This window comes from Pseudomonas sp. H1_F01 (assembly GCF_054681425.1).
Genome location: NZ_CP162823.1, coordinates 1,956,069 through 2,011,775, shown reverse-complemented (window position 1 = coordinate 2,011,775; position 55,707 = coordinate 1,956,069). Strand labels below are relative to the sequence as shown.

57 protein-coding genes (2 of these 57 running past the window's edge) are annotated in these 55,707 nt (G+C 60.8%); 36 read left to right on the top strand and 21 right to left on the bottom strand.

What is annotated here, in order from left to right; all coding sequences use genetic code 11:
- On the bottom strand, positions 1–180 hold the 5' end (the start) of the coding sequence (gene sdhC / locus AB4O09_RS09250; RefSeq protein ID WP_003179220.1) for a succinate dehydrogenase, cytochrome b556 subunit. It extends 195 nt beyond the left edge of the window; only the first 180 of its 375 coding nucleotides appear in the window; the start codon lies at positions 178–180; the stop codon falls past the left edge of the window.
- A 365-nt stretch (positions 181–545) separates the two neighbouring features.
- On the opposite strand from sdhC, the gene gltA reads away from it, so the two are divergent.
- Positions 546–1,835 carry a citrate synthase gene (gltA, locus tag AB4O09_RS09245; protein ID WP_003204440.1) on the top strand — a complete coding sequence of 430 codons (1,290 nt, stop codon included), beginning with the start codon at positions 546–548 and terminating at the stop codon, positions 1,833–1,835.
- 304 nt (positions 1,836–2,139) lie between these two features.
- On the opposite strand, the gene AB4O09_RS09240 is transcribed toward gltA, so the two are convergent.
- The 3 genes from AB4O09_RS09240 to AB4O09_RS09230 all read right to left on the bottom strand — a co-directional run bounded on the left by AB4O09_RS09240 (position 2,140) and on the right by AB4O09_RS09230 (position 5,190).
- Positions 2,140–3,798, bottom strand: a complete 1,659-nt coding sequence (locus tag AB4O09_RS09240) for a cation acetate symporter (RefSeq protein ID WP_003204443.1) — start codon at positions 3,796–3,798, stop codon at positions 2,140–2,142.
- The gene (locus AB4O09_RS09235; RefSeq protein WP_003204445.1) at positions 3,795–4,106 is read right to left on the bottom strand and encodes a DUF485 domain-containing protein; all 312 of its coding nucleotides are present in this window, start codon (positions 4,104–4,106) and stop codon (positions 3,795–3,797) included. The genes AB4O09_RS09240 and AB4O09_RS09235 overlap by 4 nt, the downstream gene beginning before the upstream one ends.
- A gap of 229 nt (positions 4,107–4,335) precedes the next feature.
- Positions 4,336–5,190, bottom strand: coding sequence for a glycine betaine ABC transporter substrate-binding protein (locus AB4O09_RS09230; RefSeq protein ID WP_003204447.1), 855 nt, complete (start codon positions 5,188–5,190; stop codon positions 4,336–4,338).
- Positions 5,191–5,612: 422 nt separating this feature from the next.
- Here AB4O09_RS09230 and AB4O09_RS09225 point away from each other — a divergent pair, with 422 nt between their 5' ends.
- The gene (locus tag AB4O09_RS09225; RefSeq protein ID WP_003204449.1) at positions 5,613–6,911 is read left to right on the top strand and encodes an alpha/beta fold hydrolase; all 1,299 of its coding nucleotides are present in this window, start codon (positions 5,613–5,615) and stop codon (positions 6,909–6,911) included.
- A complete protein-coding gene (locus tag AB4O09_RS09220; protein ID WP_003204451.1) occupies positions 6,904–7,692 on the top strand; it encodes an MlaA family lipoprotein in 789 nt (262 codons plus the stop codon). Before AB4O09_RS09225 ends, AB4O09_RS09220 begins: the two co-directional genes overlap by 8 nt.
- A gap of 133 nt (positions 7,693–7,825) precedes the next feature.
- Here AB4O09_RS09220 and AB4O09_RS09215 read toward each other — a convergent pair whose 3' ends face one another.
- A complete protein-coding gene (locus AB4O09_RS09215) occupies positions 7,826–8,740 on the bottom strand; it encodes a DUF808 domain-containing protein (RefSeq protein ID WP_003204454.1) in 915 nt (304 codons plus the stop codon).
- A gap of 130 nt (positions 8,741–8,870) precedes the next feature.
- Between AB4O09_RS09215 and AB4O09_RS09210 the strand changes: the two genes are divergently transcribed.
- The gene (locus AB4O09_RS09210) at positions 8,871–9,476 is read left to right on the top strand and encodes a TetR/AcrR family transcriptional regulator (protein WP_003204456.1); all 606 of its coding nucleotides are present in this window, start codon (positions 8,871–8,873) and stop codon (positions 9,474–9,476) included.
- 102 nt (positions 9,477–9,578) lie between these two features.
- On the opposite strand, the gene AB4O09_RS09205 is transcribed toward AB4O09_RS09210, so the two are convergent.
- Positions 9,579–10,037 (bottom strand): REP-associated tyrosine transposase, encoded by a 459-nt coding sequence (locus AB4O09_RS09205; RefSeq protein ID WP_003204457.1) that lies wholly within the window; start codon positions 10,035–10,037, stop codon positions 9,579–9,581.
- A gap of 212 nt (positions 10,038–10,249) precedes the next feature.
- On the bottom strand, positions 10,250–10,690 hold the full coding sequence (locus AB4O09_RS09200; protein ID WP_043042415.1) for a GlcG/HbpS family heme-binding protein: 441 nt from the start codon (positions 10,688–10,690) through the stop codon (positions 10,250–10,252).
- Between the two features lie 268 nt (positions 10,691–10,958).
- Between AB4O09_RS09200 and gcl the strand changes: the two genes are divergently transcribed.
- From gcl to AB4O09_RS09155, 9 genes are all read left to right on the top strand, one after another.
- The gene (gene gcl, locus AB4O09_RS09195; RefSeq protein WP_003204462.1) at positions 10,959–12,734 is read left to right on the top strand and encodes a glyoxylate carboligase; all 1,776 of its coding nucleotides are present in this window, start codon (positions 10,959–10,961) and stop codon (positions 12,732–12,734) included.
- Between the two features lie 136 nt (positions 12,735–12,870).
- A complete protein-coding gene (hyi, locus tag AB4O09_RS09190; protein WP_003204464.1) occupies positions 12,871–13,653 on the top strand; it encodes a hydroxypyruvate isomerase in 783 nt (260 codons plus the stop codon).
- 157 nt (positions 13,654–13,810) lie between these two features.
- Positions 13,811–14,701 carry a 2-hydroxy-3-oxopropionate reductase gene (locus AB4O09_RS09185; protein WP_003204466.1) on the top strand — a complete coding sequence of 297 codons (891 nt, stop codon included), beginning with the start codon at positions 13,811–13,813 and terminating at the stop codon, positions 14,699–14,701.
- Positions 14,702–14,786: 85 nt separating this feature from the next.
- The gene (locus AB4O09_RS09180; RefSeq protein ID WP_027911523.1) at positions 14,787–16,067 is read left to right on the top strand and encodes a glycerate kinase type-2 family protein; all 1,281 of its coding nucleotides are present in this window, start codon (positions 14,787–14,789) and stop codon (positions 16,065–16,067) included.
- On the top strand, positions 16,057–17,472 hold the full coding sequence (gene pyk, locus AB4O09_RS09175; protein ID WP_460108120.1) for a pyruvate kinase: 1,416 nt from the start codon (positions 16,057–16,059) through the stop codon (positions 17,470–17,472). Before AB4O09_RS09180 ends, pyk begins: the two co-directional genes overlap by 11 nt.
- Positions 17,473–17,595: 123 nt before the next feature.
- The gene (locus tag AB4O09_RS09170; RefSeq protein ID WP_003204470.1) at positions 17,596–18,498 is read left to right on the top strand and encodes an urea transporter; all 903 of its coding nucleotides are present in this window, start codon (positions 17,596–17,598) and stop codon (positions 18,496–18,498) included.
- Between the two features lie 20 nt (positions 18,499–18,518).
- The gene (locus AB4O09_RS09165; protein ID WP_460108117.1) at positions 18,519–19,343 is read left to right on the top strand and encodes an ion transporter; all 825 of its coding nucleotides are present in this window, start codon (positions 18,519–18,521) and stop codon (positions 19,341–19,343) included.
- A 95-nt stretch (positions 19,344–19,438) separates the two neighbouring features.
- Complete coding sequence (locus tag AB4O09_RS09160) at positions 19,439–20,437, top strand: sulfate ABC transporter substrate-binding protein (RefSeq protein WP_003204473.1); 999 nt, start codon at positions 19,439–19,441, stop codon at positions 20,435–20,437.
- Positions 20,438–20,745: 308 nt separating this feature from the next.
- Complete coding sequence (locus AB4O09_RS09155) at positions 20,746–21,948, top strand: MFS transporter (RefSeq protein WP_003204475.1); 1,203 nt, start codon at positions 20,746–20,748, stop codon at positions 21,946–21,948.
- A 59-nt stretch (positions 21,949–22,007) separates the two neighbouring features.
- Here the strand turns inward: AB4O09_RS09155 and AB4O09_RS09150 are convergent, their stop codons facing one another.
- The 4 genes from AB4O09_RS09150 to AB4O09_RS09135 form a co-directional block, all read right to left on the bottom strand.
- Positions 22,008–22,199 carry a PLDc N-terminal domain-containing protein gene (locus AB4O09_RS09150; protein ID WP_003204476.1) on the bottom strand — a complete coding sequence of 64 codons (192 nt, stop codon included), beginning with the start codon at positions 22,197–22,199 and terminating at the stop codon, positions 22,008–22,010.
- A gap of 71 nt (positions 22,200–22,270) precedes the next feature.
- Positions 22,271–22,801 (bottom strand): hypothetical protein, encoded by a 531-nt coding sequence (locus AB4O09_RS09145; RefSeq protein ID WP_003204477.1) that lies wholly within the window; start codon positions 22,799–22,801, stop codon positions 22,271–22,273.
- Between the two features lie 182 nt (positions 22,802–22,983).
- Entirely contained in the window at positions 22,984–23,502 is a 519-nt protein-coding gene (locus AB4O09_RS09140; protein ID WP_003204479.1) for an ankyrin repeat domain-containing protein, read from the bottom strand.
- A gap of 94 nt (positions 23,503–23,596) precedes the next feature.
- Positions 23,597–25,435, bottom strand: a complete 1,839-nt coding sequence (locus tag AB4O09_RS09135; protein ID WP_460108114.1) for a long-chain-acyl-CoA synthetase — start codon at positions 25,433–25,435, stop codon at positions 23,597–23,599.
- 356 nt (positions 25,436–25,791) lie between these two features.
- Here AB4O09_RS09135 and AB4O09_RS09130 point away from each other — a divergent pair, with 356 nt between their 5' ends.
- Positions 25,792–26,070: a DUF3509 domain-containing protein gene (locus AB4O09_RS09130; protein WP_003204481.1), complete on the top strand. Its 279-nt coding sequence runs from the start codon at positions 25,792–25,794 to the stop codon at positions 26,068–26,070.
- Positions 26,071–26,917: 847 nt separating this feature from the next.
- Here AB4O09_RS09130 and AB4O09_RS09125 read toward each other — a convergent pair.
- From AB4O09_RS09125 to aroC, 4 genes are all read right to left on the bottom strand, one after another.
- Positions 26,918–28,348 carry an IS1182 family transposase gene (locus tag AB4O09_RS09125; protein WP_123487477.1) on the bottom strand — a complete coding sequence of 477 codons (1,431 nt, stop codon included), beginning with the start codon at positions 28,346–28,348 and terminating at the stop codon, positions 26,918–26,920.
- Positions 28,349–28,618: 270 nt separating this feature from the next.
- Positions 28,619–29,152 carry an acireductone dioxygenase gene (locus AB4O09_RS09120; RefSeq protein ID WP_013694037.1) on the bottom strand — a complete coding sequence of 178 codons (534 nt, stop codon included), beginning with the start codon at positions 29,150–29,152 and terminating at the stop codon, positions 28,619–28,621.
- A gap of 34 nt (positions 29,153–29,186) precedes the next feature.
- Positions 29,187–30,332, bottom strand: a complete 1,146-nt coding sequence (locus tag AB4O09_RS09115; protein ID WP_003204484.1) for an MFS transporter — start codon at positions 30,330–30,332, stop codon at positions 29,187–29,189.
- 34 nt (positions 30,333–30,366) lie between these two features.
- Complete coding sequence (gene aroC, locus AB4O09_RS09110; RefSeq protein ID WP_003204486.1) at positions 30,367–31,458, bottom strand: chorismate synthase; 1,092 nt, start codon at positions 31,456–31,458, stop codon at positions 30,367–30,369.
- A gap of 142 nt (positions 31,459–31,600) precedes the next feature.
- Here aroC and AB4O09_RS09105 point away from each other — a divergent pair, with 142 nt between their 5' ends.
- Together AB4O09_RS09105 and AB4O09_RS09100 are read left to right on the top strand one after the other, a co-directional pair.
- Positions 31,601–32,566 carry an alpha/beta hydrolase gene (locus AB4O09_RS09105; RefSeq protein ID WP_003204487.1) on the top strand — a complete coding sequence of 322 codons (966 nt, stop codon included), beginning with the start codon at positions 31,601–31,603 and terminating at the stop codon, positions 32,564–32,566.
- A gap of 107 nt (positions 32,567–32,673) precedes the next feature.
- Positions 32,674–33,462, top strand: coding sequence for an N-acetyltransferase (locus AB4O09_RS09100; RefSeq protein WP_013694039.1), 789 nt, complete (start codon positions 32,674–32,676; stop codon positions 33,460–33,462).
- A 140-nt stretch (positions 33,463–33,602) separates the two neighbouring features.
- Here AB4O09_RS09100 and prmB read toward each other — a convergent pair whose 3' ends face one another.
- A complete protein-coding gene (gene prmB / locus AB4O09_RS09095) occupies positions 33,603–34,511 on the bottom strand; it encodes a 50S ribosomal protein L3 N(5)-glutamine methyltransferase (protein WP_460108109.1) in 909 nt (302 codons plus the stop codon).
- Between the two features lie 254 nt (positions 34,512–34,765).
- On the opposite strand from prmB, the gene AB4O09_RS09090 reads away from it, so the two are divergent.
- The 5 genes from AB4O09_RS09090 (at position 34,766) to AB4O09_RS09070 (ending at position 37,538) form a co-directional block, all read left to right on the top strand.
- A complete protein-coding gene (locus tag AB4O09_RS09090) occupies positions 34,766–35,356 on the top strand; it encodes a cysteine hydrolase family protein (RefSeq protein ID WP_003204493.1) in 591 nt (196 codons plus the stop codon).
- Between the two features lie 130 nt (positions 35,357–35,486).
- Complete coding sequence (locus AB4O09_RS09085; RefSeq protein WP_003204495.1) at positions 35,487–35,807, top strand: hypothetical protein; 321 nt, start codon at positions 35,487–35,489, stop codon at positions 35,805–35,807.
- Between the two features lie 74 nt (positions 35,808–35,881).
- Positions 35,882–36,439, top strand: coding sequence for a Smr/MutS family protein (locus AB4O09_RS09080; RefSeq protein WP_003204497.1), 558 nt, complete (start codon positions 35,882–35,884; stop codon positions 36,437–36,439).
- A 77-nt stretch (positions 36,440–36,516) separates the two neighbouring features.
- Positions 36,517–37,062 (top strand): GTP cyclohydrolase I FolE, encoded by a 546-nt coding sequence (gene folE, locus AB4O09_RS09075; protein WP_003204506.1) that lies wholly within the window; start codon positions 36,517–36,519, stop codon positions 37,060–37,062.
- 104 nt (positions 37,063–37,166) lie between these two features.
- On the top strand, positions 37,167–37,538 hold the full coding sequence (locus AB4O09_RS09070) for a glutathione S-transferase N-terminal domain-containing protein (RefSeq protein ID WP_003204508.1): 372 nt from the start codon (positions 37,167–37,169) through the stop codon (positions 37,536–37,538).
- A 145-nt stretch (positions 37,539–37,683) separates the two neighbouring features.
- Here AB4O09_RS09070 and AB4O09_RS09065 read toward each other — a convergent pair whose 3' ends face one another.
- A complete protein-coding gene (locus tag AB4O09_RS09065) occupies positions 37,684–38,850 on the bottom strand; it encodes an aminotransferase-like domain-containing protein (protein WP_003204509.1) in 1,167 nt (388 codons plus the stop codon).
- 82 nt (positions 38,851–38,932) lie between these two features.
- Here AB4O09_RS09065 and AB4O09_RS09060 point away from each other — a divergent pair, with 82 nt between their 5' ends.
- The 3 genes from AB4O09_RS09060 to AB4O09_RS09050 all read left to right on the top strand — a co-directional run bounded on the left by AB4O09_RS09060 (position 38,933) and on the right by AB4O09_RS09050 (position 41,793).
- Entirely contained in the window at positions 38,933–39,379 is a 447-nt protein-coding gene (locus tag AB4O09_RS09060) for a MarR family winged helix-turn-helix transcriptional regulator (RefSeq protein ID WP_003204511.1), read from the top strand.
- 375 nt (positions 39,380–39,754) lie between these two features.
- Positions 39,755–41,104, top strand: coding sequence for an NCS2 family permease (locus AB4O09_RS09055; protein WP_003204513.1), 1,350 nt, complete (start codon positions 39,755–39,757; stop codon positions 41,102–41,104).
- 62 nt (positions 41,105–41,166) lie between these two features.
- Entirely contained in the window at positions 41,167–41,793 is a 627-nt protein-coding gene (locus tag AB4O09_RS09050) for a LysE family translocator (protein WP_003204515.1), read from the top strand.
- A gap of 217 nt (positions 41,794–42,010) precedes the next feature.
- Here AB4O09_RS09050 and uraH read toward each other — a convergent pair whose 3' ends face one another.
- Positions 42,011–42,364: a hydroxyisourate hydrolase gene (gene uraH / locus AB4O09_RS09045; RefSeq protein ID WP_003204518.1), complete on the bottom strand. Its 354-nt coding sequence runs from the start codon at positions 42,362–42,364 to the stop codon at positions 42,011–42,013.
- Positions 42,365–42,777: 413 nt separating this feature from the next.
- Between uraH and puuE the strand changes: the two genes are divergently transcribed.
- The 6 genes from puuE (at position 42,778) to AB4O09_RS09015 (ending at position 48,434) form a co-directional block, all read left to right on the top strand.
- Complete coding sequence (gene puuE, locus AB4O09_RS09040; RefSeq protein ID WP_003204523.1) at positions 42,778–43,719, top strand: allantoinase PuuE; 942 nt, start codon at positions 42,778–42,780, stop codon at positions 43,717–43,719.
- Positions 43,716–44,231, top strand: a complete 516-nt coding sequence (gene uraD, locus AB4O09_RS09035) for a 2-oxo-4-hydroxy-4-carboxy-5-ureidoimidazoline decarboxylase (RefSeq protein ID WP_003204525.1) — start codon at positions 43,716–43,718, stop codon at positions 44,229–44,231. The genes puuE and uraD overlap by 4 nt, the downstream gene beginning before the upstream one ends.
- 68 nt (positions 44,232–44,299) lie before the next feature.
- Entirely contained in the window at positions 44,300–45,295 is a 996-nt protein-coding gene (gene alc, locus AB4O09_RS09030; protein WP_003204527.1) for an allantoicase, read from the top strand.
- A 139-nt stretch (positions 45,296–45,434) separates the two neighbouring features.
- Positions 45,435–45,938, top strand: a complete 504-nt coding sequence (locus AB4O09_RS09025) for an ureidoglycolate lyase (RefSeq protein WP_003204529.1) — start codon at positions 45,435–45,437, stop codon at positions 45,936–45,938.
- A gap of 51 nt (positions 45,939–45,989) precedes the next feature.
- A complete protein-coding gene (locus AB4O09_RS09020) occupies positions 45,990–47,291 on the top strand; it encodes a urate hydroxylase PuuD (RefSeq protein WP_003204530.1) in 1,302 nt (433 codons plus the stop codon).
- 357 nt (positions 47,292–47,648) lie between these two features.
- Entirely contained in the window at positions 47,649–48,434 is a 786-nt protein-coding gene (locus AB4O09_RS09015) for an outer membrane protein OmpK (RefSeq protein WP_003204533.1), read from the top strand.
- A gap of 225 nt (positions 48,435–48,659) precedes the next feature.
- On the opposite strand, the gene AB4O09_RS09010 is transcribed toward AB4O09_RS09015, so the two are convergent.
- Positions 48,660–49,814 carry a patatin-like phospholipase family protein gene (locus AB4O09_RS09010; RefSeq protein ID WP_003204535.1) on the bottom strand — a complete coding sequence of 385 codons (1,155 nt, stop codon included), beginning with the start codon at positions 49,812–49,814 and terminating at the stop codon, positions 48,660–48,662.
- 49 nt (positions 49,815–49,863) lie between these two features.
- On the bottom strand, positions 49,864–50,796 hold the full coding sequence (locus AB4O09_RS09005; protein ID WP_003204537.1) for a lipid A biosynthesis lauroyl acyltransferase: 933 nt from the start codon (positions 50,794–50,796) through the stop codon (positions 49,864–49,866).
- Positions 50,797–50,914: 118 nt separating this feature from the next.
- Between AB4O09_RS09005 and minC the strand changes: the two genes are divergently transcribed.
- The 6 genes from minC (at position 50,915) to AB4O09_RS08975 (ending at position 55,499) form a co-directional block, all read left to right on the top strand.
- The gene (gene minC, locus AB4O09_RS09000; protein WP_460108107.1) at positions 50,915–51,652 is read left to right on the top strand and encodes a septum site-determining protein MinC; all 738 of its coding nucleotides are present in this window, start codon (positions 50,915–50,917) and stop codon (positions 51,650–51,652) included.
- Between the two features lie 200 nt (positions 51,653–51,852).
- Positions 51,853–52,665: a septum site-determining protein MinD gene (gene minD / locus AB4O09_RS08995; protein ID WP_003179114.1), complete on the top strand. Its 813-nt coding sequence runs from the start codon at positions 51,853–51,855 to the stop codon at positions 52,663–52,665.
- Entirely contained in the window at positions 52,665–52,919 is a 255-nt protein-coding gene (minE, locus tag AB4O09_RS08990) for a cell division topological specificity factor MinE (protein ID WP_003179111.1), read from the top strand. Before minD ends, minE begins: the two co-directional genes overlap by 1 nt.
- A 105-nt stretch (positions 52,920–53,024) precedes the next feature.
- The gene (locus tag AB4O09_RS08985) at positions 53,025–53,660 is read left to right on the top strand and encodes an RluA family pseudouridine synthase (RefSeq protein WP_013694041.1); all 636 of its coding nucleotides are present in this window, start codon (positions 53,025–53,027) and stop codon (positions 53,658–53,660) included.
- 184 nt (positions 53,661–53,844) lie between these two features.
- Positions 53,845–55,134, top strand: coding sequence for a M18 family aminopeptidase (locus AB4O09_RS08980; RefSeq protein WP_003204544.1), 1,290 nt, complete (start codon positions 53,845–53,847; stop codon positions 55,132–55,134).
- Between the two features lie 182 nt (positions 55,135–55,316).
- Positions 55,317–55,499, top strand: coding sequence for a hypothetical protein (locus AB4O09_RS08975; RefSeq protein WP_003204546.1), 183 nt, complete (start codon positions 55,317–55,319; stop codon positions 55,497–55,499).
- 7 nt (positions 55,500–55,506) lie between these two features.
- Here AB4O09_RS08975 and AB4O09_RS08970 read toward each other — a convergent pair whose 3' ends face one another.
- Positions 55,507–55,707 carry the 3' portion of a UTRA domain-containing protein gene (locus tag AB4O09_RS08970; RefSeq protein WP_003204548.1) on the bottom strand. The gene runs 546 nt beyond the window's last position, so 201 of the gene's 747 nt are visible here — the last part of the coding sequence; its start codon lies beyond the right edge, outside the window — the gene reads right to left on this strand; its stop codon occupies positions 55,507–55,509.

Genomic DNA, 55,707 nt, shown 5'->3' with positions numbered 1-55,707 from the left:
ACACGCTTTCACCTGACCGAAGCCTTCTTCCGAATCGAGCGACTTGTCCAATGCATAAAGCATGATGGCCAGGCTGACGAAGAGGATGACACCGGAAATACGGTGAAGAATGGACGTGTAAGCAGTGACTGGGAGTTTGATGGTCCTTAGGTCTAGGTTTACAGGTCGTTGGCTTTTCACGGCTTTTTTTTCACACTGAAGAGCCCCTAACAATCAGGGCAAAGTTGTTGGGGCGCGCACTGGTCAGGTACTCACCACCCAGGGAGTGACGACCCCCAAGAAAGCAGGCCCAAAAGCCCCTGGCGGTCGGTGGCCGAGTATAGACAGTTAGGCTACTAATGACAACGCGTTCACCTTCCCCTAATAGCGCATTGCACATACGACGCAAAAGGCGTAAACGGCAGGTAATTTCGCGGAAAAAGTCCGGTTAAAGCCTTCTGGAGCAAGACTTTAGGCAAATTGACTTTCGAATTTATCTCACTATAGTGGTGCGGGCCCTGCGTGGGGGGTCTGTCTGATGATTTCAAGCATTAATAGGAGGCCACATGGCTGACAAAAAAGCGCAGTTGATCATCGAGGGCGCAGCCCCCGTCGAGCTGCCCATTTTAACCGGCACCGTTGGTCCCGATGTAATCGACGTACGGGGCCTGACGGCCACGGGCCGTTTCACCTTTGACCCAGGTTTCATGTCGACCGCCTCGTGCGAATCGAAAATCACCTATATCGACGGCGACAACGGCATCCTGCTGCACCGCGGCTACCCGATCGAGCAACTGGCTGAAAAATCCGACTACCTGGAAACCTGCTACCTGCTGCTCAACGGCGAGCTGCCAACCGCAGAGCAAAAGGCCCAGTTCGTCAGCACCGTGAAGAACCACACCATGGTTCACGAGCAGTTGAAGACCTTCTTCAACGGCTTCCGTCGCGATGCCCACCCGATGGCCGTCATGTGCGGCGTTGTCGGCGCCCTCTCGGCCTTCTACCACGACTCCCTGGACATCAATAACCCCCAGCATCGCGAAATCTCCGCGATCCGCCTGGTGGCGAAGATGCCGACCCTGGCAGCCATGGTCTACAAGTACTCCATGGGCCAGCCCATGATGTACCCGCGCAACGACCTGACCTATGCAGAGAACTTCCTGCATATGATGTTCAACACCCCGTGCGAGATCAAACCGATCAGCCCGGTGCTCGCCAAGGCCATGGACCGGATCTTCATCCTCCATGCCGACCACGAGCAGAACGCCTCCACGTCCACCGTGCGCCTGGCCGGCTCCTCGGGTGCCAACCCGTTCGCCTGTATCGCCGCCGGTATCGCCGCACTCTGGGGCCCTGCCCACGGCGGTGCCAACGAAGCGGTACTGACCATGCTCGATGAAATCGGCGATGTCTCGAACATCGACAAGTTCATCGCCAAGGCCAAGGACAAGAACGATCCGTTCAAGCTGATGGGCTTCGGTCACCGGGTCTACAAGAACCGCGACCCGCGCGCCACCGTCATGAAGCAGACCTGCGACGAAGTGCTCAAGGAACTGGGGATCAAGAACGATCCGCAACTCGAACTGGCCATGCGCCTGGAAGAGATCGCCCTGACCGACCCGTACTTCATCGAGCGCTCGCTGTACCCGAACGTCGACTTCTACTCGGGGATCATCCTCAAGGCGATCGGCATTCCAACCAGCATGTTCACCGTGATCTTCGCCCTGGCGCGGACCGTCGGCTGGATCTCCCACTGGAAGGAAATGCTCTCCAGCCCGTACAAGATCGGCCGCCCGCGCCAGCTGTACACCGGCTACGAGTCGCGTGACATCACCCAGCTGGAAGACCGCAAGTAAGACCTGCCTTGCTATAGGTCCCAAGCTGCACCGAACAGCCCCTGCTTCTTATATAAGAGCAGGGGCTGTTTTGTTTGTGCCCTCTTTGTCTGATCCAGAAGCTGCGGTGACAGGCCCGGCGCATCGCGAGCAAGCTCGCTCCCACACTGGATCTATGTACGCTCCCACAGGGGGAGATCGCTCCGGGCGGCGTTCCGACAATGGCGGCAGATCTGCACCCCCTCATAAACCCGGCACAAAAAAATACCCCAGCCTCTCGACAGGGGTATTTCTTCAAACACAACGCTTGCAGCTTACTGGCGCATCAGTGGTTAACCGCCCCACTCGCCCCCAGGCCAGTCTGCGAACGCACGAACTGCGGGAAGAACAGCGCCCGCTCGTTTGCACCTTCAGCCGACTTGTCGGTAATGGAGAAGAACCAGATGCCGACGAAGGCAATGGCCATCGAGAACAGCGCAGGGTATTCATACGGGAAGATCGCCTTCTCGTGACCCATGATCTGCACCCAGATGGTCGGGCCGAGGATCATAAGGCCCACGGCACTGACCAGGCCCAGCCAGCCGCCAATCATGGCGCCACGGGTGGTCAGCTTCTTCCAGTACATCGAAAGCAGCAGTACCGGGAAGTTGCAGCTCGCCGCGATGGAGAACGCCAGGCCCACCATGAACGCGATGTTCTGCTTCTCGAACAGGATGCCCAGGCCGATCGCCAGCACCGCCAGGGCGATGGTGGTGATTTTCGAGACGCGAATCTCGTCCTTCTCGTTTGCCTTGCCTTTCTTGATCACGCTGGCATACAGGTCATGGGACACCGCCGAGGCACCGGCCAGGGTCAGGCCCGCGACGACCGCCAGGATGGTGGCAAAGGCTACCGCCGAGATGAAGCCCAGGAAGATACTGCCGCCCACAGCGTTGGCCAGGTGCACCGCCGCCATGTTGTTACCACCGAGCAAGGCACCTGCCGCGTCCTTGAAGACCGGGTTGGTGCTGACCAGCAGGATCGCGCCGAAGCCGATGATGAAGGTCAGGATGTAGAAGTAACCGATGAAGCCGGTGGCATACAGCACGCTCTTGCGCGCTTCCTTGGCGTCGCTCACGGTGAAGAAGCGCATCAGGATATGCGGCAGGCCAGCGGTACCGAACATCAGCGCCAGACCCAGGGAGAAGGCCGAGACCGGATCCTTCACCAGGCCGCCAGGGCTCATGATCGCCTCACCTTTAGGGTGAACCTTGACCGCTTCGGCAAACAGCATGTTGAAGTCGAAGTTGACGTGCTTCATGACCATCAGGGCCATGAACGAAGCACCCGACAGCAACAGCACCGCCTTGATGATCTGTACCCAGGTGGTGGCCAGCATGCCGCCGAACAACACGTAGAGGCACATCAGGATGCCCACCAGGATCACCGCAACGTGGTAGTCCAGGCCGAACAGCAGCTGGATCAGCTTGCCGGCACCGACCATTTGCGCGATCAGGTAGAACGCCACCACGACCAGCGAGCCACAGGCGGACAGACTGCGGATCTGGGTTTGCCCAAGGCGATAGGACGCCACGTCGGCAAAGGTGTACTTACCCAGGTTACGCAAGCGCTCAGCGATCAGGAACAGGATGATCGGCCAGCCCACCAGGAAGCCGATCGAGTAGATCAGACCGTCGTAGCCGGAGGCGAACACCAGTGCGGAGATCCCCAGGAAGGACGCCGCCGACATGTAGTCACCGGCAATGGCCAGGCCATTCTGGAAACCGGTGATCTTGCCGCCGGCCGCATAGTAGTCGGCCGCCGAGTTGTTTTTCTTGGACGCCCAGTAGGTGATATATAAAGTCGCGCCGACGAAGGCCACGAACATCAGGATAGCCGCGACGTTGAGGGGTTGTTTCTGCACGGCACCGGTCAGGGCTTCAGCCGCCCAGACGCCCGGGGCGAACGCTGCGATGCTCAATAGAGCCAGTAGACGCCGGATCATTGCTGAGCCTCCTTGAGAATCGCATTGTTCAGGTCGTCGAACTCGCCATTGGCGCGTCGTACGTAGATAGCGGTCAGGACGAAGGCCGAGACAATCAGGCCGACACCGATGGGAATGCCCCAGGTGATGGTGGACTCAGGCGTGATCTTGGCCCCGAGAATGTGTGGCCCGTAGGCGATCAGAAGAATGAAGCCGGAATACAGCCCAAGCATGATCGCCGAGAGAATCCAGGCGAACTTTTCCCGTTTTCTCACCAGCTCCTTGAAGCGCGGGCTGTTTTGAATCGAGAGGTAAATGCTGTCGTTCATTGTTTTTATCCTCGCAGCACAGATTTAATTGGAACAGCCCTACTCTATGCGGCTCAAGGCCAGGTTCCAGACGACCTTAGTATTAGAACGACATGACGGTTCTGCCAGTTTTCCGCAAAAAAACCCAAGCCCCTCCCACAGGGGTTTGCGTTGCGCTCAGAATTGCGGGCACAAAAAAACCGCATGACACACGGCCATGCGGTTTTTCGGAACAGCTAAACCAGGCCGATTACTTGCCGGTCCACTCCTTCACGCGGTCCGGGTGCTTGGCAACCCAGTCCTTGGCGGCGGCTTCAGGCTTGGCACCTTCCTGGATCGCCAGCATGACTTCGCCAATCTCGTCTTTCGAAGACCATTGGAATTTCTTCAGGAACGCGACCACTTCCGGTGCCTTGGCCTCCAGTTCCTTGCTGCCGATGCTGTTCACGGTTTCAGCCGCGCCGTAGACACCTTTCGGGTCTTCCAGGAAGCGCAGTTTCCACTTGGCGAACATCCAGTGCGGCACCCAACCGGTGACGGCGATGGATTCGTTTTTCTTCTCGGCACGGGTCAGCTCGGCAATCATGCCGGCGCCGGAACTGGCCTTGAGTTGATAACCGGTCAGGTCGTAATCCTTGATCGCCTGCTCGGTCTTGAGCATTACACCTGAACCGGCGTCGATGCCGACGATGCGCTTCTTGAAGGAGTCGTCGGTTTTCAGATCCTCGAGCGACTTGGCCTTGACGTACTCCGGCACGATCAGGCCGATTTTGGCGTCCTTGAAGTTGGGGCCGTAGTCGACCACCTGGTCCTTGTTCTTCGTCCAATAGTCGCCGTGAGTCACCGGCAGCCAGGCCGAGAGCATCGCGTCGAGCTTACCGGTGGCCACGCCTTGCCACATGATCCCGGTCGCGACCGCTTGCAGCTTCACGTCATAACCGAGTTTCTGCTTGATCACTTCGGCGGCCACGTGGGTGGTCGCGACGCTGTCGGACCAGCCGTCAACGTAACCGATGCTCAGGGTTTTGGTTTCGGCGCTGGCCAAGGTGGAACTGATGGCCAGTACCAGTGCGGCACCTGCGCCCAAGAGTCGTCGCATCTTCATCGTTACTTCCCCGAAAGTGCTGCGCCCGACGGATGCCGGGCGGCGTCAACGTATAGTTATGATGCTCAGCGCCCCCATCACGCTCGCCCTCAAACCGGTCTGAACGCCAGTGGAGTACTGACTCGTTGATCATCAACCTGCTCCGATCCGGAACCTGCTCTGTCTGCGACGTCGAGGCAACGAGAAACGACATCAGAACGCCAGCTCTCAGTTCCAGGCATTTGTACCAGCGCCACACGTGAGATTTGCGGTCAAATCCGGCAAACGCCAGATAACTAGCCGCCAGCACGCACGACCGTGTATCTTCCCGCTACTATCGCGCCCCGTCCGTGCCTGTTTTGTGCCCATCATGGCACTTGGCTCCGCTTCGGTGGTCATAGCCTGCGAACCTCATTCGGCACCTTCCTCTAAGGGATCCAGTCATGCTCCGTTCCTTGCGCTTCGCTGCCCTTCTCGGCGGCCTTATCCTGAGTGCGTCCGCGCTGGCGGCAGATATTGACGCCGCCAGCTATGGCTACCCCTTGACCAACCCGTTCGAGGCGACCATCGCCACCACGCCACCGGACCTGCGTCCGGAGTTGCCGCTGATCGAAGACATCAACCAGGCAGACCACAGCCTGACCCTGCGCCCGGAACGCGAGTTCATCCTGCCGGACAACTTCTGGCCGGTGAAAAGCCTCACATACCGCATGGCCACCCAGGACAAACCCGCACCGCTGATTTTCCTGATCGCCGGCACCGGTGCGCGCTTTGACAGTAGCATTAATGAATACCTCAAGCGCCTCTACTACAAGGCCGGCTACCACGTGGTGCAGTTGTCCTCGCCCACCAGCTTCGACTTCATGAGCGCCGCTTCGCGCTTCGCCACGCCAGGCATTTCCAAGGAAGACGCCGAAGACATGTACCGGGTGATGCAAGCCGTGCGCGCGCAGAACCCCAAGCTGCCCGTGACCGAGTACTACCTGACCGGCTACAGCCTCGGCGCCCTGGATGCGGCCTTCGTCGCACACCTGGACGAAACCCGGCGCAGCTTCAATTTCAAGAAAGTGCTGCTGCTGAACCCGCCGGTGAACCTCTACACCTCGATCACCAACCTGGACAAACTGGTCCAGACCGAGGTCAAGGGTATCAACAACACCACCACCTTCTATGAACTGGTGCTGAACAAGCTGACGCGCTACTTCCAGCAAAAAGGCTACATCGACCTCAACGATGCCCTGCTCTACGACTTCCAGCAGTCCAAGCAACACCTGAGCAACGAGCAGATGGCCATGTTGATCGGCACCTCGTTCCGTTTCTCGGCCGCCGACATCGCGTTCACCTCGGACCTGATCAACCGCCGCGGGCTGATCATCCCGCCCAAGTTCCCGATTACCGAAAGCACCAGCCTGACGCCGTTCCTCAAGCGTGCGCTGCAATGCGATTTCGACTGTTACCTCACCGAGCAGGTGATCCCGATGTGGCGCGCGCGCACTGACGGCGGCAGCCTGTTGCAACTGGTCGATCAGGTCAGCCTGTACGCGCTGAAGGATTACCTGCATGACAGCCCGAAGATTGCCGTCATGCACAATGCCGACGACGTCATCCTCGGCCCGGGCGACCTGGGCTTCCTGCGCAAGACCTTTGGCGATCGCCTCACGGTTTATCCACTGGGCGGCCACTGCGGCAACCTTAACTACCGCGTCAACAGCGACGCCATGCTGGAGTTCTTCCGTGGCTAAATATCTGCTGCTTATCGCTGCGTTAATGAGTGCGGGCATGGTCCACGCCGACAACAGCAAGGCCAATGCGCCTGTGGTGGTGGATTCGGACGGCTTCAAGGAGCCGCTGAGCAAGCTCAAGTTCAACCCTGGCCTGGACCAACGCGAATTCGAGCGCTCGACCCTCAACGCCCTGAACGTCTATGACCCGCTGGAGTCCTGGAACCGCCGCGTCTACCACTTCAACTACCGCTTCGACCAATGGGTATTCCTGCCCGTGGTCGATGGCTACCGCTACGTCACGCCAAGCTTCGTGCGCACCGGGGTCAGCAACTTCTTCAATAACCTGGGGGATGTGCCAAACCTGATGAACAGCCTGCTGCAATTCAAGGGCAAGCGTTCGATGGAAACCACGGCGCGTCTGCTGCTCAACACCACCGTCGGCATCGCCGGCCTGTGGGACCCAGCCACCGCCATGGGCCTGCCGCGCCAGAGCGAAGACTTCGGCCAGACCCTGGGCTTCTACGGCGTACCGGGCGGCGCCTACTTCGTGTTGCCGATCTTCGGCCCGTCGAACCTGCGCGACACCTCAGGCCTGCTGGTGGACTACACAGCCGAATCGGCGATCAACTACCTGAACGTCTCCGAAGTCAGTTCCAACCACCCGGAGCTGCTGCTTCTGCGCGGCGTCGACAAGCGCTACCAGACCGGTTTCCGCTATGGGCAACTGAACTCGCCATTCGAGTATGAGAAGGTGCGCTACGTGTACACCGAGTCGCGCAAGTTGCAGATTGCCGAATAACTTTCGGCCACCCCAAAACCCACTGTGGGAGCGAGCGTGCTCGCGATAGCAGTCTGTCAGGCAACATTAATGTTGGATGTCAGGCCCTCATCGCGAGCAAGCTCGCTCCCACAGGGGTTATGTGTTGTCACTTTTAGCCTTTCAGCGCTTTCCAGATCTTGCCCACCGCCAGCACACCGACCAACACCACCGCCCCCGCGACAATCCCCGCCACCGCATTGAGCAACGTCGGCACGATAAACCCGGCACCACCGGCGCTGGCCGTCACGCTTTCGATCCAGTGATGCACCACCGGCACGCCATGGGTCAGGATGCCACCACCCACCAGGAACATCGCCGCCGTGCCGATCACCGACAGGCTTTTCATCATGTAGGGTGCCGCACTCAGGATGGCGCCGCCGATGCTTTTGGCGGCCTGCCCTGGCTTCTGGGTCAACCAGAGTCCCAGGTCATCGAGCTTGACGATCCCGGCCACCAGGCCATAGACCCCAATGGTCATGACGATGGCGATGCCCGACAGGACGATCACCTGCTGGGTCAGTGCGGCGTCGGCAACGGTGCCGAGGGTGATGGCGATGATTTCCGCTGACAGGATGAAGTCGGTGCGTACCGCGCCCTTGATCTTGTCCTTTTCAAACGCCACCAGATCGACCGCCGGATCCGACACGGCCTCGACCAGTTGCGCATGTTCGGCCTGGTCTTCAGCCTTGCTGTGAAGGAACTTGTGGGCCAGTTTTTCGAACCCTTCGAAACACAGATAAGCGCCGCCCACCATCAACAACGGCGTCACCAGCCACGGGACGAAGGCGCTGATCGCCAGCGCCGATGGCACCAGGATCAACTTGTTGATGAACGAACCCTTGGCCACCGCCCACACCACCGGCAGCTCCCGCTCGGCCCGTACACCAGAGACTTGCTGGGCGTTGAGCGCCAAGTCATCGCCGAGCACGCCAGCGGTCTTCTTGGCGGCCATCTTGGTCATCAGCGCAACATCGTCGAGCACGGTGGCGATATCGTCGATCAGTACCAGCAAACTGCTTCCAGCCATGGAGGGGCTCCTTGAATAATAATGCCGCGCAGCATACCGCGAGCCGCGGCGCCTTGGGCATTCTTGAGCGCCGCGCGAGGCCGGTGCTACCATGCGCCACCGCCAGAACAGGCAAGGAACCCCTGGGTTTATGAGCACTATCCGCGAGCGCAACAAAGAATTGATCCTGCGTGCCGCCAGCGAAGAGTTTGCCGACAAGGGCTTCGCCGCGACCAAGACCAGCGACATCGCGGCCAAGGCAGGCCTGCCCAAACCCAACGTCTACTACTACTTCAAATCCAAGGAAAACCTCTACCGCGAGGTCCTGGAAAGCATCATCGAGCCGATTCTCCAGGCTTCGACACCGTTCAATGCCGACGGTGTGCCCGGCGAGGTACTGAGCCACTACATCCGCTCCAAGATCCGCATTTCCCGAGACCTGCCCTTCGCCTCGAAAGTCTTCGCCAGCGAAATCATGCACGGCGCCCCCCACCTGAGCCCCGACCTGGTGGACCAACTCAACGCCCAGGCCCGGCACAACATCGCCTGCATCCAGACCTGGATCGACCGCGGCCAGATCGCCCCCATCGACCCCAACCACCTGATGTTCAGCATCTGGGCCGCCACCCAGACCTATGCCGATTTCGACTGGCAGATCAGCGCCGTGACCGGCAAGGCCAAGCTCGATGAGGCGGATTACGAAGCGGCGGCGCAGACGATTATTCGGTTGGTGTTGAAGGGGTGTGAGCCAGACTGAAGACTGAGTAGCCCTCATCGCGAGCAAGCTCGCTCCCACAGGGTTTTGCGGCGCCCTTGTGGGAGCGAGCTTGCTCGCGATTGAAGACAACTCGATTTCAAGTCAAAGCCAAATGGCATCCCACAGCGGATAGTCGCCAAGTCGCTCTACCAGGCCTGCCCGCAGTGGATTTGCCACAACATAGCGAGCCAGCTTTACCAAATCCTCTTCCCGCCGCAGAGCTCGATCGTGGTATCCCGGTTGCCAAAGGCTGCCTCTGTGCCCTGTGGACATGTTTACCGCCCGAGCACTCAAGGACTTGGTTTTTTGCATCAGCTCATTCAGCGAGCCTTGCTGCAATTCAATCAACCAATGGAAATGGTCAGGCATGATCACCCAAGCCAATGACTTCGCCCTTCTCTCAACCTGGGCACACCTAAATTGCTCAACGACCAATCGACCTAAAGCGAAATCCTGGAAAATCGGCTTTCGCTCAGCCGTGTTAGTGGTCAATAGATAGATTCGATTCAACTCACCGTAACGGCCGGTGCGCAAACGACGTGAAGCAGGTAGATCAGGCATTCCTTCGCCTCTCCAATGATCAGGTCATCAAAGGCTAGGCCTGTAGATTTTTGAATGCCGGACAGACTCTTGGCTGGATGTGTCTGGTAGATCGTCATCGCGAGCAAGCTCGCTCCCACACTAGGCTTGCGGTGTTCAGACATCATGTGTCGAACATCAAGCCCTGTGGGAGCGAGCTTGCTCGCGATGAGGCCCGTCAATTCACCGCAAAATCAAACAGTAATCCCCACATCGGCCCTCAACTGCACCGACTCCACCGCCCTGACCGCCACCTGCTCATCCACATCCGAAACATCACCACTGACACCAATCGCCCCCAGCACCTTCCCATCCTGATCCCTGATCAATACCCCACCCGGGGCCGGTACGACATTGCCCTGTCCCAGCCCGTTCAATGCCGCGAAAAACGCCGGGCGTTGCTGGGCGTCCTGGGCGAGCAGGCGTGAGCCTTTGCCCAGGGCGATGGCGCCCCAGGCCTTGCCGATGGCGATCTGCGGGCGAAGCAGGCTGGCGCCGTCTTCGCGCTGCAAGGCAACCAGGTGCCCGCCGCTGTCCAGGACCGCGACGGTCAGGGGCGCAGCGCTGATTTCACGACCGGCGGCAAGGGCTTGCCCGGCGAGGTTGACGGCGATTTTCAAGGTTAGAACGCTCATGGGTGCTGTCCTTCTTTTGTTATGGGAGAGCCTTGCGGGCTTCACTTTCAGAAAAACCGAACACAACAAATAGAACACAACAAAACATATTTTTGTATACAATAATTTTCACAAAGCACCTTGATCGATGAAAGGCCGCAGCAAAACCTGGCCTTCCGACGAATGAAACAGATGCTTGAGGAAATGGATTGACCTGCGCCGTTTGCCGTGAATACACTCTGCGCAAAGCCACTTGTATACAATTACAAAACGTAAGAGGCACAAAACAATGAGCAAAATGAGAGCAATCGAAGCCGCAGTCCTGGTAATGCGCCGTGAAGGCGTGGACACCGCCTTCGGTATTCCGGGTGCCGCGATCAACCCGCTGTACTCCGCCCTGCAGAAGGTGGGTGGCATCGATCACGTCCTTGCTCGCCACGTTGAAGGCGCCTCGCACATGGCCGAGGGCTACACCCGCACCAAGGCCGGCAATATCGGTGTGTGCATCGGCACCTCGGGCCCGGCCGGCACCGACATGGTGACCGGGCTCTACAGCGCCTCGGCCGATTCGATCCCGATCCTGTGCATCACCGGGCAAGCGCCCCGCGCCCGTATGCACAAGGAAGACTTCCAGGCAGTGGATATCACCAGCATCGTCAAACCCGTGACCAAGTGGGCAACCACCGTGCTGGAGCCGGGCCAGGTGCCGTATGCCTTCCAGAAGGCGTTCTTTGAGATGCGCTCCGGCCGTCCGGGCCCGGTGCTGATCGACCTGCCGTTCGACGTGCAGATGGCCGAGATCGAATTCGACATCGACGCCTACCAGCCACTGCCCCTGGCCAAACCCGCGGCCAACCGCGTGCAGATCGAGAAAGCCCTGGCGATGCTCAATCAGGCTGAACGTCCATTGCTGGTGGCTGGCGGCGGCATCATCAACGCCGACGCCAGCGAACTGCTGGTGGAGTTCGCCGAGCTGACCGGCATTCCCGTCATCCCGACCTTGATGGGCTGGGGCACCATCCCCGACGATCATCCGCTGATGGTCGGCATGGTCGGCCTGCAAACCTCCCATCGCTATGGCAACGCAACCTTGCTCAAGTCGGACGTGGTGCTGGGCGTCGGCAACCGCTGGGCCAACCGCCATACCGGTTCGGTGGATGTCTATACCGAAGGCCGCACGTTCATTCACGTGGACATCGAGCCGACCCAGATCGGCCGCGTGTTCACTCCCGACCTGGGCATCGTTTCCGACGCCGCCTCGGCCCTGACGGTGTTCATCGAAGTGGCTCGTGAATGGCAAGCCGCCGGCAAGCTGAAAAACCGCGACGCCTGGTTGCAAGACTGCCAGCAGCGCAAGGCCAGCCTGCAACGCAAGACGCACTTCGACAACGTGCCGGTCAAGCCACAGCGGGTGTACGAAGAAATGAACCAGGTGTTCGGCAAGGACACCTGCTACGTCAGCACCATTGGCCTGTCGCAGATCGCCGGGGCGCAGTTCCTCCACGTCTACAAGCCACGCCACTGGATCAACTGCGGCCAGGCAGGTCCTTTGGGCTGGACCATTCCGGCCGCGCTGGGGGTGGTCAAGGCCGACCCGAGCCGCAAGGTCGTGGCGCTGTCGGGTGACTATGACTTCCAGTTCATGATCGAAGAGCTGGCGGTGGGTGCGCAGTTCAAGCTGCCCTACATCCACGTCGTGGTGAACAACTCCTACCTGGGTTTGATTCGCCAGGCCCAGCGCGGGTTCGACATGGACTACTGCGTGCAGCTGTCCTTCGACAACCTCAACGCACCGGAGCTCAACGGCTATGGCGTGGACCACATTGCCGTGGCCGAAGGCCTGGGGTGCAAGGCGTTGCGAGTGTTCGAGCCGTCCGGTATCCAGCCGGCCCTGCGCCAGGCCCAGGCGATGATCGAGGAGTTCAAGGTGCCGGTGATCGTCGAGATCATCCTGGAACGGGTGACCAACATTTCCATGGGCACCGAGATCAACGCCGTCAATGAGTTTGAAGATCTGGCGCTTGTGGGCAACGATGCCCCGACTGCCATTTCGCTACTCGACTGACCGAACGGCGTCCCTGTGGGAGCGAGCTTGCTCGCGATGACGGCGCTACATTCAACATGGATGCAAGCAGACACACCGCTATCGCGAGCAAGCTCGCTCCCACAGGGGGCCTGCCAACTATCTACAGGAGACCACCATGCCGCGTTTCGCCGCCAACCTGTCCATGCTGTTCACCGAGCAGGATTTCCTCGCCCGTTTCGAAGCCGCCGCCAAGGCTGGGTTCAGTGGCGTCGAATACCTGTTCCCCTATGACTACAGCTCCGCCGAACTCAAGGCCTTGCTCGACGCCAATGGCCTGACCCAGGTGCTGTTCAACCTGCCGGCCGGTGACTGGGCCAAGGGCGAGCGCGGCATTGCCTGCCTGCCGGACCGGGTCGAGGAATTCCGCGCCGGTGTCGACCTGGCCATCGCCTACGCCCAGGTGCTGGGCAACACCCAGGTCAACTGCCTCTCGGGGATTCGTCCGCAGAACTGCTCTGAAACCCTGGTGGAGAAAACCTTCGTCGCCAACCTGAAATACGCCGCCGAGAAGCTACAGGCCAAAGGCATCAAGCTGGTAATGGAAGCCATCAACACCCGCGACATTCCAGGCTTCTACCTGAACAACACCGCCCAGGCCCTGTCGATCCGCGAGCAGGTGGGCAGCGCCAACCTGTTCCTGCAATACGACATCTACCACATGCAGATCATGGAAGGTGACCTGGCCCGGACCCTGTCAGCGCACCTGGGCGAGATCAACCACGTGCAACTGGCGGACAACCCGGGCCGCAATGAGCCGGGCACGGGCGAGATCAACTATCGCTTCCTGTTCGAACACCTGGACCGCATCGGCTACACGGGTTGGGTCGGCTGCGAATACAAGCCGCTGACCACCACCGAAGCGGGCCTGGGCTGGCTGAAAACCCATAACGCGATCTGACCCAACTCCTCCCCTTGTGGGAGCGAGCTTGCTCGCGATGACGTCGGTACAGCCAACATCACCGGCACTGACCACCGCTATCGCGAGCAAGCTCGCTCCCACAGGAAAGCATTCCCCCATTTGCCTGAAGCAGCGATAACAACAAGAGGATTTCCCCATGGCTAAAATCGGATTCATCGGCACCGGCATCATGGGCCACCCCATGGCATTGAACCTGCAAAAGGCCGGTCACAGCCTGCTCCTGTCCCAGCACCACGACCCGGCCCCGGCCGATCTGCTGGCCGGTGGCGCAGTGGCATTGGCCAACCCAAAGGAAGTGGCCCAGGAAGCCGAGTTCATCATCGTCATGGTCCCGGACACCCCGCAGGTCGAAGACGTGCTGTTCCGCGCCGACGGCGTGGCGGCGGGCGTGGGCGCGGGCAAGGTGGTGATCGACATGAGTTCGATCTCCCCCACCGCCACCAAGGCCTTCGCGGCGAAGATCAATGAAAAAGGCGCGCAGTACCTTGATGCCCCGGTGTCCGGCGGTGAAGTCGGCGCCAAGGCCGCGACCCTGAGCATCATGGTCGGTGGCGACAGCGCCGCCTTCGAGCGCGCCCTGCCGCTGTTCCAGGCCATGGGCAAGAACATCACCCTGGTGGGCGGCAACGGCGATGGCCAGACCGCCAAAGTCGCGAACCAGATCATCGTTGCCCTGAACATCCAGGCCGTGGCCGAGGCTTTGTTGTTCGCTTCGAAAAACGGTGCCGACCCGGCCAAGGTCCGTGAAGCGCTGATGGGCGGTTTCGCTTCGTCGAAGATCCTCGAAGTGCACGGCGAACGCATGATCAAGGGCACCTTCGATCCAGGCTTCCGCATCAGCCTGCACCAGAAGGACCTGAACCTGGCCCTGCAAGGCGCCAGGGAACTGAACATCAACCTGCCCAACACCGCCAACGCCCAACAAGTGTTCAGCACCTGCGCGGCCATTGGTGGCAGCAACTGGGATCACTCCGCGTTGATCAAGGGGTTGGAGCATATGGCCAATTTCTCCATCCGCGACAAATAAGCCCTGCACTCCCCCCTGTGGAAGCGAGCTTGCTCGCTCCCACAGGGTCCGCATCAACACTAATAATAAAAACCGGGAGCCCGCCATGTCGGTCGATCCGCAACAACTGCTGCGCGAGCTGTTTGCCACAGCCATCGACGCGGCCCATCCGCAACACGTCCTTGAACGCTACCTGCCCAGCGGCCGCAGCGGTCGGGTGATCGTCATCGGTGCCGGCAAGGCCGCGGCAGCCATGGCGCAAGTGGTCGAGCGCTGCTGGCAGGGCGAAGTGTCTGGCCTGGTGGTGACCCGCTACGGCCATGGCGCGCCCTGCCAGAAAATCGAAATAGTGGAAGCCGCCCACCCGGTGCCTGACGCCGCCGGCTTGGCCGTGGCCCGGCGGGTGCTGGAAATGGTCAGCAACCTCAGCGAAGACGACCGGGTGATCTTCCTGCTGTCCGGCGGCGGTTCTGCCCTGTTGGCCTTGCCCGCCGAAGGCATCACCCTGGCCGACAAGCAATCGATCAACAAAGCCTTGCTCAAGTCCGGCGCGACCATCGGCGAAATGAATTGCGTGCGCAAGCACCTCTCGGCGATCAAGGGCGGGCGCCTGGGCAAGGCCTGCTGGCCGGCGACGGTGTACACCTACGCGATTTCCGATGTGCCCGGGGATCTTGCCACGGTCATTGCCTCCGGCCCTACCGTGGCCGACCCCAGCACGTCGGCCGAAGCCCTGGCGATTCTGCAGCGCTACCGGATCGAGGTGCCGGCCTCGGTGCGCAACTGGTTGCAAAGTCCAGCATCGGAAACCGTCAAGCCCGGCGACCCGAGCCTGGCCCGCAACCACTTCCAATTGATCGCCCGCCCCCAGCAGTCATTGGAGGCCGCGGCAGTGAAGGCGCGCCAGGCCGGTTTCAGCCCGTTGATCCTCGGTGACCTGGAAGGCGAATCCCGGGAGGTGGCGAAAGTCCACGCCGGCATCGCCCGGCAAATCGCCCTGCACGGCCAGCCACTGGCGGCGCCGTGCGTGATCCTCTCCGGCGGCGAAACCACCGTCACCGTGCGCGGCGACGGTCGTGGCGGGCGCAATGCCGAATTCCTGCTGAGCCTGACTGACAGCCTCAAGGGTCATCCCGGCATCTACGCGCTGGCCGGCGACACCGACGGCATCGACGGTTCCGAAGACAACGCCGGTGCCCTCATGACCCCGGACAGTTATCGCCGCGCCGCCGAGCTGGGCCTGTGCGCCAGCGACGAGTTGGACAACAACAATGGCTACGGCTACTTCGCCGCCCTGGATGCGCTGATCGTCACCGAACCGACCCGCACCAACGTCAACGACTTTCGCGCCATCCTGATCCTCGAGAACCCCAAACATGACGCCTGATAAAAAGGTCAAGATCCTCGCGACTCTCGGCCCCGCCACCCGCGGCATCGATGACATCCGCGCGCTGGTACAGGCCGGCGTGAACATCTTCCGCCTGAACTTCAGCCACGGCGAGCATGCCGATCACGACCAGCGCTACCAGTGGATTCGCGAGGTCGAGCAGCAGCTCAATTACCCGCTGGGCATCCTGATGGACCTGCAAGGCCCGAAGCTGCGGGTCGGCCGGTTCGCCGACGGCAAGGTCCTGCTGCAACGCGGCCAGGCCCTGCGTCTGGATCTGGACCCGACGCCCGGCGATCAACGCCGGGTCAACCTGCCTCACCCGGAGATCATCGCGGCCCTGGAGCCCGGCATGGACCTGCTGCTGGACGACGGCAAATTGCGCCTGCGCGTGACCGCCAGGCACAGCGACGCCATCGACACCGAGGTGCTCAACGGCGGTGAGCTGTCGGACCGCAAAGGCGTGAACGTCCCCCAGGCCGTGCTCGACCTGAGTCCTTTGACCGCCAAGGACCGGCGCGACTTGAGTTTCGGCCTGGAGCTGGGCGTGAACTGGGTGGCATTGTCGTTCGTCCAGCGACCCGAGGACATCCGCGAGGCCCGGGCGCTGATCGGCGACAAGGCGTTCCTGATGGCGAAAATCGAGAAACCATCGGCGGTGACCCAACTACGGGAAATCGCCGAATTGAGCGACGCGATCATGGTTGCTCGCGGGGACCTGGGTGTCGAAGTCCCGGCCGAGAGCGTGCCGCAGATCCAGAAGAACATCATCGGCACCTGCCGCGCCCTCGGCAAACCGGTGGTGGTGGCGACCCAGATGCTCGAATCGATGCGTTTCTCCCCGGCACCCACCCGCGCCGAAGTCACCGACGTGGCCAACGCCGTGGCCGAAGGGGCCGACGCGGTGATGCTGTCGGCGGAAACCGCTTCAGGGGATTACCCCCTCGAAGCCGTGCAGATGATGAGCAAGATCATCCGCCAAGTGGAAAACGGCCCCGACTACCAGGCGCAATTGGACGTCAGCCGGCCGAAAGCCGAGGCCACAGTGTCGGATGCGATCAGTTGCGCGATCCGCCGTATCAGCAATGTGCTGCCGGTGGCGGTGCTGGTGAACTACAGCGAATCGGGCAGTTCCAGCCTGCGAGCGGCGCGGGAACGGCCTACGGTGCCGATCCTCAACCTCACGCCGAACCTGCAGGCCGCTCGCCGCCTGACGGTGGCCTGGGGCGTGCACTCGGTGGTCAACGATCGGTTGAAGCAAGTGGATGAAGTCTGTTCCACGGCCCTGGAAATCGCCCAGGCCCAAGGCATGGCCCAGCGCGGCGATACCTTGCTGATTACTGCGGGCGTGCCGTTCGGGCAGCCGGGGTCGACCAATTCGTTGCGCATTGAGACGTTGATCTAGCGCCTGTACTGGCCCCTTCGCGAGCAAGCTCGCTCCCACACTGGATTTGCGGCGACCACAAAACCCTTGTGGGAGCGAGCCTGCTCGCGATGAGGGCAACTCGGTCCATCAGATATATCAACCATGCCCAACACCCACTGCCCCGACTGGGCCACCGCCCTGCTCAACGGCTTCAGCCAGATCTTCCTACAGCGCCATCCGTTGTGCGGCCTGCTGTGCCTGCTGGCGATTCTGCTCACTGCGCCCGCCCTGTTCGGCGGCGCGTTGCTGGGTGGGGTGGCCGGGTTGCTCACGGCCCAGCGACGCGGTTACGCCAAGGCCGACCGGCAAGCCGGGCTGTTCAGCTACAACGGCATTCTGCTGGGCTTGCTGCTGAGCCTCGCGTTGCCCTGGTCCGTCCTGTTGCCACCGTTGATCATCGCGGCAGGCGGTCTCAGCGCGATGCTGACCCAGCAATGGCTCAAGCGCACCCGTGGCCCTCGATGCCTGCCCGCCTACACCGCGCCTTTTGTAGGGTTGGCTTGGCTGCTGGTGAGTCTCACCCTGCCGCCGTCCCCAACCACCTCGATTGAAATGACAGTACCCAACCTGTTGGCCGCGCATTTGAGCGGGCTGGGCCAGGTCATGTTTCTCGGCCATCCGGCGGCGGGTGCGCTGATCGCGGCGGGTCTGCTGCTGGCCGACCGTCGTGCCGCTGCTTGGGCGTTGTTCGGTTCCGCCGCCGGCCTGGCCTTCGCCTTGTCGCAACATGAAAACGCAACCGCTCTTTGCGGCCTTGGCGGTTACAACCCGGTGTTGGTGGCGCTGGCCCTCAGCCAACAGCGCCGCCAAGCCTGGCTGCCGCTGGCGGGCATTCTCCTGGCGGTCATGCTTACCCCAGGTTTTATCGCCCTCGGCCTGCCTCCCCTGACGGCACCGTTCATCCTCACCTGCTGGTTGATCCAGGCCACCGGCCGGGCGTGGCGCCAAGCCAGCCTCGACAGCGCGCCTTGCGCTCTGCAGGGCAATCGCCCTAGGCTTCGCTGATTCCGGTTCAGGCGAAGATTATGCAAAGCAGCAACAATTGGCGTGAACGCCTCTACGTGATCATTTTCCAGGCCGACACCGTGGCCGGCCGGCGCTTCGATAGCACCTTGCTGTTGATCATCCTCGCCAGCCTGGTGATCGTGATGCTCGACAGCATCGATAGCGTGCACAAAAATTACGCGGCCCTGCTGGCCGGTATCGAGTGGGGCTTCACCTTCGTCTTCATCGTCGAGTACGGCCTGCGCCTGTACTGCTCGCCCAAGCCGCTGCGCTATGCCTTCAGTTTCTATGGCCTGGTGGATCTGCTGGCGATCGTGCCGGGGATCCTGGCTCTGTACTACAGCGATGCCCAATACCTGTTGATCATTCGGATCATCCGGATGCTGCGGATTTTCCGGGTGCTTAAGCTCAGTCCCTACCTCAGGCAAGCCAACTACCTGATGGCGGCGCTGCGGGGAAGCAAGCAGAAAATCATCGTGTTCCTGCTCAGCGTCTCGACCCTGGTGACCGTCTTCGGCACGCTGATGTACGTCATCGAAGGCCCTGGGAATGGCTTCACCAGCATCCCCAAAGGCATCTATTGGGCTATCGTGACACTCACAACCGTGGGCTTCGGCGACATCGTGCCCAAGACGCCACTGGGCCAGGTGGTGTCGTCCCTGGTGATGATCACCGGTTATTCGATCATCGCCGTGCCGACGGGCATTTTCACCGCTGAACTGGCCACCGCCATGCGCGGCGACCAGCTCCAGCATGATTGCCCGGTGTGCAGCAAAAACAACCACGAACACGGTGCTGCTTTCTGCTCCCGTTGTGGCAATGCGCTGTTTAAGAAATTGGAATAAGCAAAGCACTTTTTGATGCTTGAAGGTCTATAGGCTTGCAGCTAGTGTGCTGGCTAATTGCCCGGAACCCCCGTTCGAATAAAAAGGAATTCGCTGTGAAGAACTTCTTTGGCGCCTCACTTCTCGCCGTCGGCCTGACCTTCGGCAGCCTCGCCCACGCCGCCCCGACCCTGCTCAACGTTTCCTACGACGTGATGCGCGATTTCTACAAGGACTACAACGCAGCCTTCCAGAAGCACTGGCAGGCCGAGCACAACGAAAACATCACCGTGCAGATGTCGTTCGGCGGCTCCAGCAAGCAGGCGCGCTCGGTGATCGACGGCCTGCCGGCGGATGTCATCACCATGAACATGGCCACCGACATCAACGCCTTGGCGGACAATGGCAAACTGGTGCCCGAGAACTGGGTCACCCGCCTGCCGAACAACAGCGCGCCGTTCACCTCGGCCACGGTGTTCATCGTACGCAAAGGCAACCCGAAAGCCTTGAAAGACTGGCCCGACCTGCTCAAGGACGGTGTGCAGGTGATCGTGCCCAACCCGAAAACCTCCGGCAACGGTCGCTACACCTACCTCTCGGCTTGGGGTTATGTGCTGAAGAATGGCGGTGACGAGAACAAGGCCAAGGACTTCGTCGGCAAGCTGTTCAAGCAAGCGCCGGTACTGGACACCGGCGGTCGCGCCGCGACGACCACCTTCATGACCAACCAGATCGGCGACGTGCTGGTGACCTTTGAGAACGAAGCGGAAATGATCGCCCGCGAATTCGGTCGCGACCAGTTCGAAGTGATCTACCCGAGCGTTTCCGCCGAGGCCGAGCCGCCGGTCAGCGTGGTCGACAAGGTTGTCGAGAAAAAAGGCTCCCGCGAAGCCGCCGAGGCCTACCTCAAGTACCTGTGGTCGCCCGAAGGCCAGGAAATCGCCGCCGCCAACTACCTGCGCCCACGGGATCCGGCGGTACTGGCCAAATACACCGACCGCTTCCCGAAAGTGGACTTCCTGTCGGTGGAAAAAACCTTCGGCGACTGGCGCACGGTGCAGAAGACTCACTTCAATGACGGTGGGGTTTTCGACCAGATCTACAGCGGGCAATAAGAGAGGACAAGCTGTACGCGATCCTGTGGCGAGGGGATCTGTGGGAGCAAAGCTTGCTCGCGATGAAAACAGCGCGGGGCCTCTGGAACCGAGGTGCCTGTATCGCGGGCAAGCCTTGCTCCCACACAAGCTTGCCCCGACCACACAAGCTTTGCTCCCTCAGATCCCCTTGCCACAAAATCTTCCCAGCGTCCTTGTGCGTCCCATCATCAACTGCAAGCATGTCTGATATCAACCACAAGCCCTGTTCCAGGGCCCCATAACGCTTTAGCCTCGCGCCATCTTTCCTGTTCACTGACGAGATTGCCATGAGTGCTCATTCACCTACCTCGCCCGGCAGCCCCCTGACCCGCGGCATGGTCCTGCTCTTCGCCTTCTGCTGCGGCGCCATCGTCGCCAACATCTACTACGCCCAACCCATCATCGAACTGATCGCACCCGACGTCGGCCTGAGCAGCACCATGGCCAGCCTGATCGTCTCGCTGACCCAGATCGGTTATGCCCTTGGCCTGTTTTTCCTGGTGCCACTGGGGGACTTGCTGGAAAACCGTCGGCTGATGATCATCACCACCGTGGTGGCGATCGCCAGTTTGTTAGGGGCAGCGTTCACCGATCAACCGAATGTATTCCTGCTGGTTTCGCTGTTGGTGGGGTTCAGCTCGGTGTCGGTGCAAGTCCTGATTCCGCTGGCCGCGCACCTGGCGCCGGAAGAAACCCGGGGGCGGGTCGTGGGTGGGATCATGGGCGGTCTGCTGCTGGGGATCCTGCTGGCGCGGCCGGTCTCCAGCGTCGTGGCCGATCACTTCGGCTGGCGGGCCATGTTCATCATCGCCGCCGTGTTGATGGCCGCCATCAGCATCGTCCTGGCGCTGACCGTGCCCAAGCGCCAGCCCGACCATAGCGCTACCTACGGTCAACTGCTGGGCTCGCTCGGTACCCTGCTGCGCCAGCAACCGCTGCTGCGGCAACGGGCGTTCTACCAGGCTTGCATGTTCGCCACGTTCAGTCTGTTCTGGACCGCCGTGCCGCTGGAGCTGTCACGTAACCATGGCCTGTCCCAGACTGAAATCGCGCTGTTCGCCCTGGTCGGTGCCATTGGTGCCATCGCCGCGCCCATCGCCGGTCGCCTGGCGGATGCCGGCCATACCCGCAACGCCTCGTTGCTGGCGATGTTGTTCGCCAGCCTGAGTTTCCTGCCGGCATTCATCCATCCGCTCTACAGCGTGATCGGCCTGGCGGTGACTGGCGTGGTCCTGGATTTCTGTGTGCAGATGAACATGGTCCTGGGCCAGCGCACCATCTATGCCCTCGATGCCAAGAGTCGCGGCCGACTGAATGCGCTGTACATGACCAGTATCTTCGTCGGTGGCGCCTTCGGCTCATCGATTGCCAGTGCGGTGTACGAACACGGCGGTTGGTTGTGGGTGGTGATCGTCGGCAGTGCCTTCCCACTGTTGGCCTTGCTGCGCTTCTTGAGCACCTCGCGCAAGCCGTCCCTGGCTACGGCCTGAATACCCCACGCATAAAAAGCCCGGTCGCCTTCAGCGCCCGGGCTTTTTGGTGGAGCGTGTCAGATCCGCACGTTGCCACGCGGCCCGGCAATCGCCCAGATGATCAGGCCCAGTACCGGCAACAGCAGGATCAGCAGCACCCAGAGGATTTTCATCCCGGTTTCCGCGCCACTCTTGAGTACATTGATGATCGCCCAGATATCGAGCGCCAGGATGATCAGGCCGACCAGGCCGTTGAAGGTGGAACCCATGGTGTCGCTCCCAAATGGTGATGTGCACACTTAGGATAGCGGGCCCCAGGCAAGGGTTCCGTTTTATTGCTTCAGACGTGAACCGCGACCTTGAGGGCTTCCAGGGAGGGCGCGGCGGCAATGCCGACCTCGGCACACAGCTCCAGCACCCGCGGCACATCGTTGCCGTACACCAGCACCATCTGCAATTCATCGTCGAGCAACTGGCTGAAGTTCATCAGCACGTAGCCACCGTTTTCCTTGTTCAGGCTGCTCATCTGGATCTGTATGCGGTTGAGCGCGGTCAGGGCTTCGGTTTTCGCCAGTTGCTTGGGCTTGAGGTTGAACGCCACGCCGGGGCCGAACGAGGCGACGATCTGTTCGAACAGGTCCACGTAGGTGTCGGCCTGGAACAGCACGGTGTCCGGCAGGCTGCCCACCACTACCCACTCACCCAACGGGATCGGGAACGTGTCGTCGTAGTTGATATCGGGGTTGGCCGCCAGGAAAACCGCCGTATCGGCGTAGGCCTGGGCCGCTTCGTCAGCGATTTTCGCGATGTCCGCCTCGCCGAGGCAGCCGGAGCTGATTTTACCGATGAGTTCGATGAGGGCGGCTTTCATGGCGGTGAATCCTGTGGCGAAGGGTGTTTTGAGGGCGGGCAGGATAACGCATTCGCTTGCGGATTAGGATTGGAGAAGGACCTGTGGCGTTGTGGGAGCAAGGCTTGCCCGCGATGAAAACAACGCGGTCTCTCTGGAACCGAGGTGCCTGTATCGCGAGCAAGCTTTGCTCCCACAGTCTTTCAGGCCAACAACTTTTCCAACTGCGCCGTGGTGTCCACCGCGCCCATGGTCTTGGCGGCATCAAGGGCCGAGACGCCGTTGGCATCCTTGGCTTTCGGGTCGGCACCTTTGCCAATCAGGTAGTCGACGATTTCCACGCGGTTGAACATCGCTGCCATCATCAGCGCGGTACGACCATCGAAGGAGGCGCCTTCCACTTGCGCGCCGCCCTCGACCAACGCCGAAACCACTGCCAGGTCGCCCTTGAACGCCGCGCCGGCAATCGGGCTCTGGCCGTTGTCGTTGCGGATTTCCGGATCGGCCTTGTGCTCCAGCAACACTTTCACCGTTTCCACATGCCCGTGGTAAGCGGCCAGCATCAACAAGGTGTCGCCCTTGTGGTTACGCAGGTTGGGCGGCAGGCCCTTGCTCAGCAACGCAGCCATCATGGCCGCATCACCCTGGCGTGCGACGTTGAACACCTGTTCGGCAAACTCCGCAGCCTCTTCCGGGGTCATCTGGCGGCTTGTATCGGACATGGGAAACTCCACTCGGCTCTTCGCAAAGCGGCTAGTTTCACGAGGGACCCGGGCGCTGTCATCCCTTTTTTCACTGTGCCCGTCATAGCCAGAATCAATAACGCAATTGTCCGCCCTGAATCCGAACTGCCAGCTGCCGATCCACCCGCACGTAAGTATCGGTGCCCGGCAACCAGGCGTAGACCGGCTCATCCCCGGTGACGCACGGGTCGAATGCTTCGGCCTTGAGGCGGGTCTTCTGGTACTTGAAGGTGCCGGTGGTGTCCATTTTCACCTTGATGCGCAGGAACAGCGGCACGGCATAGGCTGGCAGCTTGCATTGCAAAAACTGCAACAACTCGCTGAAGTCCAGGGTCGCCAGGGATTCGGACGGGGTGATTGCCGCCATGCCCGCACGGCCATTGGTGCCATTGATCTCCACGCCATAAGCCACTGCCTCGGCCACCTGCGGATGTTGCAGCAGCACATTTTCGACTTCCGTGGTGGAGACGTTTTCGCCTTTCCAGCGATAGGTGTCGCCGAGGCGATCAACAAACTGCCCATGCCCGAAACCAATGTTGCGCAACAGGTCTCCGGTATTGAAGTAACGATCGCCCGGCGCAAAGACATCCCGGCAGATGGTTTTTTCGGTCAAGGCCTGATCGGTGTAGCCATCCAGTGGCGCCTTCTCATCGATCCGCGCCAGCAACAGACCCGGTTGGCCCCTGGGCACTTTTTGCATGCGACCTTGCAGGTTGCGCAACGGCAGGCCGCTGGCATGATCGTACTGCACCAGCTCCCAGCCCATCAGGGAAAACCCGATGGTGTTGTCGAAATTCAGGATGTTGGTGAAACCGATATTGCCGTCGCTGGCGGCATACAGCTCGCAGATGTGGTCGATGCCAAACCGGCTCTTGAAGGTCGACCAAGCCCCGGGGCGCAGTCCGTTGCCGATCATTTTCTTCACACCGTGGTGACGGTCATCGGCAGCGGCAGGCTGATCGATCAGGTAGCGGCACAACTCACCGACATACCCCAGCGTGGTTGCCCGGTAACGGCGTACGTCGCTCCAGAACTGGCTGGCGCTGAACTTGCGCCGGATCGCGAACCCCGAGGCCCCACATATCGCCGCGCCCCAGCACACGCACAGGCCGGTGGCGTGGTACAGCGGCAAGGTGCAATACACGACATCGTCGGGCTGCATGTCCAAGGCGATCAGGCCGAAGCTGGTGGACGTGCGCATCCAGCGACCATGGCGAAACACCCCGGCCTTGGGCAGCCCGGTGGTGCCCGAGGTATAGAGATAAAAACACGGGTCGTTGCAGAAAACCTGCCGGCTGCACGCCGGGTTATCGCTCGGGTAATCCTCGCTGCCAGCCATCAGGTCGATGAAACCGGATGGGGCATCGGACGGGATATCGGCACTGTCCTGATCCGCCAGCCACCAGGTCCTGCTGCTCGACAGTGTGGTTCGTTCTCGTATGTCGTTGAAGGCCGCGACCCGTTCATCCCCCACCACCACCGCGACCGGGCTGACCAGGGCCAGGCTGTGCACCAGCGCATCGCCGGTTTGCGAGGTGTTGAGCATGGCACTGACCGCGCCGACCTTGGCCATTGCCAACACGCTGATCAATAGCTGTGGCCGGTTCTCGATGAATATCGCCACGCAATCGCCCTTGCCGATGCCCTGGGCCAGCAGGTAATGGGCGATGCGATTGGCCTGCGCGTTGACCTGTGCATAACTCAACACCGTCTCGCCGCACAGCAGTGCCGGGCCCTGGGGATTGCGTTGCGTGGCCTGTTCGAAACACCAGCCCAGGCCGCAAGGCTGGGTCGGGTCCTGGACGTTGGCCAGCTTCATGCCTTTGACGATCCGGGGGACGGCTTTGGCAATGGCTGGCAGCTTGCGCAGCATCATGCCCCAGGTAATCGCCTCGCTGGGTGTACGACTCATGGTGATCTTCCCCGTTCGACCTCGTGGGTCTCGGTTCTTGTTATCGGGCAGCAGGTGATTTTGGCTCGAAAGTACGCTGGCAATTGCGGCGCTGTACACGCGGTTTTTGCAATGTTTTGTATCCGCTGCCCGAGACAGGCGAAGCGCGAGCACCGGGAAACGATTTGGTTCCAAAAATCATTGCCCGACCACGCAAAATGCAGGATGCACGATGGCTATTCATGCAAGATGCACGAAATCAAAAATACAGAAAAAATATAACTATCTGTTTTTAAAGGATTTTATATAAAGCCGAATGCTGGCACAGACAGTGCAACTCCCCCTCCACGGTTTGCCATACCATGGAGCAGTCAACTATGAACATGATTCAAGAAAAGTTTGCGTCCCTGTTTTCCAACTACGAAGTGACCACCCAGCCCCGCCCGGATGGCGGCATTCTGCTGACCTTGCGTAATAGCGACGGCAAGCTGTTCAAACGCACGATTTCCTACGCTCAACTGCATGCGGGGGATCAGTTGTCCTGGGCGATCAGCGCGATTCGTCGTGACCTGGCTGAACAGGCTAGCGAGTTGCCACAGATCACCTTGTTGCAGAGCCAGCATCGGTTTGCTTTGCCGACTTACCATAGCGCTTGAGCCTGCTGGAAAAACGCGGAGCTGCTTGCTCTTGCTTGAAAAAACGGCGCTTCTTTCAGAAATGGGGAGCGCCGTTTTTTTGCGCCTTGGGAAAGCCCGCTTCGGTGTGTATATCCGTTTCTTCGGTAATGGCTGCTGACGGTTCCGCTCTTACAGCGGCTCACTTTTGAGAAGCCCGGAAGCCGGCCCAGTCAAAAGTAAGCAAAACGCTCCTGCCCCACCACTTGGCACCTCGCCTAGGCTCGGTGTGCCCTCACTCCGGCCAGCGTGGTTAACGGGGCGCCGAGATCAACGTCCACCGCGAGGCGGCCTAACAGCCGACCTGGCTCTCCTGGTCGTACACCCGTTAGATCTGTGGGAGCAAAGCTTGCTCGCGAAAGCGATGTGTCAGTTTGCGGTGATGTTGGATGTGCCGGCCTCATCGCGAGCAAGCTCGCTCCCACAGGGGATCCTGGGTGTTCATGAGTTCTGTGTTCACTGCAGCCCATTGTGGGAGCGAGCCTGCTCGCGAAGGCGATGTCACAGTCGATGAAGATGTTGGATGTGCCGGCCTCTTCGCGAGCAAGCCCGCTCCCACAGGTTTTGCGGTGCACATGGATTTTGTATCTGATGAAGATCCAATGTGGGAGCGAGCTTGCTCGCGATACAGTGGGCAACCCGGCATGGATGCCGGGTTAGCCGCGCTGGGCCCAGAGTGTGTAAAAACCGATAAAAACATCGTCGGCACGTAGTGCCGACAGGTGTTGGCCAACTGATTAAAACCTGAAGGGTTCCTGTAGCTCCAAGCGGCCCCTACGAACGCTAGCAAGGCTTCATAGCTTGATTAACGGGGCAAAACGGCAGGCTTTCAGGCCGCCAGCGCCTTCATCAGACCCTGCGCACCAAGGATTTTCATCACTCTTTTCCAATTGTAAGCGAGCACATTCAAGCTCATTTCAGTGCTGACCCCAGCCAGCCGCCGTGTCAGAAAATGCGTCGCTCCCATCCATTGCTTCAGCGTCCCGAAGGGGTGCTCGACCGTTCGCTTGCGGATGTTCATCATCTGCGGCTCATTGTTCAGCCGGGCCTGCATTTCCTCCAGTAACGCCTCATGTTCCCAGCGCCGAATTTTTCGCTCTCTGGCCGGTGTGCATTGCGCCTTTATCGAACAGGCTCGGCAGTTGGAGTGCCAGTAAACGTCCAGCTTCTTGCCCTTGTCGACGTAAGAGTTGCGCCAGATCAGCACTTGTTTAGCGGGGCAGACGTAGACATCTTTGTCTGCGTCGTAAACAAACTCGTCATTGCCGAAACGGCCATCAAATTTGGCCCGCGAGCTCAGCGTTTTCGGCACATAAGCTGTGATCCCTGCCTCGTGACAGGCCAGGATTTCTACGCTTTTGTAATACCCTCGGTCCGCCACCACCGACAACGATTCGATTTGCATCGCCTCACGGGCCTGCTGGGCCATCGAGCTAAGCTGATCACGGTCGTGACCGACATTGGTCACCTCGTGCGCAACGATCAAATGGTGTTTGGTATCGACTGCTGTCTGCACGTTGTAGCCCACGATGCCATGACCGCTCGTCATCATCATCGAGCGCGCGTCCGGGTCGGTTAGCGAGATCTGTTTGTCCGGCGATGCTTCAAGCTGTATTTCAATCGCCTGAAGCGCCTTCATCTGCTCCTTCAATTTGGCGATTTTCTCTTCCAGGCCGCCTTTGGGCCCTGAAGACTTGGGCTCTTCCCGATCAGCCTCATCCAGCGCCTTCAGATAACGGGCAATGCTTGATTCGATCTCTTCCATCCGGCGCTTCAGCTTGGCGCTGGTGAAATTGCGGTCGCGGTGGTTCACCGCCTTGAATTTACTGCCATCGATGGCAACGAAATGCTCCGAGAACAGCCCCAATTGTTGACACAACACGACGAACTGCCGACAGACTCCTCGAATGGCCTTTCCGTTGTCTTTGCGGAAATTGGCGATGGTCTTGAAATCCGGCATCAGGCGACCGGTCAGCCACATCAGCTCGACGTTGCGCTGCGCCTCGCGCTCAAGGCGCCGGCTTGACTGGATACGGTTGAGATAGCCGTAGATGTAGATCTTCAGCATGACTGCAGGGTGGTAAGCCGGTCGGCCCGTTTTAGCGGGGACAGCGCTGTCAAAACCCAAGCTGATCAGGTCGAGCTCATCCACGAAGACATCGACAACGCGCACCGGATTGGTGTCGCTGACGTAGTCGTCCAAGCTCTCGGGGAGCAAGGTAGTTTGATCTCGGTGTTCACCTTGGATGAAGCGTTTCATGGGCAGCCCTTGCGATGAAGTCCTGGGGAATCATAGCAAGGGTTGGCTTCGGGGTTTTTACACACTCTGGGCCATGAATGGCCCTTCGCGGCGGCCCACGGAGCAATGCTGGAGCGAGGCACCGAGTGGTGGGGCAAAGCGCTTTTGGTTACTTTTGGCTGGTCCGGCTCCCGGCTCTTCCAAAAGTGACCCGCCGTAAGGGCGGAACCCTAAGTAGCCGTTACCGCAGCAACGGATATACACACAAGCTCAGGGCACCACCAACGCAGGTCAGTCTTCCAGACGAGGAAACCGCCGAGCAATATCATCCCCCGTAACCTCAGCAACCAACCCCTGCAAATCACCAGACAAACGAATCGTAACGAAATGCGGCCGCTCCCCCCTGTCAAACCAATGCGGCATACCAGCAGGCACCGTTATCAAGTCATTCCTTTCACACAGCACCGCGTAGACATAATCCCCAACGTGCAGGTTAAACAAGCCACGACCGGCAACGAAAAACCGCACTTCATCCTGGCTATGGCGACACTCATCGAGCTCCCCAGCCTGTTCCGGCTGATCGCTGCTGACACTGACAACATCGACCGCAACATAACCCCGCTCAGTCATCACCCCATCGATCTGAGCCTGGTAAGCCGCAATGATGTCCTCCTCACTGGCACCCGGCTGGATTTTCACCGCCGCCTCCCAACGGGCAAAGTGAATACCTTGTTCAGCCAGGGTCGCGGCAATGTCCTCGACGTGGGTCAACACTTTGTTCGGAATGTCTGGGCTCGAAACGTGATAGACCGACAGGCTGCTCATGACAAAGGCTCCAGCAAATTAATGGTTCGAAGGCTCATGGCCGGTCCTCTTGCATACGTGTGGCAATGATAACGGCTGCCGCGAAAGCCGCGAGGCTGGCGAGGCTGAATGTCCAACTGGCACCCAAGGCGTTCCAGCTATAGCCGGAGTACAACGCGCCCAAGGCCCCGCCCGTACCGGCCAGCGCCGCATACAGCGCCTGCCCCTGGCCTTGCTGGCGAGGACCGAAGCTGCGTTGCACGAAATGGATGGCGGCGGCGTGAAAACTACCGAAGGTCGCCGCGTGCAGCACCTGGGCGAGCAACAATACCCAGAGAAACTCGGCCAGCGAGCCCAACAACAACCAGCGCAACGCCGCCAGCAGGAAACTCGCCAGCAGTACCCGGCGCACGGAAAACCGCGCCAGGATCCGGCTCATCAGCAGGAACACCAAAACTTCCGCCACCACTCCGAGGGCCCAGAGCAGGCCGATCAGCCCGCGACTGTAGCCCAGGTGTTCGAGGTGCAAGGTCAGGAAGGTGTAATACGGCCCGTGGCTCACCTGCATCAGGCCCACACACGTGTAGAACGCCAGCACGCCAGGGTTGCGCAGTTGCCGCAGGAACCCTTCCCCTGCGACGCGCGGCCCCTGCAGTGGCTGGGCGTTGGGCACCCAGAAGCTGGCGAGAACGATGCCGGCCATGATCAACACCAGCGCCACCGGGTAGATGTCCAGGCTCAGCCATTCGAACAAACGGCCGAGCGCCACCACGGTGATGATGAAGCCGATGGAGCCCCACAGGCGGATCTGGCTGTAGCGCGAGGCCTGCCCGCCGAGATGGGCCAGGGTGATGACTTCGAACTGCGGCAACACCGCGTGCCAGAAGAACGCATGCAGCGCCATGACCATCGCCAGCCAGGCGTAGCTTTTATCGATGAAGATCAGCGAGAAGGCCAGCAGCGTGCAGATCGCGCCAAACCGCACGATCGCCAGGCGTCGGCCGGTGTAGTCCCCCAGCCAGCCCCAGATGTTCGGCGCCACGCAGCGCATCAACATGGGAATCGCCACCAGCTCGCCGATGCGCGCCGCGTTGAACCCCAGGTGATCGAAATACAGCGCCAGGAACGGCGCCGTCGAACCGAGCAGCGCGAAATAGAACAGATAGAAACTGGAGAGCCGCCAGTACGGCAGTGCCGCCATGGTCGTCAGGCCACGGCGGTCGGCAGGCCAACCATCAAAGCTGCCCCAGCACCGGAGTGCTGACGCGAACGTCGGCGTTCTGGCCGCGATGACGCAGAAGGTGATCCATCAGCACGATCGCCATCATCGCCTCGGCGATGGGCGTGGCGCGGATGCCGACGCACGGATCGTGACGGCCCTTGGTGATGACGTCCACCGGGTTGCCATGGATGTCGATGGAGCGGCCCGGCGTGGTGATGCTGGACGTTGGCTTCAAGGCCAGGTGCGCCACGATCGGCTGGCCCGAGGAAATGCCACCGAGGATGCCGCCGGCATTGTTGCTCAGGAAACCTTGCGGGGTCAGTTCGTCACGGTGCTCGGTGCCGCGCTGGGCAACGCAGGCGAAACCGGCGCCGATCTCCACGCCTTTCACCGCATTGATGCTCATCAGCGCGTGGGCCAGCTCGGCGTCGAGGCGGTCGAAGATCGGCTCGCCAAGGCCAGGCATCACCCCTTCGGCGACCACGGTGATCTTCGCGCCGACCGAATCCTGGTCCCGACGCAGTTGATCCATGTAGGCCTCAAGTTCTGGCACCTTGTCCGGGTCGGGGCAGAAGAACGCGTTCTGTTCCACCGAGTCCCAGGTCTTGAACGGGATTTCGATGGGGCCCAACTGGCTCATGTAGCCACGAATGACGATGCCCTGGCTGGCCAGGTACTTCTTGGCGATCGCCCCGGCCGCCACGCGCATGGCGGTTTCCCGCGCCGAGCTGCGACCGCCGCCACGGTAATCGCGCTCACCGTATTTGTGGTGGTAGGTGTAGTCGGCGTGGGCTGGGCGGAACAGATCCTTGATGGCCGAGTAGTCCTTGGACTTCTGGTCGGTGTTGCGGATTAACAGGCCGATGGCGCAGCCGGTGGTGCGCCCTTCGAACACGCCAGACAGGATTTCGACTTCATCGGCTTCCTGGCGCTGGGTGGTGTGGCGGCTGGTGCCGGGCTTGCGGCGGTCCAGGTCACGCTGCAGGTCGTCCAGGGAAATCTCCAGGCCCGGCGGGCAGCCGTCGACAATGGCGACCAACGCCGGGCCATGGCTTTCGCCCGCGGTGGTGACAGTGAACAGCTTGCCGTAGGTATTGCCGGACATGCAGGGTGCTCCGTGAAATCGCTGAGAGACTCAACCTTGGATTCGTAATGCGCGCCAGTATACGCAGGCTCCCCGCGTAGTTCATCCTCGAACCTTATCGGCGGCCACCAGTCCAACCGGCACCTTCGCAACTAATGGCGTGATGATGTTAAAGCTGCTTGCCTTAAGCCTTACCTTGTTCACCGGCCTGTTTTGCGGCCTGGCCCAGGCCACGGTGCTGCAACGCCCAATCAGCCTCGATACGGGCAATGGTGAGCTTTTCGGCTCGTTGTTGCTGCCCAAGTCCGACACGCCGGTGCCGGTTGTCCTGATCATTTCCGGGTCAGGTCCTACAGATCGCGACGGCAACAACCCCGACGGTGGGCGCAACGACAGCCTCAAGCGCCTGGCCTGGGTCTTGGCCAAACACAACATTGCCAGCGTGCGCTATGACAAACGCGGTGTAGCGGCCAGCCTCGCGGCGACACCGGACGAACGCAACCTGAGCGTCGAGGCCTATGTGGCCGATGCCGTGGCCTGGAGCCACAAGCTCGCCGCCGATCCGCGACTGGGCCCGTTGATCCTGCTGGGCCACAGCGAAGGCGCATTGATCGCCAGCCTCGCCGCGCCCCAGGCCAACGCGGCGGCGGTGATTTCGCTGTCTGGCAGCGCCCGACCGATCGACCAGGTGCTGCGCCAACAACTGAGCAACCGCCTGCCACCGCCGCTGATGTTGCGCAGCAACGAGCTGCTCGACAGCCTCAAGGCCGGTCGACTCGATGACAACGTACCGGCACAGCTGCAGGTCATTTTCCGCCCCAGCGTGCAGCCCTACCTGATCTCGCTGTTCCGCCAGGACCCGGCCCAGGCCTTCGCGGCGTTGAAAATGCCGGCCTTGATCATCCAGGGCAGCAGCGATATCCAGGTCAGCGTCGACGACGCCAGGCAGTTGAAAGCCGCCAAGCCCGATGCCGAACTGGCGTTGATCGAGGGCATGAACCACGTGATGCGCATCGTGCCCAACGACGTGAAACGGCAACTGGCCTCCTACAAGGATCCCAACCTGCCCCTGGCGGCCGAGCTTGGTTCGCGAATTCTGCGTTTTATTGACTCGTTAGCCGCGCGTTAGGCGGTTTTAGTCGATTTAGCTTCAGGACTGGCAAAAACGGCCGATAGCCCGGTGTCGGGCAGCGCTATGGCTGCCGACCCGCCGGCCTGGACAGGATTTTTGCCGTTATGACTGAAACTGAAACTTCTCCCAACACCGCTGCCGAAGCTCCCGTCTCGCCTGCGGTAGAGCTGCCGTGGGCCGACGTGCATACCGAGCATCACAAAATGCTCCGGCTGGCGCCGCTCAAGACCGACCGCGCCACCGGTGTGCGGCCGCTGCGGTTTGTCGAGTTCAGCTATGTCGAGCGCCACAGCAAGGAACGCAGCCTGCTGCGCATGAGCATCCAGCTGCCGAACCAGCGCGTGCGCAAGGAACAGAATCACCTGGACGTCTGGGCCGACCACGTCGAAAAACGCCTGTTTTTTTCCCCGGACAACCTGCAAGTCGAGCCGTCCAACCGTGGCATCGGCCGTTTCCTGGCGGCCCAGGGCATCACCTGGGCCAAGAAACGCTGGTCGGCCTACCGGGTAGACGGCACCGACCTGGATAACAAGGACGCCCTGAACGAAGACACTCGCCTGCGCCGCGACCGCTTTCTCAAGGCCCAGGGCTTCGAGGTGGTCTATGCCGATGCCCAGCACCTCAAGGGCAGCGTCAAGCCAACCCACGTTGGCGATCTGCTCGGGGACTGGAACACCGAGAAGCTGCAATTCGTGGAAATCCTTGAAGCGGCGCAGATGCTGCAACAGGCCGAGCAGAACCTGGCGGAACAGGAAGTCAAACTCAAGCAGCAGGAAGAAAAGGTCACCAAGTTCAAGCGCGAAGACGCCGGCCTGCGCTTCACCATCACCTGCCTGGTGGCCTTCGCCATGTTCCAGGCGGGGTTGCTGATCTGGATTGCGACGCGGCATTAAGCCCGACAGCGCCTGAACAACCCTGTGGGAGCGAGCTTGCTCGCGATAGCGGTGAATCAGCCAACTTCAATGCTGCTGATCCGACGCCATCGCGAGCAAGCTCGCTCCCACAGTGGGTGCACCCAGATGGATAAGGGGGATCAAAACCGCGAAGCAAACAACCCCTGGTGCTGGCGGCACTGTTCGGCGCTGAGCATGAACACACCATGGCCGCCGCGTTCGAAGTCGAGCCAGGCGAAATCGACTTCCGGGTACAACGCCTCGACGTGCACCTGGCTGTTGCCCACCTCGACAATCAACAACCCCTTCTCGGTCAGATGATCGGCCGCCTCGGCCAGCATCCGGCGCACCAGGTTCAAGCCGTCATCGCCACAAGCCAGGCCCAGCTCCGGCTCGTGCTGGTATTCCTGCGGCATGTCGGCGAAATCTTCCGCATCGACGTAGGGCGGGTTCGACACGATCAAGTCGAAACGTTGCCCCGGCAGACCGTCGAAACCATCGCCCTGGACCGTGAACACGCGCTCATCGACGCCATGGCGCTCGATGTTCTGGTTGGCCACTTCCAGCGCTTCGAACGACAGGTCGGCCAGCACCACCTCGGCCTCCGGGAACTCATAGGCACAGGCAATGCCGATGCAGCCGGAACCGGTGCACAGATCAAGAATTCGTGCCGGCTCCTGGCCCAGCCACGGCTCGAAATGCTTTTCGATCAGTTCGCCGATGGGTGAGCGCGGAATGAGCACGCGCTCGTCGACGATGAACGACATCCCGCAGAACCAGGCCTCACCCAACAAATAGGCGGTTGGCACACGCTCGGTGATACGCCGGCGCAGCAGGCGCTGCACATGGACCAGTTCTTCGTCTTCAAGACGGCAGTCCAGATAGCTGTCGGCAATTTCCCATGGCAGGTGCAATGCGCCCAACACCAGTTGCCGGGCTTCGTCCCACGCATTGTCGGTGCCATGACCGAAAAACAGATCCTCCCCATGGAAACGGCTGACGGCCCAACGGATATGGTCGCGCAGGGTACGGAGACGGGAAGTGATCACGGCGGCAAACTCCAGAAAAATCGACGGGCGAGTCTACCAGCCAAACGCGGCCCCACCCAAACACGCCCCGATGACGAACGAAAAACCCCGGACCAATCGTAGGAATTATCCGTTTTTTGATCCGCCTATTGAACAAGATGAGCATCTTGACAAGGCTGTAGGCCAGCAACGGCGGCCCTTGCGATGGAAGCGATTCACAGAACCGCTCAGCCAGAGGACAATGTCGCAAAAGCCCCACTCGAAGGAGCCCCAGAATGTCCGTTCCAAAAACGATGTTTCAACTCAGCGGTCGTGGTTATGCAGCGGCCAACCTGAGTCAAGCGACCCTGATCATCATCGATGCCCAGAAAGAATACCTCGCCGGCCCCCTGGCCCTGAGCGGCATGGATGCAGCCGTCGCGAACATCAAGCAATTGCTCGGTGCGGCCCGTGCAGCCGGTCGGCCGATCGTGCATGTGCGCCACCTGGGCACCCATGGCGGGCTGTTCGATCCGCAAGGCGAGCGCGGGGAGTTCATTCCCGGCCTCGAACCCCAGGCCGACGAAACCGTGATCGAAAAGCTGCTGCCCAGCGCCTTCCACGGCACCGAGTTGAAAAAGCGCCTGGAAGACTTCGGCCCCCTGGACCTGATCGTGTGCGGGTTCATGAGCCACTCCAGCGTCAGCACCACCGTGCGCGCCGCCAAGAACCTGGGCTTTCGCTGTACCCTGGTGGAAGACGCCTGCGCCACCCGCGACCTGCCATACAAGGGCGGCGTCCTCAGCGCCGAACACGTTCAGCAGACCGAAATGGCGATCATGGCGGACAACTTCGCCACCCTGGCGTTGACTCGTGACTTCATCTGATTCGCCTTGATGAGCGGCCACTCCCGCCGCTCATCCGCAAAAGCCTCTCATTTGCCGCAATTGCCATACTGTCAGGAACAACCCGAACATCTTCCGGTCGAAGGGCCGATACCCATTGAGGAAGGTCGGAATGAAGTTATCCGATGGTTTTGACGCACGTCGCTTGCGGCCCAAGGGCCCGAGCAACTGGCGGTTTCGTTTTGGCGCGGCAATCGCTGCGCTACTGGCAACATTCGGTGTGCTGCTGGCCATGGCCGGTGCCGCCAGCCTGCTGGGCCGCCCGCCCGCACTGGGTGAGTTGAACGCCACTCCGCTGGGTTCGGCGATCATCCTGGCAGTCGGTCTTTTCGTGTTGTTACTGGGCGTCTGGCTCTGGCGCCGCTGCCGCCGTCGCGCCCGCCAATCCCTGGAGCTGGCCATGGCTCCGCACCTGATGAAAAAGCACGACTGACCCGCCATCCGACGTTTTGTCGCGCCTGATCCCGCCAGAGTTGGGTAAACTGGCCGGCCTTCGCGGAGGCTGACATGCAAGACGACGACTTTTCCCTGTTCAAAAGTGCGATCCAGGGCGTAAAACCGATCAAGCACGACCGCGCCGAAACCGGCAAGCCCAAGGCCGATCGCGCGCAAATCGCCAAGCTGCGCCAGGCCGCCACCGTGCGCACCGACGCTACGACCGTGGATGGCCTGTCCGATCAGTTCGTGATCGACGTCGGACCGGAAGACGAGTTGATGTGGGCACGCGACGGTGTCCAGGAAAGCCAGATGCGCAAGCTGAAGGTCGGCCAGATCCCCTTCGAGGGCAGCCTCGACCTGCACGGCATGAGCGTTGAAAAAGCCCGGGAAACCCTTTGGGCATTCCTGGCCGAAGCCACCAAGTTCGAAATCCGCTGCGTGCGCGTCACCCATGGCAAAGCCGTGCGCCTGGACGGCAAGCGGCCGATGATCAAGAGCCACGTCAACACCTGGCTGCGCCAGCACCCACAAGTGTTGGGCTTCACCTCCTGCCAGGCAAAACACGGCGGCGCCGGGGCGGTCTACGTGATGCTCAAGCGCACCATGATGGAAGGTCGCGACGAATAGCCCTCGCTTGCCGAGCTTGCAGCGCCGTGTCCGCCACCGTACCCTTGCCCTTTGCGTAAAATCCCACAGGTAGTTTCATGTCTCTGGAACAGAATTACACCGCGATTCTCGGCCAACTGGGCGAGGACGTTTCCCGCGAGGGCCTGCTCGACACGCCCAAGCGTGCTGCCAAGGCCATGCAGTACCTCTGCCGCGGTTATGAACAGACCCTGGAAGAAGTCACCAACGGTGCCTTGTTCAGCTCCGACAACAGCGAGATGGTGCTGGTCAAGGACATCGAGTTGTACTCGTTGTGCGAACATCACCTGCTGCCTTTCATCGGCAAGGCTCACGTGGCCTACATCCCGAGCGGCAAGGTGCTGGGGCTGTCGAAAGTCGCGCGCATCGTCGACATGTATGCGCGTCGCCTGCAGATCCAGGAAAACCTCAGCCGCCAGATCGCCGATGCGGTCCAGCAAGTGACTGGCGCCCTGGGCGTGGCGGTGGTGATCGAGGCCAAGCACATGTGCATGATGATGCGCGGTGTGGAAAAGCAGAATTCCTCGATGATCACCTCGGTGATGCTCGGCGAGTTCCGGGAAAACGCCGCCACTCGCAGCGAATTCCTCAGCCTCATCAAGTAATCCGTCGCACGAAGAAAACCGGCATTGATCGCCGGTTTTTTTTCGCCTGTGAAAAATCAGGTAAGCTGCGCGCCCTCTTCTTCCCTGCCGCGAGGCTTAATACCGTGATTGTCAAAGCGCTTCGGGTTGGCTTGGGCCAGCTCATCATCTTCATCGACTTCATCACCCGCCCGGGCAAGAAACAGCGCCCGACCGAGGCCCAGGCGCAGGTCGAGCAGGCCGCTCGCAGCCTGACGCTGTATCAGTTCCACGCCTGCCCGTTCTGCGTGAAAACCCGCCGCACCCTGCGCCGCCTCAACGTACCCGTGGCCCTGCGCGATGCGAAAAACAACGAGCAGGATCGCCAGGCCCTGTTGGAGCAAGGCGGCCGGATCAAGGTGCCGTGCCTGCGGATTGAAGAAAATGGCGAGACCACCTGGATGTATGAGTCCAAGGTGATCATTGATTATCTGGATAAGCGGTTCTCGGCAGCCTGATAGTTTTCTAGTGCGACGACTGGCCTCATCGCGAGCAAGCTTTGCTCCCACAGGGGGGGCTTGGTGAACACTGGATTTGTATTCACCACTGTCCCTGTGGGAGCAAAGCTTGCTCGCGATGGGGCCAGTCCAGTCACCACATAAGTCAGGCTGCTTTTACCGCCAACGCCTCCCGCACCACCCCCGCCAACCGCTTGAGCCCTTCATCCAACCGCGCCGGATCGATGTGGCTAAAGTTCAAGCGCAAGTGCCCCGGATGCTGGTCCGGTTCAGGGAAGAACGGTTCCCCCGGCATGAACGCAACGTCGGCCGCCAGCGCGGCGGGGAGCAAGGTGCGGGTGTCCAGCGGTTGCCTGAGAGTCAGCCAGAAAAACAACCCACCCTGGGGCACGCTCCAGTCCGCGATGTCGGCAAAATGCTTGTGCAGCGCCGCCTGAAAGCGGTCGCGACGATCCCGATAGAAATCCCTCAACTCACTCAAATGGCTGCGGTACTGCTCGGTGCCGATCCATTGCAGCGCCTGCCATTGGCCGATGCGATTGGTGTGCAGGTCCGCCGACTGCTTGAGCCGCAGCAGGTGCGGGAACAGATCCGGGCTGGCGATCAGGTAGCCCACCCGTAGCCCCGGCAACAGGGTTTTCGACACGGTGCCGGTGTAGATCCAGCTGGCCTTCTTCAAGCGACTGACAATTGGCGTGGCACTGCCGCCATCGAACGTCAGCTCGCGGTAGGGTTCGTCCTCGATCAGGGTCACGTCGAACTCGTCCAACAGCGCCGCCACCGCATCGCGCTTGGCTTCGCTGTAGCGCACTGCCGAGGGGTTCTGGAACGTCGGGATCAGATAGATGAACGCTGGCCGATGCTGCTCCAGCCGGGCCCGCAACTGTTTCAGGTCCGGGCCGTCGGCCTCCAGGGGCACGGTGATGCAGTCGGCGCCGAACAGCTGGAAAATCTGCAACGCCGCCAGATACGTCGGCGCTTCGAGCATCACTTGCGTACCGACGTCGATGTGCAGCTTGGCCGCCAGGTCGAGGGTTTGCTGGGAACCGCTGACCACCAGCACCTGACTCGCCTCACAGGCCACACCCAGCGCCCGCGCCTGGGCCGCCAGGGCTTCGCGCAGGGCGGGTTCGCCTTCGCTCATGCCGTACTGGCCCATGGACAACGGCATGGCCGCCCATTCCACTTTCGGCAACATGGCTTCGGCCGGCAGGCCGCCGGCGAACGACATCACTTCAGGGCGCTGCGCCGCCGCGAGGATTTCTCGAATCAAAGAACTTTTGAGGCGCGAGACACGTTCGGAAAAAGCCATGGAGGTCACCTGTAGCGGGGCACGGGAAGAATAAGTCAAACTGATTGACCGAAATTACGCCGACCTCTACGGATACGTCAATATGCTTGACCTTAAAAACCCGACTTCCCAACAAATGGCCATGGAAGCGTTTTTCTTCGGTTACCAGGCGTTCACCGCCAAGGCCGATGAAATGCTCGAGCGCCGCGGGTTGAGCCGGGTGCACCAGCGCATCGTTTTTTTCATCGCCCGCTACCCGTCATTGAGCGTGAAGGAATTGCTGGCGGTACTCGGGGTGAGCAAGCAGGCGCTGAACATGCCGTTACGGCAACTGATGGAAATGCATCTGGTGAACAGCGTCGCGTCCGAGACCGACAAGCGCAAGCGGCTGCTGGAACTGACAACCGAGGGCGAACGCTTCGAACAGGCATTGCGGCGTGAGCAGGTGAAATTGCTGGAGCGGGTGTTTGCCGAGGCCGGGGAAGCGGCGGTGGATGGGTGGTTGGCGGTGAATCTGGGGCTGGGAAAGGGTCAGGTGGCTGTCGACTGAGTTTCCTCTGCAAGCTGTGTATTGCCCGGTCTATCGCCATCGCGGGCAAGCCTTGCTCCCACAGAGGGTCTCAGCGGACACCTGCTGGAAGCAAAACTGTTCCCACAGAGGGTCAGTGGACGCCCGCCGTGGGAGCAAAGCTTGCTCGCGATAGCGTCCGCCAGGGCGATATATCCCTATCGCCCGACATTTCGTCGACAACACAGAAAACATTATTTGCTTTATTTGTATACAAAAGCATAATTCGCTTCGTGCGAGTTCCTGACCAACAGGTCAACATACTTCGCCAGCCTTACCTGCCTCAGCGCATCGCAGCCACCCCCAGGGCGTGTGCGGTGCTGGAAATAACAATAAGACTCTTGAGGAGTACTCGCTGTGGAAAGCCGCAAACCCGAAGCCCGGACGCTGGACCTCTCGCCGCCACTACGCAGTGGCTGGCTGGAGCGCATCTTCAAACTCAGCTTGCATGGCACCACGGTGAAGACCGAGCTGATCGCCGGCCTGACGACCTTCATCACCATGGCCTACATCATCTTCGTCAACCCCAACATCATGGCCGACGCCGGCATCGATCACGGTGCCGCGTTCGTCGCCACCTGCATCGCCGCGGCCCTGGGCTGCCTGTTGATGGGCCTGTACGCCAACTGGCCGGTGGGTCTGGCGCCAGGTATGGGCTTGAACGCATTCTTCACCTACACCGTGGTCGGCACCATGGGCTACAACTGGGAAACTGCGTTGGGCGCGGTGTTCGTTTCCGGTGTGTTGTTCATGGTCCTGACCCTGTCACGGGTGCGGGAGTGGCTGCTCAACAGCATTCCGGTGAGCCTGCGGTTCGCCATGGGCGCGGGGGTCGGGTTGTTCCTCGGGCTGATCGGCCTGAAAACCGCCGGGATCATCGTCGACAGCCCCGCCACCCTGATCAAGCTCGGCTCGTTGCGTGAGCCCGGTCCATTGTTGGCCGCAGTGTGCTTCCTGATGATCGCCGTGCTCAGTTATCACCGCGTGTTCGGCGCAATCCTGATCAGCATCATCGCCGTGACCCTGGCCGGTTGGGGCCTGGGATTGGTGCAGTACAACGGCGTCATGTCGACACCGCCGAGCCTGGCCCCCACCTGGATGGCGATGGACGTGGCCGGTGTGTTCAACGTCAGCATGATCAGCGTGGTGCTGGCCTTCCTGTTCGTGCACATGTTCGACACCGCCGGCACCCTGATGGGCGTTGCCCAGCGCGCCGGCCTGGTGAAAGCCGATGGCAAGATCGAGAACCTGTCCCGCGCCTTGAAAGCCGACAGCGCCTCCAGCGTATTTGGCGCCATGGTCGGCGTGCCGCCGGTGACCAGCTACGTGGAAAGCGCCGCTGGTGTGGCCGCCGGTGGCCGCACGGGGCTTACCGCGGTGACCGTCGGCGTGCTATTTATTGCCGCCATGTTCTTCGCACCGCTGGCCGGGATGATCCCGGCCTACGCCACGGCCGGGGCCTTGATCTACGTTGCCATGCTGATGATGGGCGGCATGGCCCACATCGAATGGGACGAGGCGACTGACAGCATCCCGGCCATTGTCACGGCCATCATGATGCCCCTGACGTTCTCGGTCGCCGACGGTATCGCACTGGGTTTCATCACCTATGTGGTGCTCAAGGCAGGCACCGGTAAACACAAGGAAATCTCCGTCAGCCTGTGGGTGCTCTGCGCGATCTTCATCGCCAAGTTCATCTTCTTGTAAGCGGCACCGTATTCACCCGCCTCACCCAATGGGTGAGGCTTTTGTACATCAGGAGCAAAGCAATGAATCTGGAAACCTGGCTGTTGTTCAGCGGTGCCGCCTTGGTGGTGATCCTCATCCCCGGCCCGTTGTCGTTGTTGATGATCGGCAATAGCCTGAACTACGGCCTGCGCCGCTCGTATCCGGCATTCCTGGGTGGCGTGATCGCTTCGATCTGCCTGCTGAGTGCCTCGGCGCTGGGGCTCGGTGCGTTGTTGATGGCATCGGAACAGCTGTTCAGTGCCCTGAAGATTGTCGGTGCCCTGTACCTGTTTTACCTGGCCTGGCAGAGCTGGCAGCAATCACGCCAACCGTCCCAAGGCGCCGACGTGCCCCAGGCCGCAGCCGTCCCGCGCTTTCGCGCCCTCTTCGGCCGGGCGTTCGTATTGGGCGCCAGCAACCCGAAAGACATCCTGTTCTTCGCCGCTTTCCTGCCGCAATTCTTGAGCGCCGAACAAGCATTCCTGCCACAACTGCTGATCATGATCGCCACCTGGACCGTACTCGACCTGCTGTGCAAATTGGCCTACGGCCTTGGTGCCCATGGCGCGGCGCGGTATCTGCGTACGGGGAAAGGCCAGGGCTGGTTCAACCGCATCAGCGCAGGATTATTTGGCGGTGCGGGCGCAGCCTCCTTGTTGAGCCGCTAAAAAAGCAAAAGCATCGCGAGCAAGCTCGCTCCCACAGGTTTTTTGTGAGCGGTAAAATCCAGTGTGGGAGCGAGCTTGCTCCGGGCGGCGATCCGACGATGAGTCCCTCCCAGACAGCCCATTTCCACGGACGAAAAAAAGCCCGCAGTGTGAGCGGGCGAAAAACCAAAGAAGCGCCATGCGCAGTCGCTTCCAGGACAAGGCAGCTGCTTGGGGGTCAGCTGCCCCGATAGGTGGAATAGGCGTAAGGCGAAATCAGCAGGGGCACGTGGTAATGATCCTGTTCGGCCGAAATGCCGAAGCGCAGCACCACCACATCCAGGAACGCCGGCTCGGACAGCTCGACACCACGGGCGCGGTAGTAATCACCGGCATGGAATTGAATCTGATAGACACCCGAACGGTAGTCATCCCCTTGCAGCAGCGGTGCGTCGCAGCGACCATCGCTGTTGGTCTGCGCACTGGCGACCAGTTGCAGTTGCGAACCTTCCACGCGGTACAACTCGACCTTGATCGAGCTGCCCGGGCAGCCGTGTGCAGCATCCAAAACGTGAGTAGTCAAACGTCCCATTGATTGTGCGCGCCTCGCTGCTGTGCAGTCCGGCCCGACGCCTCCTGAATCAGTTGAAAGACAGGCCGCACCGTTTCGGAGCACGAAACGCCACGGCGATGAGCGAATTAAGACACTTTAAAAGAAAATTGTACACAATAAAAAACAGATATTTAGTCCATGCATGTTCCGACAAAGGTTCCTGCCCAATCTCAAGCCAAACCAACGGATACGCCATTCTTCCAGCCATTAATTGACCAGATGGGCAGGTTTCTTGCAGTGTAGACAAACCGGGGACTGCGGTAAAAAATGCAAAAAATCAGGCTTACAAATCGCACATAAAGTTGTATACAATCACTCCATCGTCGTGACGCCAGCCCATGATCCATCATCAGGGCGCCACCCACATGGTTCGAACAAGAAGGAAAACTGCAGTGAGCGCTGACTACCCACGCGACCTGATCGGTTACGGCAGTAACCCTCCCCATCCCCAGTGGCCGGGCAATGCCCGCATCGCCCTGTCCTTCGTGCTCAATTACGAAGAAGGCGGCGAGCGCAACATCCTGCATGGCGACAAGGAATCCGAGGCGTTCCTCTCGGAGATGGTCGCGGCGCAACCGCTGCAGGGCGAGCGCAACATGAGCATGGAATCGCTTTACGAGTATGGCAGCCGTGCCGGGGTCTGGCGGGTCCTCAAGCTGTTCAAGGAATTCGATATCCCGCTGACCATTTTCGCCGTGGCCATGGCCGCCCAGCGCCATCCGGACGTGATCCGCGCCATGGTTGCCGCCGGTCACGAAATCTGCAGCCACGGTTATCGCTGGATCGACTACCAATACATGGATGAGGCCCAGGAACGCGAGCACATGCTCGAAGCGATCCGCATCCTCACCGAAATCACTGGCGAGCGTCCGCTGGGTTGGTACACCGGTCGCACCGGCCCCAATACCCGCCGGCTGGTCATGGAGGAAGGCGGTTTTCTCTATGACAGCGACACCTACGACGACGACCTGCCCTACTGGGAACCGAACACACCCCACGGCAAGCCGCACCTGGTGATCCCGTACACGCTGGACACCAACGACATGCGCTTCACCCAGGTGCAGGGTTTCAACAAGGGCGATGATTTCTTCCAATACCTCAAGGACGCCTTCGACGTGCTGTATGCCGAAGGCGCCGAAGCCCCCAAGATGCTCTCCATCGGCCTGCACTGCCGCCTGATCGGCCGCCCTGCCCGACTCGCGTCCCTCAAGCGCTTCCTTGAATATGCCAAGGGTCATGAACAGGTCTGGTTCAGCCGTCGTGTCGACATCGCCCGCCACTGGCAACAGACTCACCCGTGCCCGCAAGCTTCGAAACCAGGAGCTTCGAAATGACTGCCTTCCAGACCCTCAAGCCATCCACCTTGAGCCGTGAAGCCTTCGTCCGGGCTTTTGCCGATATCTACGAACATTCGCCATGGGTCGCCGAAAAGGCTTTCGACCTGGGCCAGGACCCGTCGATCGACCAGATCGAAACCCTGCACCAGCGCATGAGCGACATCCTGTTGAGTGCCGATCACGCCAGCCAACTGGCCCTGATCAACGCTCACCCGGACCTGGCCGGCAAAGCCGCCGTCCAGGGCCAACTGACCGAAGCCAGCACGAACGAACAGGCCGGCGCCGGTATTCACCAATGCTCGAGCGATGAGTTTCAGCGCTTCACCGAGCTGAACGACGCCTACAAGGCCAAGTTCAAGTTTCCCTTCATCATGGCGGTAAAAGGCAGCAACCGGCATCAGATCCTCGCGGCGTTCGAAACGCGCATCCATCATTCGGTAGACACCGAATTCAAATGCGCGCTGGCAGAGATCAACAAGATAGCGTTGTTCCGACTACTGACCCTTTAGCGAGCAGTCCTGAGCCCCAGGATCCTGCAAGCATCCCCAGCCAACTTATTTAAAGGCAGACAAGAAGAATGAAAGCTTACGCCGTACCTTTCGAGAAGTTCGTCAACCTGGCCGACGCCCGCCTCGGCACCAAGATCATTTCGGTCACCGATGACTGGTTCGCCGACGCCAACCGTTTGTTCCAACCGACCCCGGCCGTATGGAAGGAGGGCGTGTTCGATGACAACGGCAAGTGGATGGACGGCTGGGAATCGCGGCGCAAGCGCTTCGAAGGCTATGACAGCGCGGTGATCCGCCTGGGTGTGGCCGGCTCGATCAAAGGCGTGGACATCGACACCTCATTCTTCACCGGTAACTACCCACCGTCGGCCTCCCTGGAAGCCTGCTTCCTGACCGAAGGCGAGCCAGACGAAAACACCCAGTGGACTGAAGTGCTGTCGGCCGTCGAGTTGCAAGGCAACAGCCACCACTATCACGAAATCAGTAACGACCAGGCCTTCAGCCACCTGCGCTTCAACATCTACCCCGATGGCGGCGTGGCCCGGTTGCGGGTCTATGGCATTCCGTACCGCGACTGGTCGGCCGTCGGCGACAATGAACAGATCGACCTGGCTGCCGCCCTCAATGGTGGCCGTGCCCTGGCCTGCTCCGACGAACACTTCGGCCGCATGAGCAACATCCTCAACCCGGGTCGTGGCGTGAACATGGGCGACGGCTGGGAAACCGCCCGTCGTCGTACCCCGGGCAATGACTGGGTGATCGTCGCCCTGGGCCATGCCGGCGAGGTCGAGAAAGTCATCGTCGACACCCTGCACTTCAAGGGCAACTATCCCGACAGCTGCTCGATCCAGGGCGCGTTCGTCAAGGGTGGCACCGACAGCCAGATCGAAACCCAATCGCTGTTCTGGCGTGAGCTGTTGCCGAGCCAGAAGCTGGAAATGCACGCCGAACATACCTTCGCCGAGCAGATCAAGGCGCTGGGGCCGATCACCCACATCCGCCTGAATGTGTTCCCGGATGGTGGCGTGAGTCGCCTGCGGGTGCTGGGCAAGGTGTCGAAGTAAGATTGCGATGATCGTTCCCACGCTCTGCGTGGGAATGCATACCGTGACGCTCCGCGTCACAGTGGACGCGGAGCGTCCATGGCGGCGTTCCCACGCAGAGCGTGGGAACGATCAAACTCAAAAGATTAAGAAGACCAGCATGCGCACACTCAAGATCGAACCGTTGACCAAAGAAGCCTTCGCCCCGTTCGGTGACGTGATCGAAACCGACGGCAGTGATCACTTCATGATCAACAACGGTTCGACCATGCGCTTCCATCGCCTGGCGACGGTGGAAACCGCCACGCCGGACGACAAGGCGATCATCAGCATCTTCCGCGCCGACGCGCTGGACATGCCGCTGACCGTGCGCATGCTGGAGCGCCATCCGCTGGGCAGCCAGGCGTTCATTCCGCTGCTCGGCAACCCCTTTCTGATCGTGGTCGCGCCACTTGGCGATGCACCTGTATCAGGCTTGGTCCGCGCCTTCGTCACCAACGGCAGGCAGGGCATTAATTACCATCGCGGCGTCTGGCACCACCCGGTGCTGACGATCGAAAAGCGGGATGACTTCCTGGTGGTTGATCGCAGTGGCACAGGCAATAACTGCGATGAGCATTTTTTCCAAGAGGATGAGTACTTGATCCTCGCCCCCCACCAATAAGAGAAGGTCCGATCACGCGAAGACAAGCGTGACGGGCGAGAGGTAAAGACTGTGGAAGCACATATGCTGGAATGGCTGAACCTGAGCGTGCGCTGGGTTCACATGATCACTGGCGTGGCCTGGATAGGCGCGTCGTTCTACTTCGTCTGGCTGGAAAACAACCTCAATCGCGTCAACCCCAGGAGCGGCCTGGCCGGTGACCTGTGGGCCATCCACGGTGGCGGCATCTACCACCTGGAAAAATACAAACTCGCGCCTCCCTCCATGCCGGACAACCTGCACTGGTTCAAGTGGGAAGCCTACTTCACCTGGATGTCCGGCATCGCGCTGTTGTGCGTGGTGTTCTATTGGAACCCGACCGTCTACCTGCTGGCCCCCGGCAGCAGCCTGAGCGGGCCCGAAGGCGTCGCCCTGGGCCTCGGTTCGTTGCTCGTCGGCTGGTTCGTCTATTCCTTTCTTTGCGACTCGGCCCTGGGCAAGCGCCCAGCCCTGCTCGGCGTGATCCTGTTCGTGCTGTTGATCGCCGCGGCCTACGGGTTCAGCAAGGTGTTCAGCGGTCGCGGCGCCTACCTGCACGTCGGGGCGGTCATCGGGACGATCATGGTCGGCAACGTGTTCCGCATCATCATGCCGGCCCAGCGTGCACTGGTGGCGGCCATCGCCGAGAACCGCACGCCCGATCCTGCACTGCCGGCCAAGGGTTTGTTGCGTTCGCGCCACAACAACTACTTCACCTTGCCGGTGCTGTTCATCATGATCAGCAACCATTTCCCGAGCACCTACGGCAGCCAGTACAACTGGCTGATCCTGGCCGGGATCGCCGTAGCGGCGGTGTTGGTGCGCCACTACTTCAACACGCGCCATGACAGCAACCGCTTTGCCTGGACGCTGCCGGTCGGAGCCCTGGCGATGATCTGCCTGGCTTATGTCACAGGTCCCAAGCCCATGCCCACCGCACCGGAGGTGGCCAAGGCTCCTGGCGTGATCGAGTACCAACCGTTGCCGGAAACGGCAGTGGGTGGTGGCGCAAAACCGGCGACGGCCCCCGCCGCACCGACAGCGGCGCCCACCCAGGCCGCCAACGCCCAGGGCCCTTCATTCGAGAAGGTCCACAGCGTGATCCAGGAACGCTGCTCGGTCTGCCATTCGGCCAAGCCCACCAGCCCGCTGTTCAGCGCCGCACCAGGTGGGGTGATGTTCGATACGCCAGAGCAGATCCAGCAACAGGCCGCGCGCATCCAGGCCCAGGCCGTGACCAACCAGATCATGCCCCTGGGCAACATCACCCAGATGACCCAGCAGGAACGCGACCTGATCGGCGCGTGGATCAACCAGGGCGCGCGGACCAACTGAGCCGCGCCCCAAATTCGCCGCGAATGCGCCGTTGCAGGGCACTTGAGCCCGTCAGGGCAAGCCCGTACCCTGCGCGGCCGTTCGCATCCGAGCACTGTAAAAATCATCGAATCCTGACCGAGACGCCAGCTTATCCCAGCATCACGGGGGATATCGGGTGTCTCTGGAAAACACCTTTTTCGACTGTTCCAAATAGCTGGACGAGCCTTTTTTGACCTTGGCTCAGCTCTTGCTATCAGCACTGGCCACAAGCGAAAAGCTGACCGAACGGATGTTTTTAATCCGAGGAAAAAGGCGCCACACCAGAGCGCTGACCTGAAAAAAAAGCGGTACCACTTACCTTTGGGAGCAAACCGAATGAAACGTACGTGCACCAGCCTGATACTCGCAGGAGCCTTGTCGGCCGGGGGCCAAGCGATGGCCGACGACCTGTTCCAGTGGCAGAACAACAGCCTGACCTACCTGTATGGCAAGGATTTCCAGGTCAACCCGCGCATCCAGCAGACCGTGACCTTCGAACACGCCGACGCCTGGAAATACGGGGACAACTTCTTCTTCCTCGATCGGATCTTCTACAACGGCCAGGACGACAGCCAGTCCGGCCCGAACACCTACTACGGTGAGTTCAGCCCACGCCTGTCGTTCGGCAAGATCTTCGACCAGAAGCTGGAACTGGGCCCGATCAAGGATGTGCTGCTGGCCATGACGTATGAATTCGGCGAAGGCGACAACGAGTCCTACCTGATCGGCCCGGGTTTCGACCTGGCGATTCCCGGCTTCGACTACTTCCAGCTGAACTTCTACAACCGCCAGACCGAAGGCCCACGCGCCGGCGACAACGTCTGGCAGATCACCCCGACCTGGGCATACACCCTCCCGGTGGGTTCATCCGACATCCTGATCGACGGTTTCATCGACTGGGTGGTGGACAACGACACCAACTCCAAGGGCACCTACCACGCCAACCTGCACATCAACCCGCAGATCAAATATGACCTGGGCAAGGCGTTGAAGCTCGGTGCCAAGCAGTTGTATGTGGGCGTGGAGTATGACTACTGGAAGAACAAGTACGGGATCGAAGACAGCGACGGGTTCAAGACCAACCAGAGCAATACCAGCTTCTTGCTGAAGTACCATTTCTGACCTGACTGAGCCTCAGGTTCAGAGCTCACCACAAATCCCTTGTGGGAGCGGAGCTTGCTCGCGAAAGCGGACCATCAGCCAACATCAATGTTGAATGTTCAGTCGCCTTCGCGAGCAAGCTCGCTCCCACATGGGTTTGTGTGTTGGACCCAGTTTCAGCGTCCACCGCAAAATCTCCTGTGGGAGCGAGCTTGCTCGCGATGGCGGTGGACCTGCTTACATCCCTTATGCCAACCCCAAAAACCGACTCAACGCCTCACGCTGCGCCAACGCATCCTGGCGTCCCAGCTCGATCAGTTCGCTGCAATACCCCGACTCGAACAACAGGTAACTCAGCACCCCTGCGCCACTGGTCTTGGTCGCGCCCGGCCCGCGCAGGAATAACCGCAACGCACGGGGCAGTTCCTGGCGATGGCGGGCAGCGATTTCGTCGATCGGCTGGCTCGGGGAAATCACCAGCACGTCCACCGGCGCCGCGCCGAGGGCGTGGGCCGGTACGTCATCGGGCAGCAGGTGACTGAACCCGTTCAGGCGCTCAAGCAACTCGATGTCGCTTTCCAGGCTGTCAATGAACGTGCTGTTGAGCATATGGCCGCCGATCTGCGCCAGGGTCGGTTGCAGGCCGGTATAGCTGCGCTCGGTGGGATCCTGCCCGCCAGCACCACGGGGGTTGCCGCTGACGCCGATCACCAGCACCCGATTGGCCCCCAGGTGCAAGGCCGGGCTGATGGGCGCCGATTGCCGCACCGCGCCGTCACCGAAGTATTGCGGGCCGATCCTGACCGGCGCGAACAACAAGGGAATCGCCGAGCTGGCCAGCAGGTGCTCCACCGATAACTGCGTCGGCACCCCGATACGTCGATGGCGCAGCCAGGCATCGATGGTCCCGCGCCCCTGGTAGAAGGTGACGGCCTGGCCGGATTCATAACCGAACGCCGTCACCGCCACCGCGCGCAGTTGCTGCTCGACGATGGCCTGTTCGATGCCCGAGGCGTGGAATTGGGCCTGGAGCAGTTCGCGCAATGGCGAACTGTCGATCAGCGCCACCGGTAACTTGGCCCCCAGGCCCAACAGGCTGTGGGTAATGAACCGCGTCGCCTGGGCGATCACGCCCCACCAGTCACTGCGCATGACCTGATGGCTGCGCACCGCTTGCCAGAACGCCGTCAGCCGCTCGATGGCGGTCTTGAAGTCCATCGCCCCGCTCGCAAGGCTGACCGCGTTGATCGCCCCGGCCGACGTGCCGACGATCACCGGGAACGGATTGTCCGCACCGTCCGGCAACAATTCGGCGATGGCCGCCAGTACGCCCACCTGATACGCCGCTCGAGCCCCGCCGCCGGAAAGAATCAAACCTGTAACCGGTTCAGCTGGGGTCATCGCAATGCTCCGTGCTCAAGGTGCTGCTGAAAAATGGCGGACTACCGACTCAACCGCGTTTGTCGTACAGCTTCGGCTCGCCCGGTGGACGGCTCTTGAAACGCCGGTGGGCCCAAAGGTATTGCTCGGGACAATCACTCACCGACTGTTCGACCCACTGGTTGATGCGGATGCAATCGGCCTCCTCGGTCTCACCCGGGAAATCCGTCAGCGGGGCCTGGATCACCAGGCGATAACCGCTGCCGTCGGCCAGGCGTTCCTGGATGAAGGGCACCACCAGCGCCTTGCCCAGGCGGGCGAATTTGCTGGTGGCGGTGACCGTCGCGGCCTGGATGCCGAACAGCGGCACGAACACGCTCTGCTTGGCGCCGTAATCCTGGTCCGGCGCATACCAGATCGCCCGCCCGGCCCGCAGCAGCTTGAGCATGCCACGCACGTCGTCACGCTCCACGGCCAGGGAGTCGAGGTTGTGCCGCTCGCGGCCGCGGCGTTGGATGTAGTCGAACAGCGGGTTCTTGTGCTCGCGGTACATGCCATCGATGGTGTGCTGCTGGCCGAGCAAGGCCGCGCCGATTTCCAGGGTGGTGAAATGCAGTGCCATCAGGATCACGCCCTTGCCCTCGCGCTGGGCCTGCTTGAGATGCTCCAGCCCTTCGACATGGGCCAGTTTCGCCAGGCGCGAACGCGACCACCACCAACTCATGGCCATTTCGAAAAAGGCGATGCCGGTGGAGGCAAAGTTTTCCTTGAGCAGACGCTTGCGTTCGGCGGCGGACTTTTGCGGGAAACACAGTTCCAGGTTGCGACGGGCGATGCGCCGTCGGTCGCCGGCTACTCGATACATCAGCGCGCCCAGTGCGCGACCGACCCGCAGCAACAACGGATAAGGCAATTGAACGATCAGCCACAACAGGCCCAGGCCGCACCACAGCGGCCAGAAACGCGGATGAAAAAATGCAGCTCGAAAACGCGGGCGATCCATTACAGCTTCCATTAGGACATGGGCCGCGCATTCTACATTGTTCGACCCGGGTTGCGGCTGGCGGACGATCTCGTTATAAGTCTCGGCACTTTTAGTGACAAGCCGTTGTACGCCGACCATGAGCCAAACCGAACCGCTAGACCAAGATCCCGTGTTCCAGCTGAAGGGCAGCATGCTCGCCATTACGGTGCTGGAGCTGGCCCGCAACGACCTGGAAGGCCTTGACCGGCAGTTGGCGGCCAAAGTCGCCCAGGCACCGAACTTCTTCAGCAATGCACCGCTGGTGCTGGCCCTGGACAAGCTGCCGGCCGGCGAAGGCGCGGTGGACCTGCCAGGCCTGATGCGCGTTTGCCGCCAGCACGGCCTGCGCACCCTGGCGATCCGCGCCAGCCGCATCGAAGACATCGCCGCCGCCATCGCCGTGGACATTCCGGTGCTGCCGCCGTCCGGCGCCCGGGAGCGCGTGCTGGAGCTGAGCCCGGTCGAAGCCAAGAAAGCCCCGGAAAAACCACCAGAGCCCCCCATCAAGCCGACGCGTGTCATCACCTCGCCAGTGCGCGGCGGGCAGCAGATTTATGCCCAGGGTGGCGATCTGGTCATCGTGTCCTCGGTCAGCCCGGGGGCGGAACTTCTCGCCGATGGCAACATCCATGTATACGGCCCGATGCGCGGTCGTGCGCTGGCCGGCGTCAAGGGCGATACGAAAGCCAGGATCTTCTGTCAGCAATTGAGCGCTGAACTGGTCTCCATCGCCGGGCAGTACAAGGTCTCCGAGGATTTGCGCCGCGATCCGTTGTGGGGGGCCGGCGTTCAGATCAGCCTGTCGGGCGACGTGTTGAACATCATTCGGCTTTAACGGATACTGCCGCATTTTCCAAGCATCTCTAAAACGAGCGAAAACGGCTTAAACGACGTAGGAAAAAGGATCAGGCAGTGTTTACCGGAGGTAGACCCCGCCCGACATCCGATTCCAGCCAAGCCTGTCCAATTGCAGCAGTTTTCCAGAGATGTTTTTCAGGGGCTGAAAAAGTCCTTTTTCCTTAGGGGTGAAACACCTTGGCCAAGATTCTCGTGGTTACATCCGGCAAGGGTGGTGTGGGTAAGACCACCACCAGCGCCGCTATCGGTACCGGCCTCGCTCTGCGCGGCCACAAGACAGTCATCGTCGACTTCGACGTCGGCCTGCGTAACCTGGACCTGATCATGGGTTGCGAGCGTCGCGTGGTCTACGACTTCGTCAACGTGGTCAACGGCGAAGCGAACCTGCAGCAAGCCCTGATCAAGGACAAGCGCCTTGAGAACCTCTACGTGCTGGCCGCCAGTCAGACCCGCGACAAAGACGCGCTGACCCAGGAAGGCGTGGAAAAAGTCCTGATGCAACTCAAGGAAGACTTCGAGTTCGTGGTGTGCGACTCCCCGGCCGGTATCGAGAAAGGTGCCCACCTGGCCATGTACTTCGCTGACGAAGCGATCGTCGTGACCAACCCTGAAGTGTCGTCGGTGCGTGACTCCGACCGCATGCTGGGCCTGCTGGCGAGCAAATCCCGTCGCGCCGAGAAGGGCGAAGAGCCGATCAAGGAACACCTGCTGCTGACCCGCTACAACCCGCAACGGGTCAGCGATGGCGAAATGCTGGGCGTCGAAGACGTCAAGGAAATCCTCGCCGTCACCCTGCTGGGTGTCATTCCGGAATCCCAAGCGGTACTCAAGGCCTCCAACTCCGGCGTACCGGTGATTCTCGACGACCAGAGCGACGCCGGCCAGGCATACAGCGATGCCGTCGATCGCCTGCTGGGCAAAACCGTGGAGCATCGTTTCCTCGATGTAACGAAGAAAGGTTTCTTCGAGCGCCTGTTTGGAGGTAGGTAATGAACCTTTTTGACTTCTTTCGTGCCAACAAAAAGCCCAGTACCGCCTCGGTCGCGAAAGAGCGTCTACAGATCATCGTGGCGCACGAACGCGGCCAACGCAGTACCCCTGACTACCTGCCGGCCTTGCAGAAGGAACTGGTGGAAGTGATCCGCAAATACGTCAACATCGGTAGCGATGACGTGCACGTGGCACTGGAAAGCCAGGGCAGCTGCTCGATCCTGGAACTCAACATCACCCTGCCGGATCGCTGATAGATCCTGCGGGAGCCACGGCGGCTCGGGTCCTGGAGTCCTTCCCACAGGGTTAGGAAAAAAGGGCCCGAGCCGCCGTTGGCGTTTGTAACGAGACTGTTTTCAATGCCCCTGTCCAACATCCGCATCATTCATCAGGACGACGCCGTCCTGGTGGTCGACAAGCCGACCCTGTTGCTCTCCGTGCCCGGCCGGGCCGACGACAACAAGGACTGCCTGATTACCCGCCTGCAGGAAAACGGCTATCCGGAAGCGCGAATCGTGCACCGACTGGACTGGGAAACCTCCGGCATCATCCTGTTGGCCCGCGACCCGGACACCCATCGCGAACTGTCCCGGCAATTTCATGATCGCGAAACCGAAAAAGCCTACACGGCCCTGTGCTGGGGCCAACCGGAACTGGACAGCGGCAGCATCGACCTGCCCTTGCGCTATGACCCGCCGACCAAACCTCGGCATGTGGTGGACCATGAGCACGGCAAACACGCCCTGACCTTCTGGCGCGTGCTGGAACGTTGCGGCGATTGGTGCCGCGTCGAACTCACGCCGATTACCGGGCGCTCGCACCAATTGCGCGTGCACATGCTGTCCATCGGTCATCCGTTGCTGGGCGACGGACTCTACGCCCACCCGCAGGCCCTCGCTGCCTGGCCGCGCCTGTGCCTGCACGCCAGCATGCTCAGCTTCACCCATCCGCAAAGCGGCGAGCGCTTGCGCTTCGAGTGCCCGGCACCGTTCTGAAGATTCGCATGACCGCCTGTGGGAGCGAGCTTGCTCGCGATGCGGTGTGTCAGTCGATCACCCTGCTGGCTGATCTGACGCTATCGCGAGCAAGCTCGCTCCCACAGGTTGAACAACCAACGGGATGCCCCCCCATCCATCAGCAATACGGTAAACTGCCGCCCATTGCTGTCTGGAGTTTCTTATGCGCGCAGAGTTGAACCAGGGCCTGATCGACTTTCTCAAGGCCTCCCCTACCCCGTTCCATGCCACCGCCAGCCTTGCCAAGCGCCTGGAGGCGGCAGGCTATCAGCGTCTTGACGAACGCGAGACCTGGGCCACCGAGGCCAACGGTCGCTATTACGTCACGCGCAACGACTCCTCGATCATCGCCTTCAAGCTCGGCCGCAACTCACCGTTGCACGATGGCATCCGCCTGGTCGGCGCCCACACCGACAGCCCCTGCCTGCGGGTCAAGCCGCAGCCGGAACTGCAACGCCACGGGTTCTGGCAACTGGGCGTGGAAGTCTACGGCGGTGCATTGCTGGCGCCGTGGTTCGACCGGGACCTGTCCCTGGCCGGACGCGTGACCTTCCGTCGCGATGGCAAGGTCGAAAGCCAGTTGATCGATTTCAAGGCGCCGATCGCCACGATTCCGAACCTGGCCATCCACCTCAATCGCGAAGCCAACCAGGGCTGGGCCATCAACCCGCAGAATGAACTGCCGCCGATCCTTGCCCAGTTCGCCGGGGACGAGCGCGTCGACTTCCGTGCCGTGCTCACCGATCAACTGGCTCGCGAACACGGCCTGAATGCCGACGTGGTACTCGATTACGAGTTGAGTTTCTACGATACGCAAAGCGCTGCGGTCATTGGCCTGCACGGCGATTTCATCGCCGGCGCGCGCCTGGACAACCTGCTGTCGTGCTACGCCGGCTTGCAAGCGTTGCTGAACACTGACACCGAAGAAACCTGCGTGCTGGTTTGCAACGATCACGAAGAAGTCGGCTCGTGCTCGGCCTGTGGCGCCGACGGCCCGATGCTGGAGCAAACCCTGCGTCGCCTGCTGCCTGAAGGTGAAGAGTTCGTCCGCACCATTCAGAAATCCCTGCTGGTGTCGGCGGACAACGCCCACGGCGTGCACCCCAACTATGCCGACAAGCACGACGCCAACCACGGCCCCAAGCTCAATGCCGGCCCGGTGATCAAGGTCAACAGCAACCAGCGCTACGCCACCAACAGCGAAACCGCCGGGTTCTTCCGCCACCTGTGCATGGCCGAAGAAGTGCCGGTGCAGAGCTTCGTGGTGCGCAGCGACATGGGCTGTGGCTCGACCATCGGCCCGATCACCGCCAGCCAGCTGGGCGTGCGCACCGTGGACATCGGTTTGCCGACCTTCGCCATGCATTCGATCCGTGAACTGTGCGGCAGCCATGACCTGGCGCATCTGGTGAAGGTGCTGAGCGCGTTCTACGCCTCTCGCGAGTTGCCATAACCGCCCCGAAGGCATGATGAACCCTGTGGGAGCAAGGCTTGCTCCCACACAGCTTTGCTCCCATACAGTTTTCTTCCCACACAGTGTTTGCCTCGGGAATGAGGGCGATGTGACATACATCAGCACACCCCGGCAAAACCCCAACTAGACTGGCCTTATCCTTCCCTGACAAGGCTGTCGCCATGATCTCGATGTCTTCGTTCAACGCCATGCTGGTGCCCATCGTTGCAGGCATGATCCTGCTGGCCATCGGCTTCAACTTCCGTGACAAGAGCGTCGGGGTCTTTGCCATGTGGATCGGCATGTTGTTGATCCTCGCCACGGTGGTGATCAAGATCCTGAGCAAGCTCAACGAGTCGCTCTGACCCTGCCTCAGGCTGCGGGCGATTGTTCCGGCACAGCTTGCTCCGGCACATCCACGCCGACATGGATCGCATCGTGTCGCCAGAACTCCAGGTCGCAATCAATCAGCCGCTGATGCTGGTCATAGTTGACCCGTGCGATGCGAAGCCCGGGGCTGCCCACCGAGACCTTCAACGCCGCTGCCGCTTCCAGCTGTAAAGAGGTGGGCAC

Excerpts from the sequence above, each read along its gene's own strand:
- gltA (WP_003204440.1), top strand. The coding sequence starts at position 546 with ATGGCTGACAAAAAAGCGCAGTTGATCATCGAGGGCGCAGCCCCCGTC.
- AB4O09_RS09240 (WP_003204443.1), bottom strand. The coding sequence starts at position 3,798 with ATGATCCGGCGTCTACTGGCTCTATTGAGCATCGCAGCGTTCGCCCCG.
- AB4O09_RS09235 (WP_003204445.1), bottom strand. The coding sequence starts at position 4,106 with ATGAACGACAGCATTTACCTCTCGATTCAAAACAGCCCGCGCTTCAAG.
- AB4O09_RS09230 (WP_003204447.1), bottom strand. The coding sequence starts at position 5,190 with ATGAAGATGCGACGACTCTTGGGCGCAGGTGCCGCACTGGTACTGGCC.
- AB4O09_RS09225 (WP_003204449.1), top strand. The coding sequence starts at position 5,613 with ATGCTCCGTTCCTTGCGCTTCGCTGCCCTTCTCGGCGGCCTTATCCTG.
- AB4O09_RS09215 (WP_003204454.1), bottom strand. The coding sequence starts at position 8,740 with ATGGCTGGAAGCAGTTTGCTGGTACTGATCGACGATATCGCCACCGTG.
- AB4O09_RS09210 (WP_003204456.1), top strand. The coding sequence starts at position 8,871 with ATGAGCACTATCCGCGAGCGCAACAAAGAATTGATCCTGCGTGCCGCC.
- AB4O09_RS09205 (WP_003204457.1), bottom strand. The coding sequence starts at position 10,037 with ATGCCTGATCTACCTGCTTCACGTCGTTTGCGCACCGGCCGTTACGGT.
- AB4O09_RS09200 (WP_043042415.1), bottom strand. The coding sequence starts at position 10,690 with ATGAGCGTTCTAACCTTGAAAATCGCCGTCAACCTCGCCGGGCAAGCC.
- gcl (WP_003204462.1), top strand. The coding sequence starts at position 10,959 with ATGAGCAAAATGAGAGCAATCGAAGCCGCAGTCCTGGTAATGCGCCGT.
- hyi (WP_003204464.1), top strand. The coding sequence starts at position 12,871 with ATGCCGCGTTTCGCCGCCAACCTGTCCATGCTGTTCACCGAGCAGGAT.
- AB4O09_RS09185 (WP_003204466.1), top strand. The coding sequence starts at position 13,811 with ATGGCTAAAATCGGATTCATCGGCACCGGCATCATGGGCCACCCCATG.
- AB4O09_RS09180 (WP_027911523.1), top strand. The coding sequence starts at position 14,787 with ATGTCGGTCGATCCGCAACAACTGCTGCGCGAGCTGTTTGCCACAGCC.
- pyk (WP_460108120.1), top strand. The coding sequence starts at position 16,057 with ATGACGCCTGATAAAAAGGTCAAGATCCTCGCGACTCTCGGCCCCGCC.
- AB4O09_RS09170 (WP_003204470.1), top strand. The coding sequence starts at position 17,596 with ATGCCCAACACCCACTGCCCCGACTGGGCCACCGCCCTGCTCAACGGC.
- AB4O09_RS09165 (WP_460108117.1), top strand. The coding sequence starts at position 18,519 with ATGCAAAGCAGCAACAATTGGCGTGAACGCCTCTACGTGATCATTTTC.
- AB4O09_RS09155 (WP_003204475.1), top strand. The coding sequence starts at position 20,746 with ATGAGTGCTCATTCACCTACCTCGCCCGGCAGCCCCCTGACCCGCGGC.
- AB4O09_RS09150 (WP_003204476.1), bottom strand. The coding sequence starts at position 22,199 with ATGGGTTCCACCTTCAACGGCCTGGTCGGCCTGATCATCCTGGCGCTC.
- AB4O09_RS09145 (WP_003204477.1), bottom strand. The coding sequence starts at position 22,801 with ATGAAAGCCGCCCTCATCGAACTCATCGGTAAAATCAGCTCCGGCTGC.
- AB4O09_RS09140 (WP_003204479.1), bottom strand. The coding sequence starts at position 23,502 with ATGTCCGATACAAGCCGCCAGATGACCCCGGAAGAGGCTGCGGAGTTT.
- AB4O09_RS09135 (WP_460108114.1), bottom strand. The coding sequence starts at position 25,435 with ATGAGTCGTACACCCAGCGAGGCGATTACCTGGGGCATGATGCTGCGC.
- AB4O09_RS09130 (WP_003204481.1), top strand. The coding sequence starts at position 25,792 with ATGAACATGATTCAAGAAAAGTTTGCGTCCCTGTTTTCCAACTACGAA.
- AB4O09_RS09125 (WP_123487477.1), bottom strand. The coding sequence starts at position 28,348 with ATGAAACGCTTCATCCAAGGTGAACACCGAGATCAAACTACCTTGCTC.
- AB4O09_RS09120 (WP_013694037.1), bottom strand. The coding sequence starts at position 29,152 with ATGAGCAGCCTGTCGGTCTATCACGTTTCGAGCCCAGACATTCCGAAC.
- AB4O09_RS09115 (WP_003204484.1), bottom strand. The coding sequence starts at position 30,332 with ATGGCGGCACTGCCGTACTGGCGGCTCTCCAGTTTCTATCTGTTCTAT.
- aroC (WP_003204486.1), bottom strand. The coding sequence starts at position 31,458 with ATGTCCGGCAATACCTACGGCAAGCTGTTCACTGTCACCACCGCGGGC.
- AB4O09_RS09105 (WP_003204487.1), top strand. The coding sequence starts at position 31,601 with ATGATGTTAAAGCTGCTTGCCTTAAGCCTTACCTTGTTCACCGGCCTG.
- AB4O09_RS09100 (WP_013694039.1), top strand. The coding sequence starts at position 32,674 with ATGACTGAAACTGAAACTTCTCCCAACACCGCTGCCGAAGCTCCCGTC.
- AB4O09_RS09090 (WP_003204493.1), top strand. The coding sequence starts at position 34,766 with ATGTCCGTTCCAAAAACGATGTTTCAACTCAGCGGTCGTGGTTATGCA.
- AB4O09_RS09085 (WP_003204495.1), top strand. The coding sequence starts at position 35,487 with ATGAAGTTATCCGATGGTTTTGACGCACGTCGCTTGCGGCCCAAGGGC.
- AB4O09_RS09080 (WP_003204497.1), top strand. The coding sequence starts at position 35,882 with ATGCAAGACGACGACTTTTCCCTGTTCAAAAGTGCGATCCAGGGCGTA.
- folE (WP_003204506.1), top strand. The coding sequence starts at position 36,517 with ATGTCTCTGGAACAGAATTACACCGCGATTCTCGGCCAACTGGGCGAG.
- AB4O09_RS09065 (WP_003204509.1), bottom strand. The coding sequence starts at position 38,850 with ATGGCTTTTTCCGAACGTGTCTCGCGCCTCAAAAGTTCTTTGATTCGA.
- AB4O09_RS09060 (WP_003204511.1), top strand. The coding sequence starts at position 38,933 with ATGCTTGACCTTAAAAACCCGACTTCCCAACAAATGGCCATGGAAGCG.
- AB4O09_RS09050 (WP_003204515.1), top strand. The coding sequence starts at position 41,167 with ATGAATCTGGAAACCTGGCTGTTGTTCAGCGGTGCCGCCTTGGTGGTG.
- uraH (WP_003204518.1), bottom strand. The coding sequence starts at position 42,364 with ATGGGACGTTTGACTACTCACGTTTTGGATGCTGCACACGGCTGCCCG.
- uraD (WP_003204525.1), top strand. The coding sequence starts at position 43,716 with ATGACTGCCTTCCAGACCCTCAAGCCATCCACCTTGAGCCGTGAAGCC.
- alc (WP_003204527.1), top strand. The coding sequence starts at position 44,300 with ATGAAAGCTTACGCCGTACCTTTCGAGAAGTTCGTCAACCTGGCCGAC.
- AB4O09_RS09025 (WP_003204529.1), top strand. The coding sequence starts at position 45,435 with ATGCGCACACTCAAGATCGAACCGTTGACCAAAGAAGCCTTCGCCCCG.
- AB4O09_RS09015 (WP_003204533.1), top strand. The coding sequence starts at position 47,649 with ATGAAACGTACGTGCACCAGCCTGATACTCGCAGGAGCCTTGTCGGCC.
- AB4O09_RS09010 (WP_003204535.1), bottom strand. The coding sequence starts at position 49,814 with ATGACCCCAGCTGAACCGGTTACAGGTTTGATTCTTTCCGGCGGCGGG.
- AB4O09_RS09005 (WP_003204537.1), bottom strand. The coding sequence starts at position 50,796 with ATGGATCGCCCGCGTTTTCGAGCTGCATTTTTTCATCCGCGTTTCTGG.
- minC (WP_460108107.1), top strand. The coding sequence starts at position 50,915 with ATGAGCCAAACCGAACCGCTAGACCAAGATCCCGTGTTCCAGCTGAAG.
- minE (WP_003179111.1), top strand. The coding sequence starts at position 52,665 with ATGAACCTTTTTGACTTCTTTCGTGCCAACAAAAAGCCCAGTACCGCC.
- AB4O09_RS08985 (WP_013694041.1), top strand. The coding sequence starts at position 53,025 with ATGCCCCTGTCCAACATCCGCATCATTCATCAGGACGACGCCGTCCTG.
- AB4O09_RS08980 (WP_003204544.1), top strand. The coding sequence starts at position 53,845 with ATGCGCGCAGAGTTGAACCAGGGCCTGATCGACTTTCTCAAGGCCTCC.
- AB4O09_RS08975 (WP_003204546.1), top strand. The coding sequence starts at position 55,317 with ATGATCTCGATGTCTTCGTTCAACGCCATGCTGGTGCCCATCGTTGCA.